This window comes from Shewanella putrefaciens, assembly GCF_016406325.1.
GTDB classification, from domain to species: Bacteria; Pseudomonadota; Gammaproteobacteria; order Enterobacterales; family Shewanellaceae; genus Shewanella; species Shewanella putrefaciens.
In genome coordinates this window covers 1,441,786-1,499,456 of sequence record NZ_CP066370.1, presented here as the reverse complement: position 1 = coordinate 1,499,456, position 57,671 = coordinate 1,441,786, and the positions used below count along the sequence as shown (strand labels likewise).

Annotated in this window: 48 protein-coding genes (2 of these 48 only partly in view); 13 read left to right on the top strand and 35 right to left on the bottom strand. The window is 44.8% G+C overall.

Features of this window, described 5'->3' with window-relative positions; genetic code table 11:
* Together JEZ96_RS06680 and JEZ96_RS06675 are read left to right on the top strand one after the other, a co-directional pair.
* Window positions 1-1,387 carry the 3' portion of an FAD-binding protein gene (locus JEZ96_RS06680; RefSeq protein ID WP_128090118.1) on the top strand. It extends 1,289 nt beyond the left edge of the window, so only the last 1,387 of its 2,676 coding nucleotides appear in the window; its start codon lies off the left edge, out of view; its stop codon occupies window positions 1,385-1,387.
* Between the two features lie 169 nt (window positions 1,388-1,556).
* On the top strand, window positions 1,557-2,090 hold the full coding sequence (locus tag JEZ96_RS06675) for a lipocalin family protein (RefSeq protein WP_014610247.1): 534 nt from the start codon (window positions 1,557-1,559) through the stop codon (window positions 2,088-2,090).
* 93 nt (window positions 2,091-2,183) lie between these two features.
* Here JEZ96_RS06675 and JEZ96_RS06670 read toward each other — a convergent pair whose 3' ends face one another.
* On the bottom strand, window positions 2,184-3,776 hold the full coding sequence (locus JEZ96_RS06670; RefSeq protein WP_014610246.1) for an ABC-F family ATPase: 1,593 nt from the start codon (window positions 3,774-3,776) through the stop codon (window positions 2,184-2,186).
* A gap of 347 nt (window positions 3,777-4,123) precedes the next feature.
* Window positions 4,124-6,358, bottom strand: a complete 2,235-nt coding sequence (locus JEZ96_RS06665) for a heavy metal translocating P-type ATPase (RefSeq protein WP_025007471.1) — start codon at window positions 6,356-6,358, stop codon at window positions 4,124-4,126.
* A gap of 130 nt (window positions 6,359-6,488) precedes the next feature.
* On the opposite strand from JEZ96_RS06665, the gene JEZ96_RS06660 reads away from it, so the two are divergent.
* Window positions 6,489-6,890: a MerR family DNA-binding protein gene (locus JEZ96_RS06660; RefSeq protein ID WP_011789970.1), complete on the top strand. Its 402-nt coding sequence runs from the start codon at window positions 6,489-6,491 to the stop codon at window positions 6,888-6,890.
* A gap of 7 nt (window positions 6,891-6,897) precedes the next feature.
* Here JEZ96_RS06660 and JEZ96_RS06655 read toward each other — a convergent pair whose 3' ends face one another.
* From JEZ96_RS06655 to JEZ96_RS06615, 9 genes are all read right to left on the bottom strand, one after another.
* Window positions 6,898-8,928 (bottom strand): alpha/beta hydrolase family protein, encoded by a 2,031-nt coding sequence (locus tag JEZ96_RS06655; protein ID WP_025007469.1) that lies wholly within the window; start codon window positions 8,926-8,928, stop codon window positions 6,898-6,900.
* Window positions 8,929-8,988: 60 nt separating this feature from the next.
* Complete coding sequence (locus tag JEZ96_RS06650) at window positions 8,989-9,231, bottom strand: hypothetical protein (RefSeq protein WP_025007468.1); 243 nt, start codon at window positions 9,229-9,231, stop codon at window positions 8,989-8,991.
* 471 nt (window positions 9,232-9,702) lie between these two features.
* On the bottom strand, window positions 9,703-10,461 hold the full coding sequence (locus tag JEZ96_RS06645; RefSeq protein WP_011846385.1) for an SDR family oxidoreductase: 759 nt from the start codon (window positions 10,459-10,461) through the stop codon (window positions 9,703-9,705).
* Window positions 10,462-10,485: 24 nt separating this feature from the next.
* Entirely contained in the window at window positions 10,486-11,388 is a 903-nt protein-coding gene (gene mmsB, locus JEZ96_RS06640; RefSeq protein WP_128090119.1) for a 3-hydroxyisobutyrate dehydrogenase, read from the bottom strand.
* Window positions 11,389-11,529: 141 nt separating this feature from the next.
* The gene (locus JEZ96_RS06635) at window positions 11,530-12,699 is read right to left on the bottom strand and encodes an enoyl-CoA hydratase/isomerase family protein (protein WP_011919012.1); all 1,170 of its coding nucleotides are present in this window, start codon (window positions 12,697-12,699) and stop codon (window positions 11,530-11,532) included.
* Window positions 12,699-13,472 carry an enoyl-CoA hydratase gene (locus tag JEZ96_RS06630; protein ID WP_025007467.1) on the bottom strand — a complete coding sequence of 258 codons (774 nt, stop codon included), beginning with the start codon at window positions 13,470-13,472 and terminating at the stop codon, window positions 12,699-12,701. Before JEZ96_RS06630 ends, JEZ96_RS06635 begins: the two co-directional genes overlap by 1 nt.
* A gap of 59 nt (window positions 13,473-13,531) precedes the next feature.
* Window positions 13,532-14,689 carry an acyl-CoA dehydrogenase family protein gene (locus JEZ96_RS06625; protein ID WP_025007466.1) on the bottom strand — a complete coding sequence of 386 codons (1,158 nt, stop codon included), beginning with the start codon at window positions 14,687-14,689 and terminating at the stop codon, window positions 13,532-13,534.
* 88 nt (window positions 14,690-14,777) lie between these two features.
* A complete protein-coding gene (locus JEZ96_RS06620; protein ID WP_128090120.1) occupies window positions 14,778-16,277 on the bottom strand; it encodes a CoA-acylating methylmalonate-semialdehyde dehydrogenase in 1,500 nt (499 codons plus the stop codon).
* 132 nt (window positions 16,278-16,409) lie between these two features.
* Window positions 16,410-17,600, bottom strand: a complete 1,191-nt coding sequence (locus JEZ96_RS06615; RefSeq protein WP_025007465.1) for a thiolase family protein — start codon at window positions 17,598-17,600, stop codon at window positions 16,410-16,412.
* A 435-nt stretch (window positions 17,601-18,035) separates the two neighbouring features.
* On the opposite strand from JEZ96_RS06615, the gene JEZ96_RS06610 reads away from it, so the two are divergent.
* A complete protein-coding gene (locus JEZ96_RS06610) occupies window positions 18,036-19,682 on the top strand; it encodes a methyl-accepting chemotaxis protein (RefSeq protein WP_128090121.1) in 1,647 nt (548 codons plus the stop codon).
* A gap of 64 nt (window positions 19,683-19,746) precedes the next feature.
* On the opposite strand, the gene metA is transcribed toward JEZ96_RS06610, so the two are convergent.
* Window positions 19,747-20,703, bottom strand: a complete 957-nt coding sequence (gene metA / locus JEZ96_RS06605; RefSeq protein ID WP_011789981.1) for a homoserine O-acetyltransferase MetA — start codon at window positions 20,701-20,703, stop codon at window positions 19,747-19,749.
* 66 nt (window positions 20,704-20,769) lie between these two features.
* On the bottom strand, window positions 20,770-21,204 hold the full coding sequence (locus JEZ96_RS06600; RefSeq protein WP_011919007.1) for a YbaY family lipoprotein: 435 nt from the start codon (window positions 21,202-21,204) through the stop codon (window positions 20,770-20,772).
* 117 nt (window positions 21,205-21,321) lie between these two features.
* Here JEZ96_RS06600 and JEZ96_RS06595 point away from each other — a divergent pair, with 117 nt between their 5' ends.
* Entirely contained in the window at window positions 21,322-22,065 is a 744-nt protein-coding gene (locus JEZ96_RS06595; RefSeq protein WP_128090122.1) for an SDR family NAD(P)-dependent oxidoreductase, read from the top strand.
* A 79-nt stretch (window positions 22,066-22,144) separates the two neighbouring features.
* On the opposite strand, the gene ompW is transcribed toward JEZ96_RS06595, so the two are convergent.
* The 7 genes from ompW to phhA form a co-directional block, all read right to left on the bottom strand.
* Window positions 22,145-22,792 carry an outer membrane protein OmpW gene (gene ompW / locus JEZ96_RS06590; RefSeq protein ID WP_025007463.1) on the bottom strand — a complete coding sequence of 216 codons (648 nt, stop codon included), beginning with the start codon at window positions 22,790-22,792 and terminating at the stop codon, window positions 22,145-22,147.
* Window positions 22,793-23,163: 371 nt separating this feature from the next.
* Window positions 23,164-23,805 carry a nucleotidyltransferase family protein gene (locus JEZ96_RS06585; RefSeq protein WP_128090123.1) on the bottom strand — a complete coding sequence of 214 codons (642 nt, stop codon included), beginning with the start codon at window positions 23,803-23,805 and terminating at the stop codon, window positions 23,164-23,166.
* 41 nt (window positions 23,806-23,846) lie between these two features.
* A complete protein-coding gene (maiA, locus tag JEZ96_RS06580) occupies window positions 23,847-24,497 on the bottom strand; it encodes a maleylacetoacetate isomerase (protein ID WP_011789986.1) in 651 nt (216 codons plus the stop codon).
* A gap of 87 nt (window positions 24,498-24,584) precedes the next feature.
* The gene (locus JEZ96_RS06575; protein WP_025007461.1) at window positions 24,585-25,571 is read right to left on the bottom strand and encodes a fumarylacetoacetate hydrolase family protein; all 987 of its coding nucleotides are present in this window, start codon (window positions 25,569-25,571) and stop codon (window positions 24,585-24,587) included.
* 380 nt (window positions 25,572-25,951) lie between these two features.
* Window positions 25,952-27,490 carry a transcriptional regulator TyrR gene (tyrR, locus tag JEZ96_RS06570; protein WP_128090124.1) on the bottom strand — a complete coding sequence of 513 codons (1,539 nt, stop codon included), beginning with the start codon at window positions 27,488-27,490 and terminating at the stop codon, window positions 25,952-25,954.
* A gap of 258 nt (window positions 27,491-27,748) precedes the next feature.
* Window positions 27,749-28,087, bottom strand: coding sequence for a 4a-hydroxytetrahydrobiopterin dehydratase (locus JEZ96_RS06565; protein ID WP_011789989.1), 339 nt, complete (start codon window positions 28,085-28,087; stop codon window positions 27,749-27,751).
* Window positions 28,088-28,181: 94 nt separating this feature from the next.
* Window positions 28,182-28,982: a phenylalanine 4-monooxygenase gene (gene phhA, locus JEZ96_RS06560; RefSeq protein WP_025007460.1), complete on the bottom strand. Its 801-nt coding sequence runs from the start codon at window positions 28,980-28,982 to the stop codon at window positions 28,182-28,184.
* A 311-nt stretch (window positions 28,983-29,293) separates the two neighbouring features.
* On the opposite strand from phhA, the gene galU reads away from it, so the two are divergent.
* The 6 genes from galU to JEZ96_RS06530 all read left to right on the top strand — a co-directional run bounded on the left by galU (window position 29,294) and on the right by JEZ96_RS06530 (window position 36,291).
* The gene (gene galU / locus JEZ96_RS06555) at window positions 29,294-30,202 is read left to right on the top strand and encodes a UTP--glucose-1-phosphate uridylyltransferase GalU (RefSeq protein WP_011789991.1); all 909 of its coding nucleotides are present in this window, start codon (window positions 29,294-29,296) and stop codon (window positions 30,200-30,202) included.
* Window positions 30,202-31,215, top strand: a complete 1,014-nt coding sequence (gene galE, locus JEZ96_RS06550; RefSeq protein ID WP_011919000.1) for a UDP-glucose 4-epimerase GalE — start codon at window positions 30,202-30,204, stop codon at window positions 31,213-31,215. The genes galU and galE overlap by 1 nt, the downstream gene beginning before the upstream one ends.
* Window positions 31,216-31,309: 94 nt before the next feature.
* Window positions 31,310-31,792: a ferredoxin-type protein NapF gene (gene napF / locus JEZ96_RS06545; RefSeq protein ID WP_014610233.1), complete on the top strand. Its 483-nt coding sequence runs from the start codon at window positions 31,310-31,312 to the stop codon at window positions 31,790-31,792.
* An 88-nt stretch (window positions 31,793-31,880) separates the two neighbouring features.
* A complete protein-coding gene (locus JEZ96_RS06540) occupies window positions 31,881-32,294 on the top strand; it encodes a bactofilin family protein (RefSeq protein ID WP_011789994.1) in 414 nt (137 codons plus the stop codon).
* 311 nt (window positions 32,295-32,605) lie between these two features.
* Window positions 32,606-33,580, top strand: coding sequence for a LysR family transcriptional regulator (locus JEZ96_RS06535; protein ID WP_011918998.1), 975 nt, complete (start codon window positions 32,606-32,608; stop codon window positions 33,578-33,580).
* 407 nt (window positions 33,581-33,987) lie between these two features.
* Window positions 33,988-36,291, top strand: coding sequence for an OmcA/MtrC family decaheme c-type cytochrome (locus JEZ96_RS06530; protein WP_061782750.1), 2,304 nt, complete (start codon window positions 33,988-33,990; stop codon window positions 36,289-36,291).
* Window positions 36,292-37,046: 755 nt separating this feature from the next.
* Here JEZ96_RS06530 and JEZ96_RS06525 read toward each other — a convergent pair.
* From JEZ96_RS06525 to JEZ96_RS06475, 11 genes are all read right to left on the bottom strand, one after another.
* A complete protein-coding gene (locus tag JEZ96_RS06525; RefSeq protein ID WP_025007459.1) occupies window positions 37,047-37,487 on the bottom strand; it encodes a hypothetical protein in 441 nt (146 codons plus the stop codon).
* A gap of 23 nt (window positions 37,488-37,510) precedes the next feature.
* The gene (locus JEZ96_RS06520) at window positions 37,511-38,398 is read right to left on the bottom strand and encodes a hypothetical protein (protein WP_011918994.1); all 888 of its coding nucleotides are present in this window, start codon (window positions 38,396-38,398) and stop codon (window positions 37,511-37,513) included.
* A gap of 80 nt (window positions 38,399-38,478) precedes the next feature.
* Window positions 38,479-38,916 carry a GNAT family N-acetyltransferase gene (locus tag JEZ96_RS06515; protein ID WP_011918993.1) on the bottom strand — a complete coding sequence of 146 codons (438 nt, stop codon included), beginning with the start codon at window positions 38,914-38,916 and terminating at the stop codon, window positions 38,479-38,481.
* A 580-nt stretch (window positions 38,917-39,496) separates the two neighbouring features.
* Window positions 39,497-39,766, bottom strand: coding sequence for a hypothetical protein (locus JEZ96_RS06510; RefSeq protein ID WP_128090125.1), 270 nt, complete (start codon window positions 39,764-39,766; stop codon window positions 39,497-39,499).
* A 46-nt stretch (window positions 39,767-39,812) separates the two neighbouring features.
* Complete coding sequence (locus JEZ96_RS06505; protein ID WP_014610228.1) at window positions 39,813-40,487, bottom strand: DUF2982 domain-containing protein; 675 nt, start codon at window positions 40,485-40,487, stop codon at window positions 39,813-39,815.
* A gap of 3 nt (window positions 40,488-40,490) precedes the next feature.
* Window positions 40,491-41,186 (bottom strand): YdcF family protein, encoded by a 696-nt coding sequence (locus tag JEZ96_RS06500; RefSeq protein WP_025007458.1) that lies wholly within the window; start codon window positions 41,184-41,186, stop codon window positions 40,491-40,493.
* A gap of 147 nt (window positions 41,187-41,333) precedes the next feature.
* A complete protein-coding gene (mak, locus tag JEZ96_RS06495; RefSeq protein ID WP_061783476.1) occupies window positions 41,334-42,251 on the bottom strand; it encodes a fructokinase in 918 nt (305 codons plus the stop codon).
* A 72-nt stretch (window positions 42,252-42,323) separates the two neighbouring features.
* Window positions 42,324-43,130, bottom strand: coding sequence for a 3'(2'),5'-bisphosphate nucleotidase CysQ (gene cysQ, locus JEZ96_RS06490; protein WP_025007457.1), 807 nt, complete (start codon window positions 43,128-43,130; stop codon window positions 42,324-42,326).
* A gap of 108 nt (window positions 43,131-43,238) precedes the next feature.
* Window positions 43,239-43,994, bottom strand: coding sequence for a phosphatase (locus JEZ96_RS06485; protein ID WP_128090126.1), 756 nt, complete (start codon window positions 43,992-43,994; stop codon window positions 43,239-43,241).
* Between the two features lie 48 nt (window positions 43,995-44,042).
* Complete coding sequence (locus JEZ96_RS06480) at window positions 44,043-47,264, bottom strand: DEAD/DEAH box helicase (protein ID WP_198779868.1); 3,222 nt, start codon at window positions 47,262-47,264, stop codon at window positions 44,043-44,045.
* A 228-nt stretch (window positions 47,265-47,492) separates the two neighbouring features.
* Window positions 47,493-49,316, bottom strand: coding sequence for a DUF885 domain-containing protein (locus tag JEZ96_RS06475; RefSeq protein WP_025007456.1), 1,824 nt, complete (start codon window positions 49,314-49,316; stop codon window positions 47,493-47,495).
* Window positions 49,317-50,113: 797 nt separating this feature from the next.
* Here JEZ96_RS06475 and cspE point away from each other — a divergent pair.
* Complete coding sequence (gene cspE / locus JEZ96_RS06470; RefSeq protein WP_011790010.1) at window positions 50,114-50,323, top strand: transcription antiterminator/RNA stability regulator CspE; 210 nt, start codon at window positions 50,114-50,116, stop codon at window positions 50,321-50,323.
* A gap of 355 nt (window positions 50,324-50,678) precedes the next feature.
* On the top strand, window positions 50,679-51,554 hold the full coding sequence (gene dgcS / locus JEZ96_RS06465; RefSeq protein ID WP_025007455.1) for a diguanylate cyclase DgcS: 876 nt from the start codon (window positions 50,679-50,681) through the stop codon (window positions 51,552-51,554).
* 62 nt (window positions 51,555-51,616) lie between these two features.
* On the opposite strand, the gene tilS is transcribed toward dgcS, so the two are convergent.
* From tilS to lpxB, 4 genes are all read right to left on the bottom strand, one after another.
* On the bottom strand, window positions 51,617-53,014 hold the full coding sequence (tilS, locus tag JEZ96_RS06460; RefSeq protein ID WP_198779867.1) for a tRNA lysidine(34) synthetase TilS: 1,398 nt from the start codon (window positions 53,012-53,014) through the stop codon (window positions 51,617-51,619).
* 59 nt (window positions 53,015-53,073) lie between these two features.
* Window positions 53,074-56,547 (bottom strand): DNA polymerase III subunit alpha, encoded by a 3,474-nt coding sequence (dnaE, locus tag JEZ96_RS06455; RefSeq protein WP_025007454.1) that lies wholly within the window; start codon window positions 56,545-56,547, stop codon window positions 53,074-53,076.
* Window positions 56,548-56,670: 123 nt separating this feature from the next.
* On the bottom strand, window positions 56,671-57,294 hold the full coding sequence (rnhB, locus tag JEZ96_RS06450) for a ribonuclease HII (RefSeq protein WP_061783399.1): 624 nt from the start codon (window positions 57,292-57,294) through the stop codon (window positions 56,671-56,673).
* A gap of 2 nt (window positions 57,295-57,296) precedes the next feature.
* Window positions 57,297-57,671, bottom strand: the 3' portion of a protein-coding gene (gene lpxB, locus JEZ96_RS06445; protein ID WP_011790015.1) for a lipid-A-disaccharide synthase. It continues 780 nt past the right edge of the window; 375 of the gene's 1,155 nt are visible here — the last part of the coding sequence; its start codon lies off the right edge, out of view; it ends in the stop codon at window positions 57,297-57,299.

Here is a 57,671-nt window from a genome sequence, read left to right as displayed (position 1 = left end):
TATTGAAATTGATCCCATCAGTGGCATTGCCGCGATTGGCCCGGGCACGACTATAGCCACACTAACGACGGCCCTCGCTAAAAAGGGCTTGATGATTCCCCATAGCACCACTGCAACAGTTGGCATATCTGGTTTTATAATGGGCGGCGGTTGGGGACCTTGGTGTCGTAAATACGGTATGTGCTGTGAATCATTATTACAGGCTGAAATTGTACTCGGTATAGGCGAAACCCAAGTCATCTCAGCAGCCAATAAACCCGAACTGCTGTGGGCCTTAAAAGGTGGTGGCGGCTTAAGTTATGGCATAGTCACGCGTTTTTTTGTACAAACCTTTCCCCTTCCCCCAAACCTGCTTAAGTTTGAACTTGAATGGAATTGCTATCAGCCCGAGACACAAACCTTAATCGAGACAACGCCTACAATGCGTTTACTCGAGCGTTGGGAAGAAACGATCAATGCCGATAATACATCCTGTTTGCTCGGCACCAATTTGAAGATCCAGACAAAGTCCCTAGCCAGTACGATGGCTGAAGCCTGCTCAAAACAAGGGGCTGAGTTAACACAAGAACCTAACCGAATCGGCACATGCATTACGGATTTTGACCCCAATTCAATCAAACATAATTGTGTTATGTACGGCCATTGGGAGGGAAATCTTGCCAGTTTAGAGTACTTTATTAACAGTCAGTTTTCCGAGGTTGGTTTAAAGCCCGATCGCATTCGTATTGAGCCCTTAGGCGGACTTACCCAAGCCTATGGCGAACAATTAATGGAAAGTTGGAACAGAGAGTCGTTTCAATGTTTACAGCAAAGCCAAGCGGCGTTGCAAGCATGGGGTCAAAACCTGCAGATGAAAGGGGTGAAGTGGCAGGACTTAAGTCAACCCGCGCCCCACAGAGTCACCTCACGTTTAGCGGATCAGACGGGGCTTAAAACGGGACATATTAATTTGCTTGAAAGCCTTACCTCGACGCAAACCCTTGAGGGAAACCGCCAATTAGGTCTTTTTACCTATGTCACGCTTAATGCCATCGCTGGAGATTTTTATAGAAAAATCAGTGAATCACAACAAAAGCAGAGCGCTTTTCCCTATAAAGAAAAAGCCTATATTATCCAATATCAGGCATGGTGGAATGCAGAGCTAGAGGAAAAAGCCCAGCTCCATGACAACTCAGTTTACACAAGGATAAATCGAGCGCTGGATTGGATTGATGCCTGCCGCGATGCAGACATTCCCAATACTTCGGGGGCTTTTATTAGTTATAAGGACAAAACAATACCCACCTCAGTGTACTTTGCGCAACACTATGCCCAATTGCAGCGAATTAAAGGGGCTTATTGCCAAGATCCCTTAAACCATTTCCGATCACGAAAATCGATTATTTAATCTATTCGATTAAGCGCTGTCAGTTTGATGATAAAACATCAGCATAACCCACGGGTGGATAAACCAGACAAAAGTGAAAGCGGTACACATCGCGGGGGATAGATTGAATTTGCCAAGGTTAAGATATTGCGAGACTATCATTAGCAGTCGTTAACTTTTGGAGTTTGTGTTGAAAAAACTACTTTTAATGATCAGTGTATTAATACTGACTGGCTGCTTGGGTATGCCTAAAAATGTTCAACCCGTAAGTGACTTTGAACTCAATCGCTACTTAGGGAAATGGTACGAAATTGCGAGGCTCGACCACTCCTTCGAGCGCGGGTTAACCCAAGTCACCGCCGAATACAGCCTTAAGCCCGATGGTGGCGTAAAGGTGATTAATCGGGGCTATTCCGCCGCTAAACAGGAATGGAAAGAAGCCGAAGGTAAAGCCTATTTTGTGAATGGGGACAATGAAGCCTACTTAAAAGTCTCTTTCTTTGGGCCGTTTTATGGTGCCTATGTGGTGTTTGGACTCGACCAACAAGATTACCAATACGCCTTTATCTCTGGGCCAGATACGGATTATTTATGGTTACTGGCCAGAACCCCAACGGTATCCCCCGAGGTAATTCAGCAATTTATCAAGATGGCTAAAGCCAAAGGTTTTGATACTGATAGCTTAATTTATGTCGAGCAAAAGAGCGCCGAGGTGAAGCAATAGCTGCTTAGCCGAGGCAAACACCATAAATAAAAACGCCGCTCAATATGAGCGGCGTTTTTATTTAAACAAGGTTTAAGCACTTAAGGCAAACAATTAGCCTTCAATACCTTTGCTCGCAAGGAACTCATCATAGGTGCCTTTGAAATCATTTACACCTTTAGAAGTAATTTCAATAATACGGTTAGCCAATGATGATACAAATGCACGATCGTGACTCACAAACAACAAAGTGCCTTCGTACTTTTCTAAGGCGTTGTTTAATGACTCAATCGATTCCATATCCATATGGTTGGTCGGTTCGTCGAGCATCAAAATATTGGCTTTTTGCATAATGAGCTTGCCAAATAACATCCGGCCCTTCTCACCACCCGACAGTACTTTGACTGACTTTTTAATGTCGTCAGAACCAAACAACATACGGCCTAAAATACCACGTACCGATTGGTCATCGTCTTCAGGTTTACGCCATTGGCTCATCCATTCAAATAAGGTCATATCATTTGCAAAATCAGACTCATGATCCTGTGCATAGTAGCCAATGTTGGCGTTTTCAGACCATTGAATATGACCTTCATCCTGCGGAATATCATGGATAAGCGTTCGTAACAATGTCGTTTTACCGACACCGTTCTCACCTAAAATCGCGATACGCTCGCCCACTTCAACGATTAAGTTCAAGTCTTTAAATAGCGGTGTGTCATAACCTTTAGTTAAGTTTTCAACCACTAAGGCATTGCGGAACAGTTTCTTTTCTTGCTCGAAACGAATAAAGGGGTTCACGCGGCTAGAGGCTTTGACTTCATCTAGCTTAATTTTGTCGATTTGACGGGCGCGGGACGTCGCTTGTTTTGCCTTAGAAGCGTTGGCAGAGAAACGTGCAACGAAGGTTTGCAGCTCAGAAATTTGGGCTTTTTTCTTCGCATTATCCGCAATTAAACGCTCACGGGCTTGGGTAGCCGCTTGCATATATTCGTCGTAGTTACCAGGGTAAACGCGCAGTTCACCGTAGTCTAAGTCCGCCATATGGGTACAGACTGAGTTTAAAAAGTAACGGTCGTGGGAAATAATGATCATGGTGCTATCGCGTTGGTTCAATACGTCCTGTAACCAGCGAATGGTATCGATGTCCAAGTTGTTGGTGGGTTCGTCAAGCAGCAGTACATCGGGATCGGAGAACAGGGCTTGGGCTAACAACACCCGCAGTTTTAAGCCCGGAGCAATTTCAGACATCAAACCAAAATGGGTTTCAATGCCAATACCCACACCTAACAACAATTCACCCGCGCGAGATTCGGCGGTGTAACCGTCCATTTCGGCAAATTCCATCTCAAGGTTTGCCACGGCAATGCCGTCTTCTTCACTCATTTCGGGTAAAGAATAAATTCGATCACGCTCTTGTTTAACCTTCCACAGTTCACTGTGCCCCATGATCACTGTATCGATAAGCGTGTATTCCTCATAACCGAATTGGTTCTGGCTCAACTTACCCAGACGCTCATTCACATCCAAAGACACGTTGCCGCTGCTTGGTTCTAGATCACCGCAAAGGATCTTCATGAAGGTTGATTTACCACAGCCGTTCGCACCGATAAGACCGTAACGGTTACCGCCGCCAAATTTAACTGAGATGTTTTCAAACAGTGGCTTAGCGCCAAACTGCATGGTGATATTCGCTGTTGTGATCAAAATGAACTTCCAAATCGAGTAATGTTGGTTAGATTTTTGGCAATGCAACTAAGCATAAATCCATTTTATCAAACCTGAGGGGGTAAAAATAAACGTGGCACTATAGCAGTTTGGGCTAAATTATCAACTAAAAAGACCTCAGCCATTCGCGTGGAATTAAGCGCCGCACTCTGCTAACTCGAGTGACTAACCACTTAATCCCACTGCAATTTCATGCTTTATTATGTCCTATTTTCACAGGCTCTGATGACAAATGAATGATCTTAACTCACTAAGTTCAACGGCGTTCAACGGCTAAGCCTTGCCTTGGCGGCTTAATCCACATCGGATCTACGTTAAGGCAAAGGCTATAACTTCTGTTTCCTTAAACGATTGGCGTTGGTTACCACGGTAAGCGAAGATAATGCCATGGCGGCACCTGCAATCACCGGGCTTAACAACATCCCGGTTAGGGGATAAAGTACCCCCGCCGCCACCGGGATACCTAAACTGTTATACACAAAAGCACCAAAGAGATTCTGCTTAATATTGGTGATGGTTGCGCGCGATAGGGCTAATAAGTTAGCGATCACTATCAATTGATGTGAAAGTAGTGTCATATCGGCACTCTCGATCGCCACCTCAGTACCCGATCCCATGGCAATGCCGACGTCGGCGCTCATTAAAGCTGGAGCATCGTTAATGCCATCACCTACCATAGCGACGATATGCCCTTGTTGTTGCAATGCTTTAATATGTTGTTGTTTTTGCTCTGGTAATACACCTGCAATCACTTCGGTAATGCCCACTTGGTCCGCCACTGCCTGCGCGGTTTGTGGATTATCGCCCGTAAGTAACACAACGCGAATATCCTGCTGTAGCATGGCGCTGATGGCTGTTTTTGCATCAATTTTAATCGGATCGGCAAGGGCAATAGTGGCCACTAACTTACCCGCTTTGGCGACATAAATTGGGGTTTTACCTTGGTTGGCAAAGCTTAATGTCGCACTAGGATCTAAGGCGCTGCCATCGGAATTTACAATATCCAATGCCGTCATCAAGGCGAGATTACCGATCGCTAGCGATACACCATCAACCTTGCCTTCAATCCCCTTACCTTGATGGTTCGTAAATGCCTGCGTTTCGGGCAATGGCGAGAGTGACTCCTTAGCATAACTGACAATCGCCCCCGCTAAGGGATGCTCAGAGTGTTGCTCTAGGCTAGCAATTTCGCCCAGTAAGGCTCCTTTATCAGTATCACTTAGTGCTTGCACTAACATGAAATCAGTGACTTGTGGCTTACCTAAGGTAACTGTGCCCGTTTTATCCAGCACCACGCAATCAACCCTGCTCGCCGTTTGTAATGCCTCACCGTTTTTAACTAATACGCCCATTTGTGCCGCTCGCCCTACCGCGACCATAATGGACATAGGTGTTGCCAGCCCCAGCGCACAGGGGCAAGCGATAATCAACACGCTGGTGAGCACGACGAGTGCATGACTTAAGGCGGGCGCAGGCCCAACAAAGTACCAGATAGCCGCCGCTAGCAGCGCAATCGCCACCACTGTTGGAACAAATACCGCGGAGATCTTATCGGCCAATCGCCCTATGGGTAATTTTGATGTTTGTGCCTCTTGCACCAGTGCAATAATTTTTGCAAGCCGCGTATCTTGTGGCCCAGCCGTCACGCGATACACCAAACTGCCATTACCGTTAACCGTCCCCGCGCTTAGGTTATCCCCCATATTTTTCACGACGGGAATGGGCTCACCCGTGAGCATGGCTTCATCTAACAATGATTGCCCCATTTCAACAATACCATCGAGGGCCACTCTGTCTCCCGGGCGTAAACGCAGTTTATCGCCCAGTTTCAACTGACTTATCTCAACCTGCTCATCGCCCTTATCACCGATACGAATCGCAGTGGTGGATTGAAGCCCGAGCAAACGCTGCACCGCCTCGCTGGTTTTGCCACGCGCTTTAAGCTCTAGCGCGTGACCTAGGTTAATCAAACCTAAAATCATCACACTCGCCTCAAAGTAAACATGGCGAGTATCCAAAGGAAATACATTTGGCAGTATGACCACCAGCATGGAATAAGCCCATGCCGTACTGGTACCCAGCACGATTAAGGTATCCATATTGGTGGTTTTGGCCTTGAGCGCCCGCCACATCCCCTGATAAAAATGCCTTCCCGTAGTCACCAGCAAAAATAGCGTGATAAGCCCCATAATGCCCCAACCTAATTGCATACTCGGGCTATTAATCATCATTTCGCCGCCCAGTAATCCCCATAACATCATAGGAATACCAATCGCGAGCGCGATAATGGCTTGGCGCATTCTGAGTCGATACTCGGCCGCATCCTCAAGGCGTTTTTCTTCGGCTGCGGCCTTGGCATCGACAATCACTTCAGCCGAAAACCCCGCGCTCGCCATCAGCTCAATCGCAACATCGGCACCCATAGTGCCATTAATGGTCACTTGTTTATCGGCAAGATTTACCCGAGCTTCTACCCCTTCTTGGACAGCAAACGCCTTTTCAATCTTGGCAACACAGCCAGCACAATTCATATTGGTAACATAGAGTCTAATCAATGACATGAAATATTCCTCACTTGCACTTGAACGCGATAGGGTTAAGATAAAGTCTCCCATCACGGGAGAGTCAAGGAAGAATTGATTGAATGCGATCCAGTCGAAATTTTTAGGTACGCAGCTTACCGAGGTTTAAATGAAAATAGGCGAAGTGGCTAAACAAACAGGTTTGAGCGTTAAGAGTATTCGTTATTATCACGATATTGGCCTAGTACATGCCGAACGCAATGAGGCAGGTTACCGAGTTTATCGCCCCCACGATATTGAGTCACTTAAGTTTGTTCACCAGTGCCGCGATCTGGGATTTAGTCTAGATGACTGTAAACTGCTGCTCGGGTTAAGGGATAATGAAAGCCGCAATGCCGAAGATGTTAGACAACTCACTCGCCGCCATCTTGCCTATGTTGAACAGCAAATTGTGAAATTACAAAATCTGCGAACACAACTGCAACATATGGTGACTCAATGCCAAGGAGGTTCGCAGCCCCATTGTGCCATTATTGATAGCCTTAACCTTGAGCTTAAATCAACCTCATAAAACTGAACTAATGTAAGGCTGCCGCATTATCCAGCACGAGCTCAGGCAATTTACCTGCAGGAGTAAATTGAAACACTTTCCCATAAAATGCGAGTTCCATTTCTAATCCTGCGGCCTTATGTTCAGGCTTTCGCCCACCATGAGGCTCATCGTCATGGGCGATATAAGCTGTTGGCACGCCCTTGGCTTTAAGCGCTTCATAGATTTTTTGTGATTGATGAGCAGGGACAATTTGATTTCTCAGCCCTTGAAAGATAAGGAGTGGCTCATTAAACCCTTCTAAATGATTTAGCGGTGATAACTCACGGTAACGACTTGGGTTATCGGCATAGGGGCCAATCAGTTGATCTAAATAACCCGCCTCAAACTTATGGGTACCTTTGGCAAGCTGCTCGAAATCACTGATCCCCTCGTAACTCACTCCCGCATGGAATACATCATAAAAAGCTAATGATGACATCACTGTCAAACCGCCCGCGCTGATCCCTCGAATCGCCAGTTTGCTGCCATCTACCCAGCCTTTCGCGACTAAATACTTGGCCGCGTTAATCGCATCTTCCACATCACTCTGCCCCCATTTTCCATAGAGACTTTGACGATAAGCACGCCCAAAACCACTACTTCCGCGAAAATTTAAATCGAGCACCGCAAAACCGCGACTGGTCCAAAACTGAATATCACTACGATAGGCAAGACTCGCACGCGCTGTAGGACCACCGTGTAACATCACAATTAACGGCGGACGAGTATCATGGGGCGCAACATACTTAGGATTCACTGGTGCATAAAAATAGCCATATGCCTGCTGATCTTCACCCGTTGTGAAGGCAATATTCCTTGCCCGTGAAATATAGTTAGGATCAAGTTTTGGTAATGCGGGGGCATACACAAGCTCTGTACCACGCCCTACAACTTGGTAAACACCTTGTTCTGGCGTCGCCTTAGCCCCAACAAAATAAACCCCATCCTCTCCCTTAATAACTTGGGTTATTTCTGCAAAATCAACCGCCAAAGATTCAGTTAAACCCGAGTCTAAATAGATCCTAATCAAAGCAGCCTGATTTCCTTCAACATAGCTGGCGATAAGCGTATTGGCCGATTCAAAGGCATAATTATGATTACCTAAGCGCCAATCAGGTACTGCAAACTCGGCATTTTTGGTAAACACAGGTACAAGTAAACCCGCTGATGTCACACGATAAATATTCCACCAATTGCTGATATCTGCGACGACATAAAGCTGTCCATCTGGGCTGAACAAAGGTTGAGTCACAGAGGAATGTTCAGGGGTGACTATCTTTCGGATATTTTTTAATTGGCCTTTACGATCTAAATCCCCTAGCCATAACACACTATTGTCCCAAGGCATGTAGGGATGTTCCCATGTTATCCACGCAAGCTGAGTGTTATCAGGAGAAATAGTGGGTGAAGCAATAAAATCATGCCCCGAGACAAAGGTATCGCCCTCACCTGCAAAATTAAGATTAATCGTCACTAAACTCGCCTTAGGTTCACCTTCTTGGCGGTGATCTTCACGCACACAGATAATGCGCGAACCTTTTGGATAGGCGATACAATCCGCATGACGAGTGCCATTAGGGGTTAAGGGTAGAGGTGGTTGATTCGGTGCAAAACGGTAAAAAAGCTGATCCTGTAACTTGGTGGCAAATAAGCTCTGGCCAATCCCCAAAAATGCCGCGCCACCATATTCATGAACCGTAGATTTAACATTGAACTCAGGGGAAACCACTTCAACGACATTAGCATGCTTGTCAAGGCGCTTAATCCCCACTTTACCTTGGGACTTACCACTCGATTCGGCAAAGTAAATGGCATTACCCACACTTTGTAACTCGGCCACGCTATCGGCCTGTTCAAACACATTTACCGCCGACAACGGGGATTGCCAACTACCATAAGGCGCCACAATACGATCGCCATATTCTTTCGCTGGTGTGTCCGTGATTTGCGTACGCTCACAACCGCTAAGCAGCAATATTGCGCTTAACAGAGATGGAAGATAGCGTCCTAACTCCATTGTTTTCCCCATGTTTGCTAATATCACAAACTAAAACAAAATCTTAATTTACCCTATGGGCTATTTTTTAAATTTGTTGATAAACCAATTTAACACTTTTATTTGTTGTACCTGAGTCAACCCGAAATAGATGCAAATCCAAGGTGAGACAAGGAAAAACCATGGGATCACAGCGATAGAGCGACCACTGAAGAGCAGAAAAAAGAACCCACAGTAAATCACAATCAGCCCAAGCACACCCACGATTAACATCATGCGCTTAGTGATTTTCTCAAGCCAGAGGGCTTTTTCCTGCCAAGACATCCAGATTTCAAGCTCCATGACATGCGATACACATGTTTGTAAAGTTATGTAAAAAAACGGGTGGGAGATTGTTGAAGGTTAACAACGAAATGTCAACTCCGACAAGCTAATTCCAATTATACCAATCACATTAAATATCTAATCAGTTCAGAGCCTCACAGGCATCTCAATCCAAGGCGCATTGACGCAGAAATGGTCATTCCCTTTTAAGTTAATGCAACACGGGAGTGGGATGCCTGTGTGGCTCCCGAAGGGCGGGTTTCAACGCGCTTTATACTGCGTTTAAGGCTTTTGACAGAGCACCACTATGCCTTCAAGCCTTCGCCTTGTCTAAAGCGCGTTGAACTCCCGCTGAATGAACAGATATTTAATACGATTGGTATTATATAGACAAAATTACCCGTGACTCCATCGAGCAATAAAAAACCGAGCAAACGCTCGGTTTATTTTAATATCAATGAGATACAAACATCACAACCGGATGCCACCATCGATTTCAAACACTCGACCATTAACATAATCGTTTTCAATAATAAAACGTACGGTGGAAGCTATCTCATCGGCATGACCTAAGCGGCCAACAGGCACTAACTTCTCTAAACGTTCCAGCGCTTCAGGCTTCATTGCCGCCGTCATCTCGGTTGCGATCACGCCCGGTGCAACCGCTGCGCTACGGATATTGTAACGTGCTAATTCCTTTGCCCAGCCGACAGACATAGCCGCAACACCCGCTTTTGAAGCCGCGTAGTTTGACTGACCCATATTGCCCGCCTTAGCAAGGCTAGAGATGTTAACAATCACCCCCGCTTGACCCGATTCAATCATGGCCGCTGCGGCCTCTCGGCCACAGAGGAAACTACCAGTCAGGTTCACATTGATCACCGATTGGAATTGCTCGTAAGACATACGATCAGTGACTTTGCCGTCTTTGGCTTTGACTAACATGCCATCACGCAGAATACCGGCGTTGTTCACTAACACGTTCACTTGACCAAAGTCTTCGAGAATATAGGCAAAACCCGCGACGACATCTTCTTCGTCGGTAATGTCTAAGGCATAACCTTGGACTTCAGTGTCCGATCCAAGCTCAGCGCAGGCTCGCTCGAGTTTTTCTTGGTCCACATCGATAAGCGCTATCTTAGCACCCGCCTGCGCAAAATTTTGCGCCATTGCTAAGCCTAAGCCACCCGCGCCGCCAGTAATGACGACAACCTTATCTTTTAAATCCATCTGGTGATCCCTTGTTATCTGTGTCTATTTTTTAAGTGGTGCAAATTGTTCAAATATACTGGAAAAATCTCGGCGGCCATTGCCTTGTCTTGCATGATTAACATACAAGCTGCGGGCTAAAGCGCCCATTGGCGTACTAGAGTTGCTCAATAATGCAGCTTCTTGTGACAGACCGAGATCTTTGACCATCAAATCTACCATAAAGCCACCCTGATAGCCCTTAGAAGAAGGCACTGTTTCCATCACGCCTGGGCAGGGATTGTACTTCTCTAGCGTCCAGTTTCCGCCACTGCTGACCTTCATAATGTCGGATAGCACTTTGGGATCGAGACCGTGGTCAATCCCCATTTGCAGGGCTTCAGAAGTACCGACCATCAACACAGATAACAGCATGTTATTGCAGATTTTCGCGACTTGCCCCGCCCCTGGACCGCCTGCGTGGAAGATATTCACACCCATAGCCTTAAGTACGGGCTGTGCACGTTCAAAAGCGGAATCCGAGCCACCACAAATAAAAGTTAAGGTGCCCGCCGCCGCGCCTGCCGTGCCGCCAGAAACCGGTGCATCCATAAATTCGATGCCACTTTTAGCCGCCTCGGCCGCCACGAGTTGTGCGCTTTGCGCATCGATGGTTGAACAATCGATGAGCAAGGTATCACCTGCAACTACTTCAAGCAGACCTTTGTCTGTTCCATTGCCTAAATATAAGTTTTTTACATGCTTGCCCACAGGCAACATAGTAATCACCACACTTGCACCCGCCGCAGCGCCGCAGGCGGTACTTGATACTAAGGCGCCTTTTTCGGCCAATTGCTGCATAGCTTCTGGGACTAAATCAAAGACGCGAACCGTCATGCCTGCTTTTAATAAATTGGCCGCCATTGGGCCGCCCATATTACCTAAACCGATAAAGGCTACTGTACTCATGCCATCACTCCTGTGTGCTGTTCTTTGTTAGTGTTGTGATAATGCTAGTCCGCTAATGATGCCGTCACTATCACAGAGTAAAGTGAACTTGGCTAAGCCTATAAACACAGCGCTTAGCCAACTCAACCAGCCCTTAAACGCTTAACTCAGTTGGTTAAAAGGATGTGCCTCGCCCCATGGAGAAGCCAATATTTGCTCAAGTACCGCTGTGGGCACTGAGTTAACATCCTTAAAACGCCATTGAGGTTTCTTGTCTTTATCGATCAAGAGTGCACGTACACCTTCACAGAAATCACCGTGGGCGCACACGTTAACACTTGTCGTTAATTCCCATTTAAAACATTGGGCTAGACTTAATTTTGAACCAAGCTGTGCTTGGATATAGACTAAATGCCAACTGATAGGACTACCCGCAAGAAAAGTATCCCGCGCCTTGATTAGCCACTTTTCTTCCGATATCAGTGTTGACATACGTGCTGCAATATCTTGTAAACTCCCCGCCATCAACCTGTCGATAATCTCTTGGCTTTCAGCTAATACACTCTCGCCCTTAGGAATATCCACTTGGTTAGACAGCTCGTTGATCATGCTATCTAAACGTTGGTGATTAAGCGCTGGCGTATCGCTCCAATCTAAGGTTGCCATGGCATCGAACATCAGCTCTTTGTCATCGCGGTTCAGATAATGATCGGCCAATCCCACATAACAGGCATCGGCGGCATTGAGTTGATAGGCGGTCAACCCCAAAAACAATCCCATCTTGCCCTGCATACGATTAAGGAAATAACTGCCGCCCACATCGGGATACAGGCCGATGGTGACTTCTGGCATAGCGATACGCGAGGTTTCGGTAACGACTCTGTGGCTGGCGCCCGCCATCAAACCGAGGCCGCCGCCCATGACAATGCCATCGCCCCACACCAACACAGGTTTGCCAAAGGTATGCAGTAGATAATCGAGGCGATATTCCTCTTCGAAGAAAACCTTTGCTTCCTCAGTCACTTGTCCCTTAGCGGCAATGGAAGCATGGTATAAAGCGCGCACATCACCCCCGGCACAAAATGCCTTCTCACCGCTGCCATCTAATACGATGCAAGCGATAAGGGGATCTTTCTTCCACAGGTTAAGCTGCGCCGTCATGGCGCGCACCATGTCTAAGTCTAAGGCGTTGAGGGCTTTTTCCACATTGAGTGTGACCACACCAACCAATTTGCCAGAAGCAGTGGCTAAGGTTTGAAACACCACATTTTGTGTGGTCGTGACCTGATTTGCGACATGCTCGACCACGTCATTATCTACTACATTCGTCATTAGCGGTTTCTCCAATCAGCTTTACGTTTCCCCAAAAACGCATTCACGCCTTCGGCCTGATCTTCGGTATCAAATAATCCGACAAATAACTCACGCTCAATCGGTAAGGCTTGGCTACGCGCCATAGTGCGTCCCGCTTGAATAAGCGTCTTACACGCTGTCACGCTGCTTGGGCTTTGATTGGCCACTTTGACGGCTAACGCGATTGCCGCATTAAGCGCTTCGCCAGTATCGACCACTTCTTCCACTAAACGCAGATTCAATGCCTGAGTCGCATCGATACGCTCGCCGCATAAAATCATCCGCTTAGCCCACCCTTCACCGACGAGTGCGGTCAGATTTTGGGTGCCACCCGCGCAGGGTAATAAACCGACAGTCGCTTCGGGTAATGCCATTACAGCTTGAATTTCGGCGATACGAATATCGCAGGCCAACGCGACTTCTAAGCCGCCGCCCATGGCATAACCATTAATCGCGGCAATCGACACACCGCGAAATTGACTTAAGGTTTCAAAGGCTTCACCAAAATGCTTTGCCATCGTTGCCGCATTGCCTTTATCTCCGTCGGCAAACAGTTTTAAATCGGCGCCGGCGGAGAAGAACTTTTGCCCTTGGCCCGTTAACACTAAGGCGTAAATCTCTTTATTGGCATTCAGCTCAAGCACTTTGGCTTTAAGCGCCTGCAAACTCTCGGCGGTCCAAGTGTTGGCAGGTGGATTATTCATCGTCAGAATGGCCGTATGACCTTCGATACGTTCAACTAAATATTCCATCTTTATAGACTCCTTTTCAGTTATCGCCGACCTGTAAGTCACGCATATTGCACGTTGACTTACAGGATTTGTCCTGCATTTTCATCGAGTAAACGACGGGCGATAATTAAGCGCATAATTTCGTTAGTGCCTTCTAAAATCTGATGCACACGCACATCACGGAAATGACGTTCCAGCGGGTACTCCCTTATATAACCATATCCACCATGAATTTGCAGCGCCGCATCGCAGACTTGAAAACCCACATCAGTGGCAAAACGTTTCGCCATGGCGCAATAAGCCGTGGCTTCAGGATCGCCGCTGTCGAGTTTAAAGGCCGCAAGGCGCACCATTTGGCGAGCAGCCACTAACTCGGTTGCCATATCGGCAAGCTTAAATTGTAGCGCTTGAAATGCCGCTAAGGGTTTACCAAATTGCTGACGCTCATTCATATATTGAGTTGCACGCTCTAACGCCGACTGCGCCGTCCCCACAGAACAGGTAGCTATATTGATGCGACCGCCGTCTAAGCCTTTCATCGCGAACGCAAAACCTTGGCCTTCTTCACCGAGCAAGTTCGCCACTGGCACACGCACGTTTTCAAAGGTGATTTGACGGGTCGGCTGGGCATTCCAGCCCATTTTATCTTCAGCTTTACCATAGATAACGCCAGCGGCATCCGCCGGAATCGCAATGGCCGAAATCCCCTTAGGGCCAGCTTGGCCTGTACGGCACATCACGACTAAAAGCTCAGTGGCGCCCGCGCCCGAGATAAACATTTTCGAACCTGAAATCACATATTCATCGCCGTCGCGCACCGCTTTGGTTTGCAAAGATGCGGCGTCCGAACCCGCGCCCGGCTCAGTTAAGCAATATGACGCTAACATCTGCCCTGTGGTTAACGGCTCAGACCAAGTCTGACGCAGGGTTTCAGTGCCCCAAGTCGTCACCATCCAAGTCGCCATATTGTGAATGGTCAGCATGGCAGTGGTCGCGGTGCAGCCCTTGGCAAGTTCTTCAAAAATAATCGAGGCATCGAGGCGCGATAAGCCCATGCCACCTTCGGATTCAGGCGAATACAGAGAGCAAAAACCCAGCTCACCGGCTTTTTGGATCACGTCTTTGGGGAAATGATGTTCTTCATCCCACTTGGCGGCGAACGGGGTTAATTCTTCCGAGGCAAACTGGCGCGCCAGATCGGCAAACTGGCGTTGGTCATCGTTGAAATTAAAATCCATTGGGCTCTCCTATGACTCTATGGTCACTTTTTTATTGAATAAATTGGGCGCCGTAAAGACGCCGTGGTTTATCGATTAATCACCAAGCTTAGCGTAGGTTAATGCTCATATTTGGCGTTGAAGCTACGGCGATATCGGACTCGAACCAGCGAGAAGTGATGGTCTTGGTCTCGGTATAGAAACGCACCGCTTGCTTGCCATAAGCATGTTGATCGCCGTAGAAACTGCCCTTCCAACCCGTAAATGAGAAGAAAGGTAATGGCACAGGAATAGGCACGTTAATCCCCACTTGGCCGACTTCGATTTCGTGTTGATATTTACGGGCCGCCGCGCCGCTAGCGGTAAAGATAGACGTGCCGTTGCCATAAGGGCTGGCATTGACGAGTTCGATGGCGGCTTCTAAGGAGTCTGATTCCATGCAGCACAATACTGGGCCGAAGATTTCTTCCTTGTAAATGCTCATCTCAGTAGTGACTTTATTGAACATGGTTGGGCCAATCCAGTTACCGGATTCATAACCTTCTACGGTAAAATCGCTGCCATCGAGTAAACACTCGGCACCTTCGGCTTTACCTTGGGCGATAAGTTTAAGCACCCGCGCCTTGGCCGCAGGGCTGATAACCGGACCATAACCCGCTTCTTTATCGTCCCATAAACCTGGGCGAACTTTGGCTAAGGCTTCTTTTAATTCTGGGAGCCACTCTTTAGCGGCGCCAACAAACACGGCAACCGAAATCGCCATACAGCGCTGACCCGCCGCGCCCACAGAAGCGCCAACTAAATTGTTGATCACTTGCTGTTTGTTTGCATCTGGCATGATCACGCAGTGGTTTTTCGCACCCGCAAAGGCTTGCACGCGTTTTAAGTTATCTGTACCGGTTTTATAAATATATTGACCCACAGCCACAGAACCGACGAAAGAAATGGCTTTAATCGCAGGGTCTGCCAGCAGGATATCTACGGCGGTTTTATCGCCATGCACTAATTGCAATACCCCCTTAGGTGCGCCCGCCTCAACAAACAGCTCAACCAGACGCTGCGGCGTCATAGGATCTTGTTCTGAAGGCTTTAAAATGAAAGTGTTACCGCAGGCAATCGCCAATGGGAACATCCATAACGGGATCATCGCAGGGAAGTTAAATGGCGTAATACCCGCACACACACCGAGCGGTTGAGTGTAGCTGTAAGTGTCAATTGAACGCGCGACGTTCTCGACGGTTTCACCCATCAATAATGACGCCACATTACAAGCATGTTCAGCGACTTCGATACCACGCCATACATCGCCCTTGGCATCTTCGAAGGTTTTACCGGTTTCCTTTGCAAGAATGGTCGCCAGTTCGTCGTGATGTTCTTTTAGCAGATGTTGATAACGTAACATGACGCGCGCACGTTCAGACACTGGCACTTCTTTCCAGGTTTTAAAGGCCGCTTTGGCGCTGGCAATCGCGGCGTGAACTTCTTCGCTAGTGGCGGCATTAATCACAGCAATCGGCGAGTTATTCGCGGGATTGGTAACAATAATCTGTGATGTGCCAGTACCTTGGATAAACTCGCCGTCAATGTAATGCTTTACTTGTGTGGTCATGTTGCAATCCTTTCCTTGTAGAGTGATGGGCTGGCGGTGCGATATTATGATTATCCTCAAGGGAAGTGATTGCCCTTGCCAGCCCCGTCTTGTTGATTTAACTAAAACCTGATTTGACTAAAACCTTTGCAATTAAACCTCAATGGCCATCGCTGTTGCTTCACCACCGCCGATACACAGCGAGGCAACACCGCGTTTAAGGCCGCGGGCTTTTAAAGCATGGATTAAGGTCACCAGCAAACGTGAACCCGAGCAGCCAATAGGATGACCTAAGGCGCAGGCGCCGCCATTGACGTTAACCTTAGCCACATCTAAACCCAGTTCAGACACGGCAAGCATAGTCACCATGGCGAAGGCTTCGTTGATTTCGAATAAATCCACCTCATCCGTTGACCAACCTATATTAGCGAGTAATTTCGCCATAGCGCCGACAGGTGCAGTGGTAAAGAGTGAAGGCTCTTGGGCGTGGGTCGTGTGGCCTTTAATGGTGGCTAATACAGTTAAGCCTAAACGCTCAGCTTCGCCGCGAGAGGTCAACATCAATGCCGCTGCGCCATCGGAAATCGAGCTAGAGTTAGCCGCTGTGATAGTGCCATCTTTGCTAAAAGCTGGGCGCAGCGTAGGAATTTTTTCAGGGCGGGCATTACCAGGTTGCTCGTCGGTGTCGACAGTCACATCACCGCGACGATCACTAACTGTGACTGGGGTAATTTCGGCCTTAAAGGCGCCCGAGTTAATCGCGGCATTGGCTTTTTCGAGCGAGCTTAGGGCGAAAGCATCCATCTGCTCGCGGGTAATACCAAATTCATCGGCGGTTTTCTGGGCAAACGTTCCCATAGCGCCACCCGTGTAGGCATCTTCAAGACCGTCTAAAAACATATGGTCGAGCATTTTGCCGTGGCCCATACGCATGCCGCTACGGGCTTTATCCAAGAGATATGGTGCTTGGCTCATGCTTTCCATACCGCCAGCGATCACCACTTTTGCACTGCCCGCTTTAATCAAATCATGGGCTAACATGACCGTCTTCATGCCTGAGCCACAGACCTTGTTCACTGTGGTCGCCCCCACAGAAAGTGGTAGCCCCGCACCTAAAGTTGCCTGACGCGCAGGCGCTTGACCTAAACCTGCAGGTAATACACAGCCCATCAAGACTTCATCAACATGCTCACCCGCTAATTGAGTCTCCGCCAACAAGCCCTTAATGGCTGTCGCGGCTAGAGTCGGTGATGCAACGGATGACAAACTGCCTTGAAACCCGCCCATTGGGGTGCGTTTAGCGGCAACGATAACGATATCTTGATTTAACTGTTCAGTACTCATGGAAACTCCAACCTAAATTGACCACAGGCTTAGTGCTCGCCTCTGCTCGGGACGTTTAATAAAATCGACAATAAAACCACTCTGACGTTTACGCGAACGTAAAGCAAGTATTCCTTGGTCTAATGTATCGATTTTATCGGGTGAAAATTGTCAGTAAGGATTTACAGCGAAATCGGAAATTGAGGATAAAAAGGGAGTCTGTATCAACAAACCAATTTGGTGGTTGCCTACAAAATAACTATGATCAACTAGATAGTTAGCATTTTTATCAACTAACTCAAATAGGTGCATAACAACAGGAATACATAACTCAATGCAGGAATTTAAGAACATCGATATTCAAACAATTGTTCCTATCCTATAGTGGAAATACCAAACACTCTAACCTTATACAACCTAGCCAAATAACCCTAAATAGAAGTAGGAAGGAAAGACATGCTCAATAAGATGACGCTTAAGACCCAGTTTATCGGGGTTATTGCTATACCTTGTATTGCTCTTATCTTGATCAGCTTGACGGCGCTTCAAGGCTTATCTGGTATGCAAGATCAAACTAAAAAACTCGCTGAAAATACTAGCGCACCATTAAGGTCAATGGCGGAGGTCGCTTCCCGAATTCCCCGCATGCGAGTGGGCATTGATATTATTATTCTGCAAGAAATACCAACGATGAAGGATCAAAAAGGCGTATTAACCCGAGTGACAGAAACCCGGGCTGAGGATATTCCAGAAATGGATGTAGCATTAAAAGCAGCACGTGACGCCCAAGTAAACCCCATCACCCGTGCCGAAGTACAAAAATTGATCGACATCTTTGATAAAGTCAAAAGTGACGAACTCGCGCCTATGCTTGCTGCGATGGAAAACGGAGACGTGGCAAAATCGCAAGACATTTATCGTAATCAATTCGCAGCTAGCTACAACATTATGCGAAAGAGTACCGATGCCATTCTTGACTCGTTACTACAACAGGGCAACGCCAGCTTCGTAGAGAGTCAACAAAACTACCAAAATACACGCATGGAAATGTTCGTGGTATTGGCCGTCGCACTGATTATTTCCATTTTTCTAGGGTTTGTAATGCTGCGTCGTCTACGCCTTCGCGTGGCGTTATTACAACAACATATTTCTTCTGCCAGCGACAAACTTGATTTACACAATATGATTGAGTTAAAGGGACATGATGAATTAAGCGATATTGCCCTGCATTTTAATCAGTTTGTGCTTAAGATACGCAGCGCGATTGAAGCTGTGGCAGAAAACTCTCGTCAACTTGCCCATACTGCAAATGATGTCACAAGCAAAGCCCAAGCAACCCATAGAAATTGTATTAACGAGCGTGACCGTACCACACAAATTGCGACGGCAATCCATGAAATGGGTACTACAGTGGAGAACATTGCCGACAACGCAACCCAAGCCGCAAATGCGGCTAAAGAAGCCGATAATCAAGCCCATAGTGGTGCAAATCTTGTTGCACAAGCTCGGCAAGGTGTGAGTTCGTTATCAATCGAAATTCAACATATCAGCAGCGATATTGCCTCGCTAGCCATGCAAACCAACTCAATTGGCAGCATTTTGGATACTATCCGAAGTATTTCAGAACAAACTAACCTGTTAGCACTCAATGCCGCGATTGAAGCCGCACGTGCAGGCGAAACGGGACGCGGGTTTGCTGTCGTCGCTGATGAGGTGCGAAACCTTGCGAGTCGTTCGGCATCGTCAACAAATGAAATTCAAACCATGATCGATAAGCTGCAAGAGCAATCAGCCAAAACAGTGTCAGCAATCAAACGTGGTCACGAACAAAGTGGCATGGTCGTAAAACAAGCGGATGATGCCAATGACTCCTTAACACTTATCACCTCGCATATCAGCCAAATCAGCGATATGAATATTCAAGTCGCAACAGCAACAGAAGAACAGTCTATGGTTGTGGCTGAAATAAGCCGAAATGTGGAAGATATCAATCAATTAACCACAGAAACATCGGAAATTGCTGATGAACTAACAGCATCGAGTGCAAACCTGCAGAAGCTATCGATTCACTTAGATAAATTAGTAACGCAATTTAAGTTGTAACACTGTAAACGCGTAGTGCATTCAATAGAATCACTGCACTACGCGCGTCTTCCCCAAAAACAGTCTAAGGCAATGTTTCTTGGCGCGATTCCCACGGTGTCATCGCCGTCATATCACTTAAGTCATAAGGTGTTAATTGATAAACATAATAATTAAGCCAATTACTGACCAATAAACTACCGTGGCTGTGCCAACGGGCAATGGCTTCGGCTTCAGGATCGTTATTGCGATAATAGTTCTGTGGCACATTGGGATTTAAGCCTTGTGCTAAATCCCTATGGTATTCATCGTTTAAGGTCGATTTTTGATACTCAGGATGGCCCATCACAAACAAGTTACGATTATTGCGGCTTAGTACTAAATAGGCCCCTGCTTCATCGGATTGCGCTAACACTTGCAACTGTGGGTGCTGTCTAATGTCTTCCACATCCATCTCGGCAAACCGAGAATGGGGTGCAAAAAATTCATCATCAAAACCACGTAACAGCGGGAAATGCTGACAAGTACGTCTATGTACAAACACGCCAGAACGCTTCTGTTGTAATATTTTTCGATTTAAACCATAGAGATGATACAGGCCCGCATGGGCCGCCCAACATAAAAACAGCACTGAGGTGACATGCTCTTGGGACCAATCGATAATTTCACGAATATGATCCCAATAGACCACATCTTCGAAATCGATTTGCCCAAGTGGTGCTCCTGTGATGATAAGGCCGTCGTAATTTTTGTGGCGTACATCTTCAAAGTCACGGTAGAAGGTATTCATATGATCGATGGAAGTATGCTTGGACTCTTTGTCGTGAATACGCAGTAAATCCACATCGACTTGTAAAGGCGTGTTACCCAGCAAGCGCAATAACTGGGTTTCGGTCTCTATTTTGTTCGGCATCAAGTTCAAGATCAGCACCTTCATCGGCCTGATATCTTGATTCGCTGCCCGCGTCTCGGACATAACGAAAATATTTTCTGACTCTAATACCCCTGCTGCGGGCAAATGATCTGGAATTCTAACCGGCATACCGCGCCTCTTCTGTTCGTAAAAACCAACGGATTCGGCGCGTTTGCTATCTATATTTACCGCAAATCACTCGCCGATTTTTTCAAGTATTATGGTCATGGCCTCGGTTGAATTAAGATCAACATGGTAGGCCTGAGTATTAATAAACAGTAACTTATCACCGAGCATAATTCGTGCACCTATGGCATATGTATGCCCTTGCTCAAACTGATCGCGCCCGATAACAAAACTAAAGGGTGTTGGAGTGCCAGCACCTTGTTTAACCCGTTCAGCAATCACTATTGCAGGCACATCCATTTTGGATACATCGAGCAATTGCACAATTAGTTTTGCTTCTGGCGGCAATGCAATGCGCTCACGGTAAATTGCCTCACCCTTGATTTCGACAATTGCATTGGGTGTCGCACAACCCGCCAATAAAGCCACAACAGTGATGAATACCATTGCAGTTAATCTCTGCGCCACTAATCTCAATGCACTTAACTTTAGCCATTGACTCATTACGTTTCTCCTAATCATACATAAAGACTTCTGGATGTCCACATGTCCATACTATAAATCTTGTCTTGATGAACATATGTTCCTATCATAAGCCACCATTTCGTTGACGATAAATTTATGACCCAAGCAACTGCAATCATTGTGGGCGCTAGCTCACATTTGAGCCGTGAACTTGCAAAACAGTTGGCTGAACAGCAGGTTGAATTAGCCTTGTTTGCTCAAGATCCCGAATCATTACGTGAGTTTGCCTCATCCTTGCCCACAAAAGTACAAGTATTTGCGCTGCAGATAGAGCAACCACAAGCCATTATTGGTCAACTTGAAAGTGTGTGGCAAAATCTAGGTGGAGCACACTTAGTCTTAGTTAATACAGGTCTTAATAGCTACGATCCCGCGTTACCATGGTTACCAGAGCAAGATATTATCGACGTAAATGTGCGTGGTTTTGCCGCGATCTGCAATACGGCATTTAGACTATTTCGTGAACAGGGTTATGGCCAATTGGCAGCAATTAACTCTATTGCAGGCCTGCGCGGTGGACCAAGCGTGGCTTATCACGCCTCAAAAGCCTTTGCACAGAACTACCTTGAGGGCTTAAGTATGCATGCCCAGCGCCTTAAGTTACCCATTACCATCACCGATATCCAACTCGGCCTACTCGATAAAGCTGCGATGCAGCAAAGTGCGATGTGGCTTGCCCCATTGCCACAAGTCGCAGCGCAAATCATCAAGGCAATGAAACAAGGTAAACGTCGTGTCTATGTCACCAAACGCTGGCGCCTTGTCGCTTGGTTAACTAAGATTTTGCCCGAGTTTATCTACAACACTCGCCATTGGAAGGCTAAAAAGCCTAAGCATTAAGTTATCTTTGGTATTGTAAACATTATTGCAATCAAACAAAAAAGGAGCCCTCGGCTCCTTTTTCGTTATTTCTAATAAATTAGAAAGTGTAGCCAACGCTAACCATATAAACCCATGGGTCAATATCTGTTTCGATGGTAACGGGTGCCCCACCCAATTTAAATTTCACATCAGTGTCTATCTTGGCATACCAAACTGATCCATTGACCAACCAGTTTTTATTGACTTGATAATCTAAGCCAACCTGCGCTGCAAGTCCCCAAGAATCACTCATATCTAAATCAGTTAAAGCCCCATTTAAATCATTAGTGAACTTATTATCAAAGAACTTTGTATAGTTCACGCCTGCACCAATATAAGGGCGTAATTTTGATTGTGCGTCACCAAAATAATATTGAACCACTAAGGTTGGTGGTAAATGTTTCGTTTCAGCAATCTTACCCACACCCGCGAGTGATACATCATGGCTAAATGGCGTCGCTGCCAATAACTCAACCCCAATGTTATCGGTCAACATATAACCAAAGTTCAGACCAACTTGAGTATTATTATTGACTTTAAACTCACCAAAAGTAGCAACTGGATCACTTGATTCATTTGGGGCAACAACTACGGCACCCGCACGCACGATAATATCACCGGCTTGATGAGCAGAGACAGAAGCAGTAAAACCAGCGGCTAAAAGGGTCGCAGCGATAACAGTAGAAACGATATTTTTATTCATCATCATACTCCATATGTACAACATAGGTTTTTGTTTTGTATTACATCCTTAACATTTACGGATTACACTGCCAGAGATATCCACTGTTTTTATTGATCTAAATCAATCCACCCCACCAATACCCACTTATAGGTATCACACTTGGGATCCTAATCACGAAACGCAAACATTTATTGATAATACCCCTTTAATTTATGTGATACGCAGCATTTATTAGTAACGACTTATTCACCTAATAAGGGTTAATACTTAAATTTAAGCGCAACATTTTAGTTACACTGATTTGTGGGCAAAATAAGCCAATGCGGTTTATTGGAAAGTGAGAAATTTAACGCTTGGGGGGATAAAAATAACCGTGATATGCAAGTTAAACATTAATAGATTAATTGAAGTAAAGGATATTGAATAAGCCAACCTTTATCCAAAACGCGTTGATGAAAAATCGATAATGCTCTACTGGGATTGGCTGTCAGTTTTAATTCAAAGAGTGAATTTACACCAAAAGGAGCGACCAATGTTAAGGCATTCACTCGTGGCGTATTACTCAATAGGTCAATAGTGTTTTTTTGATAACACACACCAACTGCCGTTTCTAATTCCGGCCAATAGGTCATGGCATCTATGCAAGACAGATAAGGGGGATCTTGATTTTTAAGGTGCATTCGCGCCTGATTTTTTACCGACCAAGGTAAATCAGGCGCTTGTTTATAGAGATAAGCTTCAATCGCCCTATCACGTTCAGGGCGAGTATCTAAGGGGCAAAAATAAATTAAATCAATATCATTAAGTAGACTATACTGAAATCCATGTAAACGATCCCATACGAGATTGCGTACAAATCCCGCCGCAAGGCACCACTGCGGCATTGAGTGTACTTTGGCGCATAGGAACGCAAGTTCAAGCGCCCTCATCCGCTCGCAATCTTGGGTTATCCATTCGAGTAACTGACTCTTTCGTTCTGCTTCATTCATCACATCACTATTCGGTTTACTGTCAACGAAAAGCATATTGAGCATGAACAGTACCATTCATATTATCTATTTATCCGCGTCATTCGTTATATTGCGTCCGCTTGGCGCTCTGGCGCAGCATTGGCAAAAGCGTCAAGCTGATTACACTCTGCCCACACGCGCATGATATTCGGATATGGCGTTAAATCCACATTAAAACGCTGAGCGTTATACACCTGTGGTACTAAACAAAGATCGGCTAATGTCACTGAGTCCCCGAAACAATAACGACCGCTGTGGCGCAGAAGCTGAGTTTCAAGTGCTGTAAATCCAATAGCAACCCAATGGTGATACCAAGTATTTTTAGCTGTATCATCAACCGCTAAGGTTTGCGTTAAGTACTGCAATACCCGTAAGTTGTTTAGTGGATGAATTTCACAGGCAACCGTCAGCGCCATAGCACGCACATGGGCCCGTTCGAGTGCTGAGGCAGGTAATAGCGGTGTTTGAGGATATAATTCATCAATATATTCAATAATGGCTAAAGATTGAGCTAGCGCATCTCTGTCCTCATCATCACCCACCACTAAGGTGGGGACTAACTCCAGTGAATTAAGTGCACGATAGGCCGCCGTATGCTGCTCACCACCATCACGTACGAGATGCACTGAAAACTGCTCAGCTAAAATCCCCTTGAGATTAAGGGCGATACGAACCCGATAAGCTGCACTGGAACGCCAATAACCATATAGTTTCATCTAATTATGTCCTTATAAATGCCATTACAAAAACGGGGCAATTAAGCCCCGTTACCCTGAGTCGATATTCGCTTTAAAGGGAAAAAACTACGCTTTGTATTCAACTACTTTTTGATCGATTGAACCGAAAATCGACACTCCGTTATCATCGAGCATTTCGATGCGCACAGTGTCGCCAAAACGCATAAATGGCGTAGTGGCTTTGCCTTCAGCAATCACTTCTAACATACGTTTTTCCGCTAAACAGCTTGAGCCTGCGCTGCGGTCATAATTAGAAATCGTACCTGAGCCAATAATAGCACCTGCTCCTAATGGGCGAGTTTTGGCAACATGGGCAATTAATTGGCTAAAATTAAAGGTCATATCGACGCCTGCATTCGGACGACCAAATAATTCACCATTTAAATAGGTGATCAACGGTAAATGCACTTTCGAATCTTCCCAACGGACACCCAATTCATCCGGTGTCACAGCCACAGGCGAAAAACTGCTCGATGGTTTAGATTGGAAGAAACCAAAGCCTTTCGCCAGTTCACCCGGGATCAAGTTACGCAATGACACATCGTTAACTAACATCAACAATTTAATGTGCTTAGCTGCATTGTCAGTACTCACCCCCATAGGCACATCATCGGTAATAACCGCAATTTCAGATTCAAAATCGATACCCCAGTCTTCACTCGCCAATGGGATATCTGCTTTAGGGGCAATAAAACTATCGGAGCCGCCCTGATAAAACAGTGGATCGGTCCAGAAGGTTTCTGGCATTTCTGCGCCACGGGCTTTACGGACTAGCTCAACATGATTCACATAGGCGCTACCATCGGCCCATTGGTATGCTCGTGGTAATGGTGATAAACACTTGGCCTCATCAAACGCTTGAGCGTTATCCAACATGCCTTCATTTAACGCATCGTACAATTCTTGCAATTGTGGTCTCAGTAAATCCCAACCATCGAGTAATTGCTGCATAGTATGGGCAATGGCAGGTACGGCAACCGTTTTAGTGAGATCGCGGCTGACTAACATCAACTGACCATCGCGGCGACCATTGTTATAACTAGCAAGTTTCATATTGGCTCCAGTGCTCTTGGGCTAAGCGTACAATTTTATTGTGCAGGGAAACGCGCTGCGTCACCCAGCTGATATTCTATTTTTCTAAATTTGACTCACTTAAGGACACACTCTTTTATGCCGTTTGCGCTAACAGATACATGTTCCCTTGAGTGTTGCAGTGTCTTTATTGCGCGTAGAAATACCCGATACCGACCAAGATTCCTATAGCGTGACACAAATCACATTTAGAACACTTGTTTCACATTTCGTAAACTAATCATTACGTTTATAACCCAGTTGCCGCTTATCAATATCTCGGTAAGCAATATGCCTGAAAAGTCGGCAACTAAGTGGAACGATACGGTTACATCTATCGCATCAAGCCAGCGATACACTATCTAACGACGCTTGGTTATTTTGTATTCACGCAGTTTATTGGCAATAGCAGTGTGTGACACACCGAGCTTTTTCGCCAACTGGCGAGTGCTCGGATAGGCCGGATATAATCGGCGCAATAGACTCGCCTCAAACTGCTTCATTGCATCATCGAGATTACCTTCAAATTCATTATCAAAGTAACCAAAACCTTCGGCGTAGGAAGGCAATTTAAGCTGTTCCACCGTCAACTCGGCCGAACCATCCCACATTGACACCGCTCTAAATACGGCATTCTTTAATTGACGCACGTTACCCGGCCAAGCGTAGGTGAGCAAATGATCGCGGCACTGGGCCGAGATGCGGCGCACAGGGCTCGATAACTGTTGGCTATAATGTTCAAGGAACATTTCAGTTAACGGGATAATATCCACCTTGCGTTCGCGTAATGAGGGAATGTGGTAGCTCAGTACATGGATGCGATAATACAAATCTTCCCTAAACTCACCGGTTTGGCACAGTTCGGCTAAATTTTTCTGGGTAGAGCAGATAATCCGCACATCCGCACGGACTTCTTCATCACCGCCAATACGTCTAAAAGTGCCATCTTGCAATAGCCGAAGCAGCTTAACTTGAGCAGCCTTAGACATTTCCGCCACTTCATCGAGAAATACTGTGCCCCCCTTAGCTTCCTCAAAGAATCCTCTTTTGACGACTTTGCCCTGACTGACATAACCAAATAATTCTTCTTCTGCGGCGCTGTCGGGTAAAGCTGCGCAGTTAATGGCAATAAACGGTTTTTCGCGACGCATGCTGGCATCGTGACTCGCTCTAGCCATTAATTCTTTACCAGTACCCGTTTCTCCCGTTATCAATAACGGCGCATCAAGTTGTGCCATACGCCGCGCTTGCTTAAGTACCTCTTTCATTTTGTCACTGCTGGCTAACACATTTTCAAAACCCATTGTTTGATTTTGCAATGCATTAAATTGTTTACCGACACGTGCGGGAGATTTTAGTGATACCACTGCACCCACAAGGATGGTTTTATCATCGTCATCAGGCAGATAGATAGGCAGCATTTCGGCAAGATACTCATTAGGGCCAATTTGTACTCGTGCCGCTTGCGGCAATACTTGGCTTTCACTTAACCAACGGCTGAAGTTGAAACCTTGTACCCAATGATTTAATGACTCATCAAGTACTTCATGCTCCCCCATACCAATATTCAATAACGCAGACTCATTTACAATACGAATACGGGCTTTGACATCAATGGAGAAAACGGAATCGGGTAATGTTTTTAGAAGGGTTTTTAGGGCGTAATGTTCTTGTTCTGATGGCATAAACGACACGGTACGCACATCGTGAACACTTTCCACTTTGCGAATTTGTGGCATCAAAGCACTTAAGGTTTCAAAACTGATTTCAGCAAACTGTAGGTACAAAAAGCCTTGGTTACTGACATCTATGGCAATCAAATTAATGCCATAGCGTTCTAACACGACTAAAATATCTTTCGCTAAACCCACGCGATCTTGACAACTGACTTCCAAGCGCATAATGACTGATATTCCCTTTTTGATTTGAATTTTGGGATAACCCGTGCAGAGCTATTATCCATACATATTAGTAAAAGCGATAATTGCTTAGTTAGCAGTTTAGCTTTACGCAAACGTAAACGATAGATTTATAGCTAGGCGTGTATACGTTAGAAGGTAAAATAGAAAGTGGCAAGTCAAGTTTACAGCACATTTGTAACAGGAAGATAAAATCAGCGAAAAAGCAAAGTTAACCCGCTGATTTTCAAAAATAAGATTTTAACCTAATAACTGGTCAGTCTTGGCTGCCATAATAAAGTCATTCCGGTGCAATCCCTTGATAGAGTGTGACCACCAAGTCACAGTGACTTTACCCCACTCAGTGAATATACCGGGATGATGAAATTCTTCTTCTGCTAACTCAGCCAATTTATTCGTAAATGCCATTGCGAGTTTAAAGTTTTTAAACTTATACACTCGCTCAAGTTGCATAATACCGTCGCGGACCTGCACGCTCCAGTCAGGGATCATCCGCACAAGTTCGGCCAATTCCTCATCGGTCACTTTAGGCGCATCGGCTTGGCACGCTTCACATTTCATATCAGATAACACAGTCATACTTACTCCTCTTGGCAACCGCTATAGGGGCATTCAGTTGCACTTTACTCATTACTTATCAAATAACTAAACCAAATCATCCAGCAAATTATGATTAACTCGCCTTCGCTTTCGGAGGATATTTAGGGGGAAATAAACCTAACTGACGAGCCTTAGTGACATAACTCATAATGTCCATTTTGGCAATGTCATCCAACATCTCAATATGCTCAATCACATAGTAAATCGGTTGCATAATATCGATTCGGTAAGGTGTGCGCAGCACATCCAGTAAATCAAAGGGCCTACGTTCGGGTACTTCGCTCTCCATTGCATATAGGGTTTCACCGGGTGAACTTAAAATGCCACCGCCATAGATACATAAGGGGCCCTCTTTTGGTTGAAGTAAGCCAAACTCAACGGTAAACCAGTATAAACGCGCTAAAAATATCCGTTCTTCTTTGCTAGCATTTAAACCCAATTGGCCATACATATGCGAAAAATTGGCAAATGAAGGATTGGTAAGCAAAGGGCAATGACCAAAAATTTCGTGAAAAATATCTGGTTCTTGCAGGTAATCAAACTCTTCCTTACGGCGAATGAATGTCGCCACTGGAAACGCTTTATTCGCTAAGAGTTCAAAAAAGTGGCCGAATGATATTAGTGCGGGTACTGCTGCCGTTTTCCAGCCTGTTGTTGCCTGTAATACAAGATCAACTTCAGCGAGTTGTGGAATACGATCCTTTGGCATCGCTAACGCATCGAGTCCATTAAGGTATTCCAGACAAGCTCGGCCAGGGAGATTAACCGCTTGGCGGGCGTAAAGTTGGCTCCAAATATCATGCTCTTCTTGCGAGTAATCTATATACCCAGTGTCATCAGCCTTGCGGGCGATGTAGGTGGTTCCTTTAGTCATATCATTCACTTCATACTGACGCTGATAGTGTCAATAGTGAGCTAAGCCTTGTTTTTTGTTAACTCCCTCACACTTTATTGTTCAATCAATCTTGTGACGTAAACGTAAAGCAAATATTACAAAATCATTGCAATCCTCAATAAACGAAAGTTTATTGCCAACAATATATAACTCTTAATGTTACATGTAAGACTAACGACTGATAAAACACCGAAATACTGATAAAATTCAGTGTTTGTAAATAGCTTTTCTGTGCAGGTCATTTACAATATTGGCCATTAACCGCCTCTCCTTGACCTAAAAGGTTCGCAATGAAACAACATCAAATTCGTAAAGCCGTTATTCCTGTCGCAGGCCTAGGCACTCGTATGCTTCCCGCGACCAAAGCTATTCCCAAGGAAATGCTACCCGTTGTTGATAAGCCATTGATTCAGTATGTCGTCAGTGAAGCTATTGCGGCTGGGATCAAAGAAATTGTACTCGTAACTCATGCCAGTAAAAACTCCATCGAAAACCATTTCGATACCAGTTTTGAATTAGAAGCCCAGCTAGAACGCCGTGTAAAGCGTCAACTGCTAGAAGCTGTTCAGTCTATTTGTCCTAAAGATGTAACTGTGATCAGTGTTCGCCAATCCCAGGCTAAAGGTTTAGGTCATGCTATTTTATGTGCCAAATCCGTTGTAGGTGACGCTCCTTTTGCCGTATTGCTACCTGACGTCATCATCGATGATGCAAGTTGCAACCTCAGCAAAGACAACTTGGCTGCGATGGTTGAGCTTTTTGATGAGACGCAAGTGGGCCAGATCATGGTTGAAGGTGTGCCACACAACATGGTCAACCAATACGGTATTGCCGATGTGAATGGCCATGATTTACAACCAGGTGAATCTGAACCATTAGTCGAACTGGTAGAAAAACCACCAGTAGATGAAGCGCCTTCTAACTTAGCCGTTGTTGGTCGTTATGTATTACCTGCCAGCATCTGGCCATTACTAGCCAAAACACCTGCAGGTGCGGGCGATGAAATCCAATTAACGGATGCGATTGCTATGTTAATGAAGCAAGAAACCGTAAATGCTTACTACATGGAAGGTAAGAGCCACGACTGCGGTAACAAACAAGGTTATATGCGTGCTAACGTTGAATATGCCCTGCGCCACAGCGAGATCGGTGAAGATTTTGCGCACTATTTAAAAAACGTTGTAAAAGGAATTAAATAATGACGATTTTAGTGACCGGAGGTGCTGGCTATATTGGCACCCATACCGTTGTTGAATTACTCAAAGCGGGTAGCGAGGTAATCGTTTTAGACAACTTGTCTAATTCGAGCATCGAAGCATTAAACCGTGTTGAACGGATAACAGGTAAATCGGTCACGTTTTATCAGGGCGATATTCTTAATAAAGCATTATTACAAAAAGTCTTTAGTGATCATGCTATCGACTCTGTGATCCATTTTGCAGGGCTAAAAGCAGTGGGAGAATCTGTTGCTAAACCCCTTAAATATTATGAGAATAATGTCACTGGTACCTTAGTCCTCTGCCAAGTTATGGCGGAGTTTAAGGTGAAAAATCTTGTTTTTAGCTCATCAGCAACCGTCTATGGTGATCCTGCAAGCTTGCCTATTACTGAAGATTTCCCAACAGGGGCAACCAATCCCTATGGCCAATCTAAACTAATGGTTGAACATATATTGGCAGATCTTCACCATAGCGATCCAAGTTGGAATATTGCACGCCTTCGTTATTTTAATCCCGTCGGAGCCCACTCCAGTGGCCTGATAGGTGAAGACCCTAACGATATTCCTAATAACTTGATGCCATTTATTGCCCAAGTTGCAGTAGGTAAACGTGCCGTCTTAAGCGTATTTGGCCATGATTATCCAACTCACGATGGTACGGGTGTACGTGACTATATCCATGTGGTGGATTTAGCCAAAGGCCATTTAAAAGCCCTTGAGAAACTCGCCACAAGACCGGGCCTTGTCACTTATAACTTAGGTACAGGTCAAGGTTACAGTGTATTAGATATGGTTAAAGCCTTTGAAAAAGCCTGCGGTAAAACGATTGCCTATCAAATTGCGCCGCGTCGCCCCGGTGATATTGCCGCTTGTTATGCCGATCCCACTCACGCGAAGCAAAGCCTAGGCTGGCATGCAACCCATACTCTAGAAGATATGGCTAATAGTAGTTGGCATTGGCAATCAACCAATCCAAATGGATATAAAGGATAATAAAATAAATGGCTTGTAGAAATATCACAGGCCATTTTTATTATCATCTAAACCATTATTTTTGTTGTGAATGATCGACATACAGAAGAACAACATGACGCAGAGTATTAATCACAGTCGCCGTAACCTTTTTAGCCGCCGAAGAAATAATGCGCTAAGACCGCCTTGGGTACGTGATGATATCGAGTTCACCGATGTGTGCACTCGCTGTTCTGCCTGTATTAATGCCTGTGAAACTCAAATTATTGTGAAAGGTGATGGTGGATATCCTGAAATATCTTTTAATAACAATGAATGCACTTTCTGTACCCTTTGTGCAAAACATTGTCCTGAAGATATTTTTGATCTGACCCAAACAGCATGGCAAATCAAAGCACAGATCCAAGAGAATTGCTTAACTTATCAAGGGATATGGTGCCAAAGCTGTAAGGATGCCTGTGAACCCCGAGCGATTAGTTTCATCCTCAGTGTAGGCAAGGCTCCCAGCCCGACGATCAATCTCGAACAATGCACAGGTTGCGGTGCCTGCGTGGCCCCCTGTCCAAGTCAAGCTATCGCAATTAAATCAATAGAATGAATACCTAAAAAATACGTCGACACTTAGCTGTGCTTATACTTTGATTTACGCTAAGATCTCGCGCCTAATTAGATTGGATGACCTTATTATGTTTGGGAAAAAATCCTTTTTTACCCCTAAGCCAAAACTTGCGCTAAGTTTTATTGCAAACGGCACTAAACTCACTGGCAATATTGAGTTTTCAGGTGATGTGCTCATTGGTGGTGAAATCTGTGGTCAAATACTGTCAAATGCCAATATCACCATAGAACAAGGGGGAAATGTCCAAGGGGAAATTAAATGCCAAGAATTTATGGTCAATGGATACTTTAAAGGCCGTTTGATCTGTGAGCGTTTAGTGATCCAACGTAATGGCATAGTCGATGGAGAAGTGGCCAGTACATCCATGCAAATTATGGAGGGTGGGCAATTTATCGGATTAAGGATCAAAGAAGATACGTCGACAATTCGAACACATACTCTCCCTTCCCCGCAAGAAACGCTTATTTGCCACAAAAATTAACCCACAGATTTTCCATAAACTTGCCTATCATTTGGCCTTTCGAGCTAGTACAAAATCAACCTCATCCTACCTGATGCGCCCTACCCCTTTCGTAGTAATTTACAATGGTTAAATATTTGTTACTTTGCAAATGAAGTCACAGTTAATCCGTACAACTAATGCTAACGTTAACGCCTAAAAAGGCGCTATCGATATGGTGTTTCAGTGGTTTTTTATAAATCGATAGGAGTAACGTATTAAAGGTTAAGTGCGCAAAGCTGAATAATAAAATAAACAAGCGCACATTTAGAGTCATTATAGGGCAATAAAAAATGAGCAACCCGTTACTAAAACAAATCTGTGAACTTGATGTGTTTACTTTACTGGTTTTTAAGACAATTTTCGATACTGGACACGCCAATAGTGCAGCTAAAGCGCTGGATGTTTCAGCACCCAAGATTAGCCGTTGTCTTAATGCATTACGTTTGACCTTTAACGATGAGCTATTCTACCGGCGCCAGCAAGGGCTAAAACCGACACCTTTAGCCGAAAGTTTATACGCCGCAATTTGCCAATTTACAAACTCAGTTTACAATCTTGAGCAATCAGCACTTCAAATCCAAAATACCCATAACACAACAGATTTACCCTTACATATTGCTGTCAGTAATGAGTTACTGAGTTTCTTAGCACCACAACTTAGCTCACCAGATGTGATAACCCAATTAGGTAAAATACGATTACATAAATGGCAAGAAAATAGTGCTGAATTAATTCACGCAGGCGAACTAGATTTTGGAATTACCTTAGAAAATGCCGATAATAAAGAATTAAGCTATACAAGATTGGGTTGTATATCAGGGATCTATGTTGTGGCTTCAAAACATCATCCAATCTGGCAAACTGAATTAAGTATTACACTAGAGCATATTTGCCGCCATCCATTTTTATGCTTAGATCTGAAAGGGTTTAATAGCAAAGTCGATCCACTTGAATTTTTCTGCCAACGCCAAGGTATACTATTACCTTCAATTGATAGAGTTATAGATAGGGAGGAATGGTACGCCCACTTGCTCACGATACAAAGTGTGGCATTTTGTTCAAGTATCGATATGCACACAGTGAAGCATATGCCCGGGCTCAAGCTAGTGCCATTATCACTCACTGAGCTACACCGCTTACACGATTCTATGTTGCCGCCGCAATATTATTTAGTTGAAAAGCCAAGGGCTCGTAGACGCTACAGCCAAACACAATGCGATATTGTCGTTAGTCCACTTATCACAACACTTATCCCAACCCTATAAAACCGCAGAGAGATGCTTCAAGGTTAACATAATGTTAGCCTTGTTATTTTATCCTCGTTTCATTCTCCATACATGCCAATTTATTAAGTTATCTCCGATAAAAATGCGCTATCTATTGTGCATCTCAAAAATAAAAGCCAAATATTATTCAGGCTGATGCTTAAATGAAAATTAATCTAATTAATTTATTAAAAATCAACGTAAATATTTGCAATATTCATCACATTTATTTTGGGCTATTTAATTTTTCATAATGATTAAATTCATCTTTTGAAATTACCATTTTAAGTTGTTAAATCATCCTTCACATATCAGATACAAACTCACAAATACCACTTTATAAGTAGATGGTTCGCCCTATATTAGAGACGCTGCACACGCAGTCTTATAGAAAGAAAAGGGACGCGATGATGAAAAACTACAATAAATCTCTACTGGTACTGGCACTCACCAGTGCTCTATGTTTAACCGCCTGCGGAGACGGGGATGATGGTAAAGATGGCGCACCTGGTACACCAGGTACTCCTGGAACGCCAGGCACCCCCGGAACACCTGGTACGCCAGGGGCACCAGCAGGAACATTTGCTAAAACCGCTGACTCAATTACCGACCTCAAATTTACTGTAAGTCCTCAAGATATCAAGGTAACGAGCAGTGAAGGATTCAGTATTAAGTTTTCATTAACAGGTAAAAATGCAGGTAAAGATGTTCCCTTTATGGGACTCGACAAAATAGCCATTTACTCCTTAACCGCCAATGAAAACACTTCAGGTACGGGTGCACCAATTGAATGGCAGAATAATGCAACAGCAAATCAAGCTGGTACTTCATTAACTTGTACTTTAACGGGCCTTAACGGTACTAAAAACGCTTGTACTTTAACTGAAGATGTAAATAATCCAGGCAGCTATACGGCGAGTTGGACTTATTCTGGTGCCGCACCAATCATCAATCCAAACGATAATCCGAATGCATTGCACAGAGTTATCTTGCGAGCCTACAACATCGTAAATAGCACTGGTGTCGCTTTATCTGACAAAGTATTGTCTGCACCTGTTGACTTTATTCCTGCTACCGATGAATTAGCAGTATCAGCAAAAGATACAGTAAGCAGTGCCGCATGTATCAAGTGTCATGGCGAAGTCGATGGCCATATTGCGAAAATTGAAGCTCACCACAACTATCAAAGTGTTGAAAACTGTGTCGCTTGCCATAACCCAGATCTTGTACCGACTGAAGCGCAATTAGCCGAAGGCTGGGTGTTTGATTTTGGCCCAATGATCCACAGACTCCATGCTGGCCATCACATTAGTGGTAGTCTAAGTGGTGAAGCAAAAGAATACTTTGGTGAAATTGGTTTCCCATCGGACTTAAAAGAATGTAAATCCTGCCATGATGGCGCCCCTAGCTATAACACAAATATTTATGCGCAGGCCTGTGTGGGTTGCCATATCAATGTGAACTTTACCACAGGAGAAAACCATTCTGAGTTTGGTTTAGCGCAGACGGATGATACTCAATGTAAAGCATGTCATGGTACTGGCAGCTTAGCGCCTGAAACCGTACACAGTGTAGGCAAACGCGCAGAGTATGCATCGCTGTTTACCGTTGATTTTACGGGCGCATCCGTTGGACCATCAGCCACGCTAGGCATGAAAACATTAACATTAACCGCAAATGTCACCATGAATGGCGCACCTATTCCTAATGGCACAAGTTTAGCCACCTATAATGCAACAACAAACCCAACAGGTATGTTTGTTGCTAACGGTCTGCTATTAGGTAACGTAGCAACTGACGGTACTGTCTATGCATGGCGGGATGTCAAACCAACCGCAATTAGTGTAAACCTAGCTCAAGGTACTCTTTCAAATGGTGTCTTAACCTTTGTTAAAGAGATTCCTGATGCACAAGCTGTAGGTACTCTGTATGTCGGTTCCGAAGCGAACGTCTGTATTAAAGCGGGCAAAGTGGCCAGTTGTAATGCGACAGGGCTTGAATTTGGTCCAACAAATCCAATAGGAAACACTGCACCAGTTAAGTTTTACAGCTTAGATAGCAGTACTGTCGTCAAAGCGCGTATGACTGATCCTGCTCGTATTACTGTGGAAGAAGCAAAATGTAACGCATGTCATGGCACCTTGGACTATATCAAAGGCACTCGACATGGCACTTACACCTTTGATCAATGTATGCACTGTCACAATGATACAAGTGGTGCATCTGGTCATCCAACCGTTGTTTATAAAGGTACAGATGGCAGCAAAGTAATCAATCCGAATGTCACCTTCAAGAACAAAGACTTATTCACCGTATCACACCGTTTCCACAGTGGTAACTTTGATGTTATCGCAGGGATCTTCCGTGATGCTGAAGGTAAATTAGTTGGTTATCCTTCTCCCGAAACTGCATGTTCAGCATGTCATAAAGATAATACTAAACTGTTTGCGAATGACGGTGGTTTAGCTTCAGCAAAACGTTCAGTCAAAGTTGGGAATTACTATATTTCACCTGTGGCTGAATCATGCCGTAGTTGTCACGCTCACTCAGATGCAGCAGCGGTAGCGCACTTTAGAACTAATGGCGCAATTGTCGAAGCTGATGCAGTGACAGATGCGACCTTGCCGATTGAATCTTGTGCAACCTGCCATGCTGAAGGCAAAACCTATGGCATAGATAAGGTACACGCAGGGGTGCACACTAGTACCTGAGGGTAGCCCTGCACTACTCTACGTAGTGCCCCTGCAATTCATTGGGGACCATTAAGGTCCCCTTTTTTATCGCCTTTTTATCGTGTAATAATCAGAGAAAAAGGCGTACTAAATCGGCAAGTAGGCTTCAATCTAATGACTCGGTTTATGAATGAGAGTCATGGACTGTGAACTGGCAGTTAAATATGAATGTTGTTCAAATGCAGGGCCGCCCCGTCTGATGTGAAAGGGTTCACAAATGCCGCGATGGCATTAATGCCAAAAAGCGTCCATGGGGTGGACGGTCATCTCGCAAATCACTATGGTTCACCTTTTTGGCATTAGCGTAACCGATAGATTTAAAAGGCATACGTAACGCTTTTGGGGACAAAAAGTGCGTTGAAAAAAGTGCAAAATATAGTACGACTGAGTGACTTATAACTTAAGCTGTTGGGAACTTAATGTATGCAGGCACCGACTTATAGGCGTGCCATAGCATTTGCTCGTCGACTCGCAGCAAGTCCCTCCGTGGATGCTCGACCGCCCCGTCCATGGGGCGGACGGTCGTCTCGCTAATCACCATGGCTCACCTGTTTAGCATCGGTGTAGCCTGTAAGTTTTAAAGAAATACACAGCACGTTTGGGGACAAAAGCGTGATAGCTCCTTTGCTCTAACTTGTCAGTTTCGGATAAAAATTTCTATGGGTTAACGCCCGCAACACACGCGAGCAACTTGTTGCGAATCGAGGGCCTCAGCCCCGTTGTGATTGCGCTTGTTATATGCCAATTTCATCATGCATTTTTTGGCGAAACTCATGATATCCACTCGCATACTCCCATATGCTAAACAAATGTTGTTGACTCAAATCCATTAAGCAGAAAATCTGACAACTGGCATATTCACGTGATGCTCTTAAATCATTCCAAGAATACTGCTTTGTTTCAGTGCCTTTGCGTAAAACTATACCTTCGTTATCGTAAGTCATTTTTGTTTTTATGTTTTTAAGAAAACGAACCATCAAATAAAAATACTTCCCACATAGATAAGTCATACCAACACATAGCGCGGCCAGCAAAATAACTGTCGATGCATCGGCATTTGAAAATCGCTTACCTGACAATAAAATCAATGAAATTGGTCCTGCAATATACACAGGCAGCAATATCGCTGCGCAAATATAAGCTAACACTCTGGTTGTCTTTGAATGCTCTACCATGGCTTTCCTTGGCAAATAACGCTTCAATCAGCCGACACGTTAGCGGTCGGTTGTATTGGATTGTTAGGCAAGAGTTGAGGTTCTAGACACCTCAGAGTTCCCAACATAAGTCCAAATCCTAAAATTGGCCCTGCACCATATCCAACCAGCGGAGCTGGTGTTAGCCCTGCTATTGAGCATGCAAATAGAGAAGCATAGTAAGCTGCTACAGCGGACAACCACAGAGGTCCCTTCATCGATTTAATCCACAACCCCACAACCAATGCGATTGCACTGACGATTATTGCTATTCCAGCGAATAATGAGTGACTCAGTCCCAAGGCGAAGACCTCCTCAACATAAGGAACTGGCGCCAAAGGATCCGGTAAGGAGAATACCCATACGGTTATCAATAACATGGGAACAACCACCAAGCTGAGCTTAAATATGCCAAGTCGGAACTGCATAACGACAACAACCGAAGCAACAAGCAACCCAAGAACCTGGGACGCATCTGGTTGAAAAGAAAGTATTAAAGCGGCTCCAATAACGACAGCCAAAGACACTATTTGATGCTTGCCGTCTTTGCTAACAAAAACCGAACAAGCTGCGATAAACGAGGGTAGAAAGAGCGGTGCAGCATAAAGCATCAAAGGCCCAACTGACATCCACCGCTCAGGTTCTGATGACTCGCCAAGCAATGGTATAGCCAAGCCAATCAAGGTCAGAATGACTATGGCAAAGGTTGCAAACCGGCAATGACCTGCCTTCTTAATCAGAGCACCCGACATTGCAAGACCGCAGGCCAAAAAAATGGCCACCAGATGAGTACCCCAGATACCCCACCCCACATCCGCTAGAGCAAGTACAATGAAACTGCCCACAATTGGAGGAGCCGCTACGGTGAACAATGAAATAGACGAAATATGCATAGTATGCCTAACGCTCGCCTAAACGGCGAGCAACTTGTTGCGAGTCCAGAGGCCGCGATGTTTAAGGCGATTGTTAGAGCTCACAGCTTGATGACTGCCAACATATCTTCACCATCTTCATCCAAACCCACTTCCTGAAAGCCAAAACGTGAATAAAAATCTTTGGCCACTGGGTTTTCAGGGTCATAGCAAATTTCTATTTCTTTTACTTTGTCACTGGCTTTGATTTCATTGAGCGCCAAATTTAGTGCAACTCTGCCAATACCAGATTGTTGATAGCGTTGATCCACCATAAAGCGCCAGATAGAAACTTTTTCCGGCGTTTCAGATACCCACATGAAAAAACCGACAGGCTTATCGTTCTGATAGATAGCTCTGCAGGTATGCCCTTGGCAGTAATGTGATTCAACCAAAGACCACATATTGCTCGCAACATATTCCTGTTGCTCATTCGTGACATCTAAGTCACATACGTCTTCATAATTTGAACTTGTAATTTCTTCCAATGTGATACTCATGACTTTCCTTAGCTCTAACGTCTTAGTATTTATGCGCTGCGCTGTTTGCAGGGCATAAATCGCTTGTTGGACTTGGCCGCTGCCACATCCATGTCAATTGGTATAAATGATGCTATAGGAATTTGCTTTTTAGCGGTAGCGGTTTTTTTATACTGTTTGATGGGTAATCACTTGATATCGTTTTAGCTTTCTCGTTCTTTCATGCTTATTTTTTTGCTGATGAATCGCTATCTAACGACTCAAAACTCCAAGGAATACACCTCCCCTCGGAGTTGCCGCTGGGCGAATAGACAAATTGCGTGAGTCTCGCCATGGATGGCGAGCTAGCTTTCGCAGGTGCAGGGACGCATCCTTCGGAAGCGATAGCAAATTTGTCAATGAGCACAAGGGGCTTTCAACTCCGTTGGGGGTGCGTCATGGAACATCCAAGGAGGATAGGACGAGCAGTCCTCTTTGGTCGGGTGTGGGGTGAAGCCCCACGACTTTGATTTTGATTAAAGCATGCAAACTACGAAAAATATGGGATACATAACTTCTAAGTCGAACCATCAACTTTTCTATAGGCAAAGCTTTACTTGGCCTATTTCCCTTTTGAACTGCGAAACAAACTTTGGGGCAATTGCTTTTTAGCTAAATGAACAGCGATAGGGTTAGTGAGGATTGGCATTGTTGCACCAGTGACCGTTGGCGGCATGGATGCCGCCGTCGAGCCTATATGGATATATTCACGGCGTGTCACTGGGGAAGCAATGACAATTAATACGTAATGCACATAACTTAACTGTCTTGCCTTGGTACAAAAGCTGTTTAGGGCGGATTTGTGAATTAAGGACTTAGTTAGGATTGGCATTATTGCACTAGTGACCTTCTCGTTTTAGTAGAGCCCTCAGACCTAACTATGATATCCCCTGTGCAATACGCTGCCTTAACAGTTTAATAAATTCTTTGGGGTCTCGGTCCAAACTGTCGTGGGGAATATAGAGGTGATAGCCTAAATGGGTATCAAGCATAACGCAGCGATGACCAAACATCGCCAGCACACCACGATATCTGTCCCCTTCAATCACTAAAGGACTAAATTCGGTACCAAGGTATGTCTCTAGGGTGGCAAGATCTTCCTGCTGAGAAGCCGCGGTCACTAATAATGGACGTTGCTCAGTCAATAATCCTGTCGCTAAGCGTAGGGATATGTTATCGAGAACCGGATTTAAGTGTTTTAATTTAATGCCTAAATAAGACAGTTCAATGGTGTTGAAACCTTGAGTCACACGAGGAATATCAAGACGCTGAATATTATCCCATGCGATGAACACTTTTCCGCGGCGATGAAAATAACTTAATCCTTTTTCATCTAAGCTTATCGTCGTTTCAGGCTCATAGACCTTCGCTAATCCCAAGATCAGTGCAATCGCCCCTAAACTGAAAAAAACTAGCCCTATTGCAAAAAATGTTGGGAAAAGGATGAATAACCCAAAGCCTAATATAAGAGAACAGGCGCCTCCCCAAGTGAGCGTTAACCCATTTCGCTTAGATAATGGTCGTACCAATACCACGTCAGACTCTGAGGTCATGTTTTATTCCTGTTTTATCCAAAGCCATAAACGGCCAATATATTCGTGGATGGCCCGCTGGGATGACACGAGATTATCGGCAGTCAGTCGCCACCAAAAATCATCCCGCGCCCTAAAATCCGTAGGAGCAGCACTGGCCAATAAGCCTTTCCCAATGAAAATAGCCATAGCCCTTGGCATATGAGATGCCGATGTGACCAAACGAAAAGATGAATCTCCAAGTTCCCACTTGAGATATTGCGCTTCTTCTAGGGTATCTCTCGCTAGCGGAAATTGAATAATTTTACTTTTATCAACCCCTAACTCCACTGCAGCCTTCGCCATCATTTCTGCATGGGAAATTTGGGTAAGTTCTCCTCCCCAGCCACTGACAATCAAAATACAATCCTGACCAAGCCCTAGCTGACGAATCCCCTCTGATAGTCTGGCTAACGCAACTGCCGATAAGGACTGTACTGCGGTTGCAGCTTGAATATCTGAGTGAGAAGAGCCTAACACCATGACAAAGCATTGACCGCTAATAGGCGCGGAATTAATGGGATAGATTGATTCTAGCGGGCGAACAAGTGTGCTTACGCTTAGTTGGCTACTTAAAAAGAGCAAAAGGATAAAAGCACTCGCCACTAAATATTTCGCCATAGTACGGCGCCAAATAAATAAAGAAACAAGCAATAACAGCAGGATAAAGGGAATAGGCATTATTCCCTGCGAGACCACTTTCTTAACCCAAAACATGAAGAACCATGCCAAATAACCCAAAGAAGCGCAATCATAGCATCAAAAGTGCCATAAACGCATCGCCCAGCATTTAGCTGGGCGATGGTATAAATAATCTGTTCGCAGGGATTATTTTTCCCACAACCAAGCGGCGCCTCGGACCCCTGACGAGCAACCATAAAGGTTTTGTAATACTGGTGTACGGCATTCTCGTCCAACCACGTAACGGGTTAGTAGTGCTGGCAATCGAGGATAAATCGCTTCAACATTCGACATGCCACCACCTAACACTATCGCGTCAGGGTCAAGTAAGTTAATGACATGGGCAAGAGCGCGCGCAAGCCTATCCACATAGCGTTCAAAGGCTGCCATCGCAATGATATCGCCTTTATCAACCAGAGCCATAATATCAGCACCCGATTTAGCCAAGGCCCCAGAATCACTCACAGCAATAAGCGCCGCATTGTAGTCACGCACAAAACCAGTTCCAGAGATAAAGGTTTCAATACAATCTGGATTACCACAAAAACAGCGGGTCGTATTGAACTCATCCTTTGTCATCCAAGGTAACGGATTATGGCCCCATTCGCCGCCAATTCCATTTCCACCCGCATGAACCTTACCGTTAATGGCAACACCAGCACCACAACCTGTACCAATGATCACGCCAAAAACCACAGACCTCCCTGCCGCCGCACCATCTATAGCTTCCGATATTGCAAAGCAATTGGCATCATTCGCAACCCTAACCTCACGCTCAAGCAATTCGACTAAATTCACATCGAGAGGGTGACCATTAATCCATGTCGAATTGGCATTTTTCACTAAACCTGAATAGGGAGAAATCACCCCTGGGATCCCAACGCCAACAGTGCCTTTCTCACCCAGCGTCGCCTCAGCTTCGTAAACTAGATCAGCAATGGCCCTAAGGGTGCCTTGATAGTCACGGGGGGTCGTAATACGTTTACGAAAAAGCTCATTGCCTTCTTCACTAAGGGCCACTAATTCTATTTTTGTTCCACCTAAATCCACGCCTATGCGTACCATAACAATGACTCCAGTGTGCCTCTTTTGCCTTATCGAGTTGATATATAACCATCACGCAATTCACCGATCTGGTTATCCTACCCAGCCCGGTGCTGTAGCAATAAAATAAGGGTTTAATATTTCCGATTTTTGATTATAAGTTAACGCATCATCTGAGCCGTAACGAACTACTTTCCCCCCAGCACTTTCCAGTACGGCCTGCGCCGCAGCCGTATCCCATTCACTGGTTGGGCCTAATCGAGGGTACAAATCGGCGTCACCTTGTGCCAATAGACAAAATTTGAGTGAGCTTCCTACACTGAGCATCTTATGCTCACCTAGCCGCGCTAAATATTCGGCGAGATCTGGACTTAAATGCGAACGACTACCCAAGATAATAGGCACATCGCGTTGACAGGTAACCCCAGCAAGGGGCTCCTCAACATCCTTTTTTTGCCGCCATGCGCCTAAATGTTTAGCGCCATAATAAAAGGTATTAAACACGGGGGCATAAACAACACCAGCAATTGCAATCCCTTGATGAATAAGCGCAATATTAACGGTGAACTCACCATTTCGCTTAATAAATTCTTTGGTGCCATCTAAAGGATCAATAAGCCAATAGCATTGCCATTGACGCCGCTCCTCCCATGGAATATCCGAAGCTTCTTCAGACATCACAGGGATACCAGCAAATCGCGCAGTAAGCGCTTGCACAATAATATGATGCGCAGCAACATCTGCCATCGTGATAGGACTATCATCTCCCTTATGGCTGACGACAACATCATCCTGTTCGTAAATCGCCATAATCGCATCACCCGCAGCCTTGGCGATATTAACAACCTCAAGCAAATCTTGCTTTGTGAGTGTCAGTGCAATTGCCCTTTTATCGATCACCACAATATCCTTCATTCCGCAAATATCTTGGCATTATGCCACTGTCATCAATTGAAAATTAAGAATAAATTAATCATTCACCAAGCTAAATCGACTAAGGCGGATGTGTTAAACCGCTTCATCAAATAAAGCCTGTAAATCAGCCACAGTGTGATGACCGCGTTGCGCTAGAAAGCCTAACAATACAGATGGACTACGGTCAAGTAGCTGAGATTTGGGATATCCTGCGGCATCAATGATGGCTAGGGCTCGTTCAAATCCCCCTAAGCTAAAAGCCACATGGGAGTCTGAGCCCATCACAAGAATGGTGCCAAACTCCTTCGCCGCTTTTGCAATCGCGGTGCAATTGGCTTCACTGCCCTTACGCGACACTTCAAAGGAAGAGTTATTGATTTCAAGGGCAACACCGTATTCGGCTGCCGCACGAGCAACAGCATCAATATCAATAGGATATGCTGGATTACCTGGGTGGGTAATGATATCGACCTTGCCACTCTTAATGGTATTAATCATGGCTTCGGTATGGGTTGCTTTATCCGAGGGTGGATAGACAGGCTCATGGAATCCCGCAAGCACGATATCAAGCTGCTTTAGATAATCCCCAAAGAAATCAATCTCGCCGTCGATATTTTTAATATTTGCCTCAATACCACGAAGGATCCCAACACCATCAACCATACGCGGCAGCACTCTTAAATTCACAAAATGCCAAAAATGCGGTGCATCTGCCATAGCGGGACCATGATCTGTCGTTGCAAATAGGCGGATCCCCTTTTGTTTCGCCACCGCTAAATAGTCATGAATCGTGCTATAGGCATGGGTCGATGCCACGGTATGTGTATGAGTGTCGACTTGGTACTGCATGGTTCACCTCAGTCAAATAATGCAATTATTAAAAGAAACGGGTCCGAATTAGCTAAAAAGCGATAACAGTTCATCGGCACTACCCTGCCATGTCCCTTTGCCTTTCCCTTCAAGAATACTGTCGGCCAAATTTTGCTTATGCTGCTGCATTTCTTGGATTTTTTCCTCAACAGTACCTTCAGCAATTAATTTATACACAAATACTGGCTTATCTTGACCAATACGATGTGCCCTATCTGTGGCTTGCTTTTCTGCGGCGGGGTTCCACCAAGGGTCGTAATGAATAACGGTATCGGCAGCCGTAAGATTTAGCCCAGTTCCCCCGGCCTTTAAACTGATTAAAAACACAGGTGTATCACCGTCTTGAAATCGATCAATCTGCGCTTGACGCCAACGGGTTTGTCCTGTCAGTTTACTGTAATCAATATTTAACGATTGCAGCTCTGCTTCAATCAAGGTCAACATGCTAGTGAACTGGCTGAATATCAATACCTTACGCCCTTCTTGCACCATCTCAGGCAAGTTTTGCTTAAGCCAATCCAGCTTAGCATTATTCTTTACTTTTTGTGCTTGCTCTAACTTGACTAAACGCGGATCACAGCAGGCCTGACGTAGCTTTAACAGCGCATCTAAAAATTCAATATGGCTACTGTTAACACCTTGGTTTGCAAATAGATCCCGCAGTTTTTTCTCCATGACTAAGCGAATACTCTCATAGAGATTACGCTGATCTTTCTCAAGTTCTAAGATTTGAGCGATTTCGGTTTTCGCCGGTAATTCACTGACGACTTCATCTTTTGTTCTACGCAGCACAAAAGGAGCAATACGCTGGCTCAATGCCCTTGCTTTATCTGTATCGCCATAACGCTCGATACTATGTCTAAAGGATTTGTTAAAAAAGGCATTTGTCCCTAAAAGCCCTGGCAAACAAAAATCCATCAAAGACTTAAGCTCACCTAAGTGATTTTCCAGTGGCGTTCCTGTTAAACATAACTTGAATGGGGAGCGTAACTCTTTAATTATTTGAGTCACTTTTGCTTGGGCATTTTTAATCTGCTGGGCTTCATCTAAGACAATATGTTCAAATATATGCGGCTGATAATATTCGCTATCACGCATCATTAACGGATAGGTCGTTACAACAACATCAAATTCATTTAAGCACTCAAGCAAGGGTTTACGGGCTGCACCATGGATCACCACCAGCTTTAATGAAGGGGCAAACTTCGTCGCCTCTTTGGCCCAGTTACCCACTAAACTCGTGGGACAAATGATTAAACTTGGTGAGGAACTCGCTCCCGTGGACTTAAGCGCTTGCTGCTTGAGTAAAAAGGCCAATGTTTGAATCGTTTTACCGAGTCCCATATCATCGGCCAAAATGCCACCAAGCTGATATTCCTTTAAAAAACAGAGCCAATTTAAACCTTGATGTTGATAATGTCGTAATTCAGCTTGTAATTGCTGAGGTAAATCCACCTCAACGACACCCTGAAATTGATCCAATTTTGCCGCCAGACTTCTCACCCGCTCACCATTTAATAAACGTATTTCACTCTCGACAAAATCATTCAGCAAATGGGCTCGATACTTTGGTAACGCAACACTGTGGCCTTTGTGACTCTCAAATAGTTCTAAAATAATGCTCACCAATGGTTTAATCACACTGGCTTTGACTTTTAACCAATCACCATTTGGGCTTGGGAGTAATAATTCAGCATCATCCGCAGGTTCCCCATGCTGTTTAAGCCAAGTGGCAATGAGGGGCAACATAGGAATACTTTGGCCATCAATATCCGCATTGAGAGATAGGGAAAACCAGCCTTCCTCTGAGTCATCAAGCTCAATAGCAAGAGGAGTATCAATCACATTTAAGCTAAAGTTTTCGGCATAACAGACTTGATACCCCAAGTCCTCTAAGGCCGGAATACAGAGCTCAATAAACCTTAACCACTTTTTAATGGCTTCAGGTAAAGGCCCTAAACTCCAAATACTACTTAGGCTATTGCTATTAGGGAAAAATGAGGGATCAAGTTCAGCAAATTCTAACGCCATCAAACGAGTAATCGCGTCTTTTTCCAACGCGACCTGCCGCATGACTTGGTATGTTTTGCCTCCCTGAGTGACTAAAGATAGCGGCTCATCAATATAACGCCCCCCAAGCACCACATCTTGATAAACATATTCCAGTAATACGAATGGTTGAGCCATCGCATGCTCAGGTAAGTCCAGTGACGTTAGCGTTAACCTTATCTGCAAAGGTGCCTGAAGTTCTACAAAATCAATCGGAAGAGGTGTGGGAACTACTTTGGCGGAGAAATGTTTTATCAGCTTATGACTCACCGTTTCTATCTGTGAACTTGGCACCGGAGGCATGTGATTTAACAACATTAACTTATCGATACTAATGTCTGTTTTTACAGCTCCTACCTTAAAGTAATCCAACTCAATATAAGCAGGTGGCGCGGTGGAGATCAGCTCCCAATTGTCCTTATTGGGCAACACCAACTGTATTTGTTTATGCTCACTATCAATATCACTCCAGACAAAAACAGGGCTTACAGCCTCCCCTTGACTCAGAGGAATACGGCTTTCTTCCCAAAAACAACGTTCGGTCGCAAGCATTCTCTCTAACGCGACCGCACCTAACTGCGCTTTTAAATAGAGACGTGAAGCACCGTGGCGACGGGTCGACATAACTAAGTTAAGAATAAGCGCATCATCAGAACCGATCCAAGCGGGCATAAAATATTGCACATCGGATAGCGCAACCTTTGACCCTTTGTTGTACCCACCTTTCTTAGCCAATTTGCCACGGCGAAATTCAACAAATACACCATTATCATCCTTCGAAAGCACATAGAGCACACGATCTTCATAAAGCGTATCAACGTCATAAAGTTTAAGATCGTCGGCTTCATCCAGTAAATGTAGCCATTGGGTGATACGTTGATCTTCCACCGTTTTATCACTGAGCAAACTGTAAAGTACGGCGGCAATATGTTTGCAATGCCCCGTTGCAGGACAGGAACAAAAACCGTTCATGATCAGCTTATGGTTAACGCTAACAAGACGGATATCTTGTCGATAAGGAGCACGTTCAGTACCGCTGACCAAACCTTCAATATGGCGAAAATCAGCGTTTGCTTTTACGTTTAATACCCGCCCTTTCATCACATAATCACGGGCTCGCATTAACGTCGGCGGCGTGAATAATGACTCAACGGAGGCTTGAGTCAATTGAATTGGCTCTTGGGGGGATAAACGATTCATCAGCAAAACCTTGAAACTAAAAATACCCGCAGACGGCATCACACTATTGTCTGCGAGCATTTATCAATGAGTGATTGGGATTGTATTGAAAGCGATTAGCGAAAGCCAGAATCGCACTCGCTTTACGCAAATCACATCATACCTGCAAGCGGTACAAAAAAACCACTTTGCAGGTGTTTCATGAAATAACCAAAGATATAAAGACTTTAAATAACAAACTATTACCTTCTACTTCTTACTTTGTATCTCCGCAATGTATCGATTCACCAGTTTATCCAGAATATCTAAAGGCACAGCGCCATTTTTAAGCACTACATCATGGAAATCTCGTAAATCGAATTTATCACCTAACGCCAACTTAGCCTTTTCCCTTAACTCAAGTATTTTCATCATCCCGACTTTGTAAGCCGTCGCTTGACCCGGCATGACAATATAACGCTCAATTTCAGCGGTCACATCATGGTCGGACATACCCGTATTTTTCTTCATATAGTCAATGGCTTGCTCACGTGTCCATCGGCTGTGGTGAATACCTGTATCCACGACTAAACGCACGGCCCTAAAGAGTTCTGCCTGCAAACGACCAATATTATCAAAGGGATCTTTCTGGAAGCCCAATTCCCAAGCTAAACGCTCACTATATAACGCCCAACCCTCGATATAGGCCGTAAAAGGCGCCATTTTACGGATAAGTGGCACACCTTCTAACTCCATTGCCACCGCAATTTGGAAATGATGCCCTGGAATACCTTCGTGATATGCCAACGTACGCATTCCATATTTGGGTGTTGCCTTAATATCATAGAGATTGGCGTAGAAACGCCCTGGGCGACTACCATCAATTGCAGGTTGCTGATAGTAAGCTCCCGGTGCCGTTTTCTCTTTAAATTCAGGAATACGCACAACCTCCATTCCCGCCTCTGGACGAATACGGAATGCACCATCTAATCCTGCGTTGATCTCATCAAGAATACTTTGATAATCCACTAAAATTTGCGCTCGTCCCGCATCGCTATCTTCATAATAAAATTTAGGATCAGCGGCAAGCGCCTCAATAGCAACCGAGAATCCTTGCTCCACATCGTAACCTTCATCGGCCAATATGGTCATAATTTCGCTCTGAATACGACTCACCTCCGCTAATCCTTTGGCATGGATCTCATCGGCGCTGTAATTGGTCGTAGTAAAAAACTTCAAAAGCTGTTCGTAGGCTACATCACCATCTGGCAACGCCCAATAACCATCGTTGGTGCCCGCTTTGGTTTGTAATTGAGTAAAATAATCAATAAATAACTGATAGGCAGGATACACAAATTCTTTAATATTGGTTTCGGCCCCAGCGAGTAAACGCTCTTGCTCACCCGCAGCAATATCTGTTTCGGCCAATTTGGTTTTAAAGGAGCTATAAAGAATATTCTCTGATACAGGGGCACGGACAAAGGCATTCATTTCAGTCAATACCCGTTCAATCACAAACTTAGGTGGGACAATACCTTTGTTTTCACGGATTTTTAAACCTTCGAGTGTCTGGCTAAACTTTGTTTTGACTTGTTGTAAACGAGATAAATAATTTTCACCATCTCCCACCGAATTAACTTGGTGCTGTGCCTGCATAAAACTAGGGTAGCCATTCTGCACACCAAATAACTGATTTAATGGATAGTTATGGTAACGATATGGCTCTGACGCTAACGCAAAATCAGCAAGATACAGGGCAATATCCTTAGAAATACGTTGATTATCATCTAAATCATCATCTTGGTAACTCAGCAGTGTTTCCCTAAGTTCACGTACCTTAGTAAAAACTTTATCCAATGCTTCAGGGCTACCATCATCCAATAACGCATTATGCCCTGTCACCCCAAAAGATTCTAAAAAGCCTAACGAAGTTAAGGTTTCAGGACTTTCAAAGGCCATTTTTACAACACTACGGTCTAAAAAAGCGCGAAAGAAAAAGGGCTTCTTGGCATACCATTCATGCGCAGCCAATCCCACTAACAGTAATACTAAAATTAAGCTACCGAGTCCGATTCGTTTCAATACTGTTTTCAATCTTAACGCTCCATTTATCATTAAATTAAAGTGTGGAAAACCGAGAGCCTTATACCAATCGTATTAAATATCTGTTCATTCAGCGGGAGTTCAACGCGCTTTAGACAAGGCGAAGGCTTGAAGGCATAGTGGTGCTCTGTCAAAAGCCTTAAACGCAGTATAAAGCGCGTTGAAACCCGCCCTTCGGGAGCCACACAGGCACCCCACTCCGATGTTGCATTGACTTAAAAGGGAATGACCATTTCTGCGTCAATGCGCCTTGGATTGAGATGCCTGTGAGGCTCTGAACTGATTAGATATTTAATGTGATTGGTATTATAGGCTGGACCAGAATAACACCGACACAATTGAGCAACAATTTAATAACGTAACGAATCATTGCAAGCAAATAGCAACTAAAACTAATAGCAACTATAAGCCGAAGCCAATACACCTCATCCATATGTATAAATAATTTTCCGAATCAAAACTCATTGAAATATCAATTATCTATATGAATAATTTGAGTTAAATCATGTTTCACTCCCAATGAGCTTTAAAAGTACGCACAGGGAAATGGCATAAACTAAAAATAAAGCTATACAAAAGGTCAGAGTATGTTAATCTGCACTCCGGCCTGTGATTCAGACCTATTTATAAGCAATATTATGTATTTGAAAACCTTCGCTGCACCCTGTAACTCGTTTGCTGTCATGAAGCTTTCCACTCATAACTTATCATCAATGTAAATAATTCTATTTCTGGCTAAGTTCCCGCATAATTGCGAATTATTTTGTTTGAAAATTTTGGAGACATTCATGTCTAAAACTACTGGTGTAGTTAAATGGTTTAACGAAGAAAAAGGTTTCGGTTTTATTTCTCCTGACAATGGTGGCGCTGACGCATTCGTTCATTTCCGCGCAATCGTTTCAGAAGGCTTTAAAACCCTTGGTGAAGGTCAAAAGGTTTCTTTTGATATCGAACAAGGCCAAAAAGGTCCTCAAGCTGCGAACGTTGTTGTTCTGTAATTAATTCCTATCTCGCAAGGGATAGATTAATCAGATAACAAATTGCAGAAAATGCCGACATTGCGTCGGCATTTTTATTGGTGTTTTATAAAAATATTAGCGAATAGACCTAATCATTCCGTTTCCACAATATCCACAATACGACACAAAATCCCTTCTCCTTATATCCACTCCTCAGCAAACACAGACCAGAGTCGACGACTGTCAAATTGCTGGCATATAAAAAATATAATCTCGAACTTACAACTTAACCAACTGATATAAAATGATAAATCACTCCACAAAATTACGGCATAAAATTTGCTTTAAATAATAAAAATGTCGTACCGCAATTCAGTTTGCTGGAGTAATAATGATGGACTTTGGTTTAGCAACAGTGTTGTACCCTGAGGAATACGGCTACCAAGCAGATATATACAGTCCAAATGCACCACCGTTGGATTTAGTTCAAGTGCTCCAACAGCTACATGCCAGTTTAGATCCTCGGACAGTCTTTGCCTGCTATGGCAAAATGCTGGAACAATACTTGCCTATTCAAGGAGTACGTCTACTCAGCAATGTGCATAAATTAACTTGGGGTAAACGTTACGGTATCAGTTTAAAACATCAATTGATTTGCAATGGTGTTTCGCTCAACATCCAATATCAATTACTCACGCCACTGACACCGTCACAATCGGCACTTTTACAAGAATTAGAGCCCTTATTACAACAACCACTAGCCAATGCCATCTTGTACCAAGAAATGTCAACGCAGGCGATGTTTGACTCGCTTACAGGCTTAGGTAATCGTCATTACTACAACCAAAGCCTTAAAAAGGCCATTGCTAGGGCTCATCGTAAACAAGGCGTAATATCATTAGTTGTGTTGGATTTAGATAACTTCAAACAACTCAACGATAAATTTGGCCATAAATGCGGTGACTATATTCTTAAAGAATTTGGTGACGTTATTCGCAACACGATCCGTAATACGGATCAGGCATTTCGCATTGGTGGTGATGAGTTTGTGGTTATCGTTCAAGGAACTATCCAAGCCGCAAGTTTATTATGCGAACGAATAGTCACAGGCACAAATCAGCATCATTGTTTTAATCAGTTTGGGGTAAGTTGTAGTTTAGGTGCAGCAGAGTCTAACGATATTCTAGAGGCTGAACAGCTGTATGAATTAGCCGATAAAGCCTTATATCAAGCTAAGGCATCAGGTCGCAATGGTTATAAACTAGGCTAAAAATAGTTATCTTAATCAATTTAGGGAGCAAATGCAGGGATGCCAAATCACCATAATTAACCTCATTGGTGCTGCAGCAACCCAACAGCCTCATCCTCTACACAAAATGCCCTTTCAATCCAAAGATCGAGTACCATGACCATCTGCTCGCCATAAAATACAAACCCCACCTGCCCTCGTAACCATGGCGGCACTGCGTATTCCTGCCAAAGTTTTTTAAGTTCACGTCCTTTACTGCGATTGTGGGGATGGCAACGAAGCTGCCCTGGTAATTGATAACGTACACTCACCACAGTATTCAATGGCGGAAGCTTGAGTCTTGGTCCTTGTTGACTTAATCCAAATTGAATATTTTTACCTTGGGGATCTGGGATGACTAAGGTTTCAATATCACCATTGATGAGCATGCTTAGGCTGCTTTCGGAAATATCAATACACTTCTTGGCATATTCAGCTGATGATTTTACATGCTTGGAATAATGCTCAAGATAAAGTTGATTGGCAAAACGGCGCAACGCACAATCGCCCACACGAATAAGCACTTTGGCATCATCTTTTGCATTAAGTAACTGATGAATAATTTGATTAAGTTGCACAAAAGAGGGTAATGCAAACCCCTGCGACTCGATAAATCCACGCAGTAATAGCGCTTGCCAGCTTGGTGTCAGAGTGTCAAATCCATTGAGGTTAAATACCGTCTGTTGGGTAAATTTTGCTTGCGTGAGCCAAGTGGGTAAACGGAGGCTGACCTCTGTATCAATGACAGTTTGTTGCTCAGCGCATAGGAAAGCACTGCGACTCGCAGTTGTGGCAATACTTGACCAACGAGCCTTAAGGCGAGGAATAATGTCTAAACGTAAAAAATTACGATCATACTTGTCATCCTGATTACTTTCATCTTCGATATGCACCAATCCATTAGCACTCGCATAAGCCTCAATATGCTCACGGCTCACATCCAATAAAGGTCGCACTTGAATGCCCTGCATTAACGGCTGGATCTGTCCCATCGCCGCTAATCCTTTTGGGCCTTGACCACGTTTAAGGGCGAGTAGAATCGTCTCGAGTTGATCGTCCTCATGGTGCGCGGTAAGCAGCAGATCATCTGAACCTACATGCTGCTCAATTGCCTGATAACGCATCCTGCGAGCTTCAGCCTCAATACTCATCCTTGGACCCTGCTTCACTTGAACATGCTCAATTATCGTGGGTAGACCATAATGTTGTCCCCGTGTAATGCAATGCTGTGCCCAAGCATCGGCATGTTGACTCAAACCATGGTGCACATAAACAAGTTGATATTGAAGCTCCCCATACTGTTTAGCATACTTGCTAAGGCAATAGGCAAGGACTTCTGAATCAACACCACCACTGTAAGCCAGCACTAACTTTCTACCCGCTTTCAATTTAAGTGAGTCTAAAAAAACACTGACATGGGTACAGAGATCGGGGACTGACATCCATTATCCTTTGATAATATTGAATAAATCTAAGCATTAAACCAAAAAATGATTATACGTCAAAACACGATCCGAACTTTATTTGGGCCAAGTAAACTTTCAAGGGCGAAGACTAATTCATCAGAAGGGTTAACTCGCCAACTCTCAGCAAGTCTAAATTGTCCTTTAGCCAGAGTTTGACTGTAATTAATGAGTACTGGCACAGCACCACTTCGCCAAGGGCTCATGGCTTGTTCAATACTGTCTAAAACCGCAGGAGTTAACTTCTCGGCATCAAGGTCGACTTCAAGCGCCTTAGCAAAATGGCTACGCGCCTCACCAATATCAATAATATTGCGAGCAGTCATCCTATTACCACCAGCAAAATCATCAAAACTTACTTCACCTTCGCAGATAAGGATCCTATCTTTCTCGAGCAAGTGATTAAATTTCTCAAAGGCTTCGGTAAATAACATCACCTCGAGGCGCGCACTCTTGTCATCGAGTGTCAACAATCCCATCTTTGAACCGCGTTTGGTCAGCATCACCCTAGTCGCGACAACTAAACCTGCGGCCTTTACCGTTTTACCACGTTCAGTAGGATGCACATCTTTTAAGCGCCCTGAAGTATAGTACTTAAGTTCTTTAAGATATTGATTAATAGGGTGACCTGTTAAATATAACCCTAAAGTTTCACGCTCTCCCTCAAGCCAAATTTTATCTGGCCATGGGGTACATTCCACAAACTGTTGTTTGCTATCTTCCGGCTCACTATTGAGTAGGCCAAACATATCGTGCTGACCAATTGCCTGCGCTTTGGCATGTTGATCGGCGGCGCGCATCGCTTCGGGTAAGGTCGCCATCATCGAAGCGCGATGCGGGCCGAGGGAATCTAAGGCACCCGCGCAGATAAGCTTTTCAATCACACGTTTATTGAGTTTTTTCAGGTCGATACGGGCACAGAAATCGAATAAATCAACAAAGGGGCCATCTTTACGCGCCTCTAAAATCGACTCAACAGGGCCCTCACCCACACCTTTAATGGCACCGATACCATAAACAATTCGCAGATCATCATCGACAGTAAATTTAAATAGCCCTTTGTTCACATCGGGCGGGATCAGAGTGAGCCCCATGCGTTCGCACTCATCAACCAGTGTCACTATCTTGTCGGTGTTATCCATATCCGCGGACATCACCGCCGCCATAAACTGTGAAGGATAATGGGTTTTCAACCACAAGGTTTGATAGGAAACCAAGGCATAAGCGGCGGAGTGGGATTTGTTAAAACCATAACCGGCGAACTTTTCCACTAAGTCGAAGATTTTCATCGACAACTCACCGTCGACGCCATTTTTAATCGCGCCCTCTTTAAAGATGCTACGCTGTTTAGCCATCTCTTCAGGTTTTTTCTTACCCATGGCACGGCGAAGCATATCGGCGCCGCCTAGAGTGTAGCCTGAAAGCACCTGCGCTATCTGCATGACCTGCTCTTGATACAAGATAATGCCATAGGTAGGTGAGAGTAATTCCTTTAAGGATTCGTGCTGGTATTGGGAATCTGGGTAAGACACTTCCTCGCGGCCATGCTTACGCTCGATAAAGTTATCCACCATGCCCGATTGCAAAGGCCCTGGACGGAACAGGGCGACAAGCGCGATCATATCCTCGAAGCAATCCGGTTGAAGTCGCTTAATCAAATCCTTCATACCGCGGGATTCAAGCTGAAAAACAGCGGTGGTTTCATAACGCTGTAATAATCGAAACGAGGCAGGATCGTCTAAAGGAATTGCCTCGATACGTACAGGAAGGCGGCCATTTTTGACCTCCACTTTGTTGATCATCTCCAGCGCCCAATCGACAATTGTGAGGGTACGTAGCCCCAAGAAGTCAAACTTCACAAGGCCTGCGGTTTCCACATCGTTTTTATCGAATTGTGTTACTGGGTTTTTACCCTCTGCATCACAATAAAGTGGTGCAAAATCGGTAATTTTAGTGGGTGCAATTACCACCCCACCCGCATGCTTACCTGCGTTACGAGTCACGCCCTCAAGCTTACGACACATGTCGATAAGATCTTTAACATCTTCATCGGCGTCGTAGGATTCCTGCAACGCAGGCTCGACCTCAAAGGCTTTAGCCAGTGTCATTCCAGGCTCAGGGGGAATAAGTTTTGAAATACGGTCAACAAAACCATAGGGATGTCCTAGCACGCGGCCAACGTCGCGGATAACCGCTTTTGCGGCCATAGTACCGAAGGTGATGATTTGCGACACCGCTTCACGGCCGTATAACTCGGCCACATGCTCTATCACCTCGTCCCGTCTATCCATACAGAAGTCGACGTCAAAGTCGGGCATAGAAACCCGCTCGGGGTTGAGGAATCGTTCGAACAGCAAGTCAAATTCAAGCGGATCTAAGTCAGTAATTTTAAGAGCATAGGCAACAAGCGAACCTGCGCCCGACCCACGGCCCGGCCCTACAGGAATCCCATTATCCTTACCCCATTGGATAAACTCCATCACGATCAAGAAGTAACCGGGGAAACCCATTTGGTTGATCACTTGCAATTCGATATCTAGGCGCTCATCGTATTCGCCGCGGCGCTCGGCACGAACCTGTGGATCGGGAAATAAAAACGCGAGGCGCTCCTCGAGACCCTTCTTCGAACAATCCACCAAAAAGTCTTCGATGGACATATCGCCCGTAGGGAAGTTAGGCAGAAAATACTCGTATAAACGAATTGTCACATTACAGCGTTTAGCGATTTCAACCGTATTAGAAAGTGCGGCAGGAATGTCAGCAAATAGCTCACACATTTCCTCTTCACTACGTAAGTATTGCTGCTCACTGTACTTTTTAGGACGGCGGGGATCCGCAAGAGTAAAACCATCATGGATAGCCACGCGAATTTCGTGGGCGTCGAAATCTTCGGGTTTTAAAAACACGACCTGATTGGTGGCCACAACCGGGAAGCCTTTTTCCTGCGCCAACGCAACGGCCATATGCAAATAACGCTCTTCATCGGGTCGACCCGTGCGGATTAGCTCTAAAAAGTAGCGTTCAGCGAAATGGGTTTGATAAAACTCACAAAGGGATTCAACTTGGGTATTATTCCCCTTAAGTAACGCCTTACCAATATCACCTTCCTTAGCGCCAGAAAGCAATAATATGCCTTCGTTATAGGTCAGTAACCACTCTTGATCGATCACCACTCGACCCGCCACCTGCCCCCGCAAATAGGCTTGACTGATAATTTGAGTGAGATTTTGATAACCCACGTTGTTCATTGCGATAATGGTTAACGCACAGAATTCACCTTCAAACCCAGGCACTTGCATCCAAAAATCGGCACCAATAATGGGCTTAATCCCCGCACCATGGCAGCCACTGTAAAACTTTACTAATCCACAGAAGTTGTTTTGATCCGTCAAGGCGACCGCAGCCATACCTAACGCCTCAACTTGGGCAAGAATAGGTTTAACTTTGGCTACGCCATCGGACATAGAAAAGTCACTGTGGACACGAAGATGCACAAAACGAGGATCGGACATAATTAGGATTATCTTTGAATTGCAGGTTAACAATAACTAAAAAGCAGACTAGCAAAGTCACGCACCTAGGGCCAGTGACTTTGCTGGATAACTGGGGCTATGGCGTAAAAATACGCATTAGCCCTAGAGTAATGCCTTGACGGGTTTAAAACTTTTACGGTATTGGTCGAATACACCATGCTCAGCGATGGCCTCGAAATGTGCCTTAGTCGGGTAGCCCTTATGCTTAGCAAAACCATATTGCGGATAAGCGGTATCAAGCGCGTCCATCTCACGATCTCGGGTCACTTTGGCAATAATCGACGCCGCACTGATACTGGCGATAAGACCATCTCCTTTAATGATGCTATGACTGACAATTGACTGACTATTATGGCTAAAAACTGGGCTGCGATTACCATCCACTAACACGAGTTTAGGCGCGAGATTAAGCCCAGCAACGGCGCGCTGCATGGCAAGCATAGTGGCATGCAAAATATTAAGTTCATCGATTTCAGCAGGACTTGCACGGCCGATGTGATAACACAGGGCTTTTTCACAAATCTCATCAAACAGGGCTTCGCGGCGCTTCTCACTGAGTTTTTTCGAATCATTGAGTCCACTGATGGGCTGATTTGGGTCGAGGATCACGGCCGCAGTCACAACATCGCCGACCAAGGGGCCACGGCCCACTTCATCAACCCCAGCAATCAGTCCTGTCGAAAAAGCCACAATATCGGCCGGAGTTAGCACTTTAAAGACCGCCATAATTAACCTTCCTTAGTCTCCACAAGTCGCATCACAGCGTCTGCGGCCTTTTGGCTCGCATCACAACGGAGCATCTGGTGGAGCCGCTCAAATTCAGCATTCAGCGGCGCAAAATCGCGGTTGAGTTCAACCGTTACCGCTGCGGCAATTTTCTCTGGCGTACAATCATCTTGAATAAGCTCAGGTACTACATCTTTTCCCGCCAGTAAATTAGGCAAAGAGAAACGATTAACTTGCATCATGCTCTTAGCAATGCGATATGTGAGCGGACTGACACGGTAAGCGACAACCATCGGGCGCTTAACCAACATTGCCTCTAACGTTGCGGTACCAGAAGCTAATAAAATACCATCAGCGGCGGTCATCACTTCCCTTGA

What these genes read in the sequence shown, in the direction of transcription:
- JEZ96_RS06665 (WP_025007471.1), bottom strand. Translation starts at nt 6,358, where the DNA reads ATGTCATTGATTAGACTCTATGTTACCAATATGAATTGTGCTGGCTGT.
- JEZ96_RS06660 (WP_011789970.1), top strand. Translation starts at nt 6,489, where the DNA reads ATGAAAATAGGCGAAGTGGCTAAACAAACAGGTTTGAGCGTTAAGAGT.
- JEZ96_RS06655 (WP_025007469.1), bottom strand. Translation starts at nt 8,928, where the DNA reads ATGGAGTTAGGACGCTATCTTCCATCTCTGTTAAGCGCAATATTGCTG.
- JEZ96_RS06650 (WP_025007468.1), bottom strand. Translation starts at nt 9,231, where the DNA reads ATGTCTTGGCAGGAAAAAGCCCTCTGGCTTGAGAAAATCACTAAGCGC.
- JEZ96_RS06645 (WP_011846385.1), bottom strand. Translation starts at nt 10,461, where the DNA reads ATGGATTTAAAAGATAAGGTTGTCGTCATTACTGGCGGCGCGGGTGGC.
- mmsB (WP_128090119.1), bottom strand. Translation starts at nt 11,388, where the DNA reads ATGAGTACAGTAGCCTTTATCGGTTTAGGTAATATGGGCGGCCCAATG.
- JEZ96_RS06635 (WP_011919012.1), bottom strand. Translation starts at nt 12,699, where the DNA reads ATGACGAATGTAGTAGATAATGACGTGGTCGAGCATGTCGCAAATCAG.
- JEZ96_RS06630 (WP_025007467.1), bottom strand. Translation starts at nt 13,472, where the DNA reads ATGGAATATTTAGTTGAACGTATCGAAGGTCATACGGCCATTCTGACG.
- JEZ96_RS06625 (WP_025007466.1), bottom strand. Translation starts at nt 14,689, where the DNA reads ATGGATTTTAATTTCAACGATGACCAACGCCAGTTTGCCGATCTGGCG.
- JEZ96_RS06620 (WP_128090120.1), bottom strand. Translation starts at nt 16,277, where the DNA reads ATGACCACACAAGTAAAGCATTACATTGACGGCGAGTTTATCCAAGGT.
- JEZ96_RS06615 (WP_025007465.1), bottom strand. Translation starts at nt 17,600, where the DNA reads ATGAGTACTGAACAGTTAAATCAAGATATCGTTATCGTTGCCGCTAAA.
- JEZ96_RS06610 (WP_128090121.1), top strand. Translation starts at nt 18,036, where the DNA reads ATGCTCAATAAGATGACGCTTAAGACCCAGTTTATCGGGGTTATTGCT.
- metA (WP_011789981.1), bottom strand. Translation starts at nt 20,703, where the DNA reads ATGCCGGTTAGAATTCCAGATCATTTGCCCGCAGCAGGGGTATTAGAG.
- JEZ96_RS06600 (WP_011919007.1), bottom strand. Translation starts at nt 21,204, where the DNA reads ATGAGTCAATGGCTAAAGTTAAGTGCATTGAGATTAGTGGCGCAGAGA.
- JEZ96_RS06595 (WP_128090122.1), top strand. Translation starts at nt 21,322, where the DNA reads ATGACCCAAGCAACTGCAATCATTGTGGGCGCTAGCTCACATTTGAGC.
- ompW (WP_025007463.1), bottom strand. Translation starts at nt 22,792, where the DNA reads ATGATGAATAAAAATATCGTTTCTACTGTTATCGCTGCGACCCTTTTA.
- JEZ96_RS06585 (WP_128090123.1), bottom strand. Translation starts at nt 23,805, where the DNA reads ATGCTCAATATGCTTTTCGTTGACAGTAAACCGAATAGTGATGTGATG.
- maiA (WP_011789986.1), bottom strand. Translation starts at nt 24,497, where the DNA reads ATGAAACTATATGGTTATTGGCGTTCCAGTGCAGCTTATCGGGTTCGT.
- JEZ96_RS06575 (WP_025007461.1), bottom strand. Translation starts at nt 25,571, where the DNA reads ATGAAACTTGCTAGTTATAACAATGGTCGCCGCGATGGTCAGTTGATG.
- tyrR (WP_128090124.1), bottom strand. Translation starts at nt 27,490, where the DNA reads ATGCGCTTGGAAGTCAGTTGTCAAGATCGCGTGGGTTTAGCGAAAGAT.
- JEZ96_RS06565 (WP_011789989.1), bottom strand. Translation starts at nt 28,087, where the DNA reads ATGACTGTGTTATCTGATATGAAATGTGAAGCGTGCCAAGCCGATGCG.
- phhA (WP_025007460.1), bottom strand. Translation starts at nt 28,982, where the DNA reads ATGACTAAAGGAACCACCTACATCGCCCGCAAGGCTGATGACACTGGG.
- galU (WP_011789991.1), top strand. Translation starts at nt 29,294, where the DNA reads ATGAAACAACATCAAATTCGTAAAGCCGTTATTCCTGTCGCAGGCCTA.
- galE (WP_011919000.1), top strand. Translation starts at nt 30,202, where the DNA reads ATGACGATTTTAGTGACCGGAGGTGCTGGCTATATTGGCACCCATACC.
- napF (WP_014610233.1), top strand. Translation starts at nt 31,310, where the DNA reads ATGACGCAGAGTATTAATCACAGTCGCCGTAACCTTTTTAGCCGCCGA.
- JEZ96_RS06540 (WP_011789994.1), top strand. Translation starts at nt 31,881, where the DNA reads ATGTTTGGGAAAAAATCCTTTTTTACCCCTAAGCCAAAACTTGCGCTA.
- JEZ96_RS06535 (WP_011918998.1), top strand. Translation starts at nt 32,606, where the DNA reads ATGAGCAACCCGTTACTAAAACAAATCTGTGAACTTGATGTGTTTACT.
- JEZ96_RS06530 (WP_061782750.1), top strand. Translation starts at nt 33,988, where the DNA reads ATGATGAAAAACTACAATAAATCTCTACTGGTACTGGCACTCACCAGT.
- JEZ96_RS06525 (WP_025007459.1), bottom strand. Translation starts at nt 37,487, where the DNA reads ATGGTAGAGCATTCAAAGACAACCAGAGTGTTAGCTTATATTTGCGCA.
- JEZ96_RS06520 (WP_011918994.1), bottom strand. Translation starts at nt 38,398, where the DNA reads ATGCATATTTCGTCTATTTCATTGTTCACCGTAGCGGCTCCTCCAATT.
- JEZ96_RS06515 (WP_011918993.1), bottom strand. Translation starts at nt 38,916, where the DNA reads ATGAGTATCACATTGGAAGAAATTACAAGTTCAAATTATGAAGACGTA.
- JEZ96_RS06510 (WP_128090125.1), bottom strand. Translation starts at nt 39,766, where the DNA reads ATGCCAATCCTAACTAAGTCCTTAATTCACAAATCCGCCCTAAACAGC.
- JEZ96_RS06505 (WP_014610228.1), bottom strand. Translation starts at nt 40,487, where the DNA reads ATGACCTCAGAGTCTGACGTGGTATTGGTACGACCATTATCTAAGCGA.
- JEZ96_RS06500 (WP_025007458.1), bottom strand. Translation starts at nt 41,186, where the DNA reads ATGCCTATTCCCTTTATCCTGCTGTTATTGCTTGTTTCTTTATTTATT.
- mak (WP_061783476.1), bottom strand. Translation starts at nt 42,251, where the DNA reads ATGGTACGCATAGGCGTGGATTTAGGTGGAACAAAAATAGAATTAGTG.
- JEZ96_RS06485 (WP_128090126.1), bottom strand. Translation starts at nt 43,994, where the DNA reads ATGCAGTACCAAGTCGACACTCATACACATACCGTGGCATCGACCCAT.
- JEZ96_RS06480 (WP_198779868.1), bottom strand. Translation starts at nt 47,264, where the DNA reads ATGAATCGTTTATCCCCCCAAGAGCCAATTCAATTGACTCAAGCCTCC.
- cspE (WP_011790010.1), top strand. Translation starts at nt 50,114, where the DNA reads ATGTCTAAAACTACTGGTGTAGTTAAATGGTTTAACGAAGAAAAAGGT.
- dgcS (WP_025007455.1), top strand. Translation starts at nt 50,679, where the DNA reads ATGGACTTTGGTTTAGCAACAGTGTTGTACCCTGAGGAATACGGCTAC.
- tilS (WP_198779867.1), bottom strand. Translation starts at nt 53,014, where the DNA reads ATGTCAGTCCCCGATCTCTGTACCCATGTCAGTGTTTTTTTAGACTCA.
- dnaE (WP_025007454.1), bottom strand. Translation starts at nt 56,547, where the DNA reads ATGTCCGATCCTCGTTTTGTGCATCTTCGTGTCCACAGTGACTTTTCT.
- rnhB (WP_061783399.1), bottom strand. Translation starts at nt 57,294, where the DNA reads ATGGCGGTCTTTAAAGTGCTAACTCCGGCCGATATTGTGGCTTTTTCG.